At 70.8% G+C, this 57,671-nt stretch carries 47 protein-coding genes (1 of these 47 running past the window's edge); 17 read left to right on the top strand and 30 right to left on the bottom strand.

Annotated elements, in window-relative coordinates; genetic code table 11:
* The 6 genes from ITI46_RS03725 to ITI46_RS03700 all read right to left on the bottom strand — a co-directional run.
* Nucleotides 1–628: the 5' end (the start) of a cysteine desulfurase gene (locus tag ITI46_RS03725; protein ID WP_209237908.1), read on the bottom strand. It extends 629 nt beyond the left edge of the window; the window shows 628 of its 1,257 coding nt (coding positions 1–628); its start codon is at nt 626–628; its stop codon lies beyond the left edge, outside the window.
* On the bottom strand, nt 625–1,389 hold the full coding sequence (sufC, locus tag ITI46_RS03720; RefSeq protein ID WP_209237907.1) for a Fe-S cluster assembly ATPase SufC: 765 nt from the start codon (nt 1,387–1,389) through the stop codon (nt 625–627). The genes ITI46_RS03725 and sufC overlap by 4 nt, the downstream gene beginning before the upstream one ends.
* Nucleotides 1,390–1,396: 7 nt before the next feature.
* Nucleotides 1,397–1,723 carry a non-heme iron oxygenase ferredoxin subunit gene (locus ITI46_RS03715; protein ID WP_209237906.1) on the bottom strand — a complete coding sequence of 109 codons (327 nt, stop codon included), beginning with the start codon at nt 1,721–1,723 and terminating at the stop codon, nt 1,397–1,399.
* Nucleotides 1,720–2,901 carry a Fe-S cluster assembly protein SufD gene (sufD, locus tag ITI46_RS03710; RefSeq protein ID WP_209237905.1) on the bottom strand — a complete coding sequence of 394 codons (1,182 nt, stop codon included), beginning with the start codon at nt 2,899–2,901 and terminating at the stop codon, nt 1,720–1,722. Before sufD ends, ITI46_RS03715 begins: the two co-directional genes overlap by 4 nt.
* 65 nt (nt 2,902–2,966) lie before the next feature.
* Nucleotides 2,967–4,388, bottom strand: a complete 1,422-nt coding sequence (gene sufB / locus ITI46_RS03705) for a Fe-S cluster assembly protein SufB (protein WP_209237904.1) — start codon at nt 4,386–4,388, stop codon at nt 2,967–2,969.
* Entirely contained in the window at nt 4,385–5,209 is an 825-nt protein-coding gene (locus ITI46_RS03700; protein WP_209237903.1) for a helix-turn-helix transcriptional regulator, read from the bottom strand. Before ITI46_RS03700 ends, sufB begins: the two co-directional genes overlap by 4 nt.
* A 195-nt stretch (nt 5,210–5,404) precedes the next feature.
* On the opposite strand from ITI46_RS03700, the gene ITI46_RS03695 reads away from it, so the two are divergent.
* From ITI46_RS03695 to ITI46_RS03680, 4 genes are all read left to right on the top strand, one after another.
* Entirely contained in the window at nt 5,405–6,331 is a 927-nt protein-coding gene (locus ITI46_RS03695) for an ABC transporter ATP-binding protein (RefSeq protein WP_209237902.1), read from the top strand.
* 85 nt (nt 6,332–6,416) lie between these two features.
* A complete protein-coding gene (locus tag ITI46_RS03690) occupies nt 6,417–7,196 on the top strand; it encodes an ABC transporter permease (protein ID WP_209237901.1) in 780 nt (259 codons plus the stop codon).
* Between the two features lie 62 nt (nt 7,197–7,258).
* Nucleotides 7,259–8,269: a COX15/CtaA family protein gene (locus ITI46_RS03685; protein ID WP_209237900.1), complete on the top strand. Its 1,011-nt coding sequence runs from the start codon at nt 7,259–7,261 to the stop codon at nt 8,267–8,269.
* Between the two features lie 10 nt (nt 8,270–8,279).
* Nucleotides 8,280–8,597, top strand: a complete 318-nt coding sequence (locus ITI46_RS03680) for a hypothetical protein (protein WP_209237899.1) — start codon at nt 8,280–8,282, stop codon at nt 8,595–8,597.
* 309 nt (nt 8,598–8,906) lie between these two features.
* Here ITI46_RS03680 and ITI46_RS03675 read toward each other — a convergent pair whose 3' ends face one another.
* A complete protein-coding gene (locus tag ITI46_RS03675; RefSeq protein ID WP_209237898.1) occupies nt 8,907–9,851 on the bottom strand; it encodes a heme o synthase in 945 nt (314 codons plus the stop codon).
* A gap of 504 nt (nt 9,852–10,355) precedes the next feature.
* Between ITI46_RS03675 and tkt the strand changes: the two genes are divergently transcribed.
* The 5 genes from tkt to pgl are packed head-to-tail and all read left to right on the top strand — an operon-like array spanning nt 10,356 to nt 17,005.
* Nucleotides 10,356–12,431 (top strand): transketolase, encoded by a 2,076-nt coding sequence (gene tkt, locus ITI46_RS03670; protein ID WP_209237897.1) that lies wholly within the window; start codon nt 10,356–10,358, stop codon nt 12,429–12,431.
* A gap of 50 nt (nt 12,432–12,481) precedes the next feature.
* Nucleotides 12,482–13,600, top strand: a complete 1,119-nt coding sequence (tal, locus tag ITI46_RS03665; protein WP_209237896.1) for a transaldolase — start codon at nt 12,482–12,484, stop codon at nt 13,598–13,600.
* A 5-nt stretch (nt 13,601–13,605) separates the two neighbouring features.
* Nucleotides 13,606–15,141, top strand: coding sequence for a glucose-6-phosphate dehydrogenase (zwf, locus tag ITI46_RS03660; protein WP_209237895.1), 1,536 nt, complete (start codon nt 13,606–13,608; stop codon nt 15,139–15,141).
* On the top strand, nt 15,138–16,241 hold the full coding sequence (gene opcA / locus ITI46_RS03655) for a glucose-6-phosphate dehydrogenase assembly protein OpcA (RefSeq protein ID WP_209237894.1): 1,104 nt from the start codon (nt 15,138–15,140) through the stop codon (nt 16,239–16,241). Before zwf ends, opcA begins: the two co-directional genes overlap by 4 nt.
* Nucleotides 16,238–17,005, top strand: coding sequence for a 6-phosphogluconolactonase (gene pgl / locus ITI46_RS03650; RefSeq protein ID WP_209237893.1), 768 nt, complete (start codon nt 16,238–16,240; stop codon nt 17,003–17,005). The genes opcA and pgl overlap by 4 nt, the downstream gene beginning before the upstream one ends.
* Before the next feature lie 159 nt (nt 17,006–17,164).
* Here pgl and pgi read toward each other — a convergent pair whose 3' ends face one another.
* From pgi to ITI46_RS03590, 12 genes are all read right to left on the bottom strand, one after another.
* Nucleotides 17,165–18,820 carry a glucose-6-phosphate isomerase gene (gene pgi, locus ITI46_RS03645; RefSeq protein ID WP_209237892.1) on the bottom strand — a complete coding sequence of 552 codons (1,656 nt, stop codon included), beginning with the start codon at nt 18,818–18,820 and terminating at the stop codon, nt 17,165–17,167.
* Nucleotides 18,821–18,964: 144 nt separating this feature from the next.
* On the bottom strand, nt 18,965–19,300 hold the full coding sequence (locus tag ITI46_RS03640) for an RNA polymerase-binding protein RbpA (protein WP_076971064.1): 336 nt from the start codon (nt 19,298–19,300) through the stop codon (nt 18,965–18,967).
* A gap of 213 nt (nt 19,301–19,513) precedes the next feature.
* Nucleotides 19,514–19,747: a preprotein translocase subunit SecG gene (gene secG, locus ITI46_RS03635; RefSeq protein ID WP_209237891.1), complete on the bottom strand. Its 234-nt coding sequence runs from the start codon at nt 19,745–19,747 to the stop codon at nt 19,514–19,516.
* Between the two features lie 152 nt (nt 19,748–19,899).
* Nucleotides 19,900–20,676 (bottom strand): triose-phosphate isomerase, encoded by a 777-nt coding sequence (gene tpiA, locus ITI46_RS03630; protein WP_209237890.1) that lies wholly within the window; start codon nt 20,674–20,676, stop codon nt 19,900–19,902.
* A 7-nt stretch (nt 20,677–20,683) separates the two neighbouring features.
* Nucleotides 20,684–21,895 (bottom strand): phosphoglycerate kinase, encoded by a 1,212-nt coding sequence (locus ITI46_RS03625; RefSeq protein ID WP_209237889.1) that lies wholly within the window; start codon nt 21,893–21,895, stop codon nt 20,684–20,686.
* 126 nt (nt 21,896–22,021) lie between these two features.
* Nucleotides 22,022–23,026, bottom strand: a complete 1,005-nt coding sequence (gene gap, locus ITI46_RS03620) for a type I glyceraldehyde-3-phosphate dehydrogenase (protein WP_209237888.1) — start codon at nt 23,024–23,026, stop codon at nt 22,022–22,024.
* A 199-nt stretch (nt 23,027–23,225) separates the two neighbouring features.
* Nucleotides 23,226–24,203 (bottom strand): DNA-binding protein WhiA, encoded by a 978-nt coding sequence (gene whiA / locus ITI46_RS03615; RefSeq protein WP_016468208.1) that lies wholly within the window; start codon nt 24,201–24,203, stop codon nt 23,226–23,228.
* A complete protein-coding gene (locus tag ITI46_RS03610) occupies nt 24,194–25,246 on the bottom strand; it encodes a gluconeogenesis factor YvcK family protein (RefSeq protein WP_247745415.1) in 1,053 nt (350 codons plus the stop codon). The genes whiA and ITI46_RS03610 overlap by 10 nt, the downstream gene beginning before the upstream one ends.
* Nucleotides 25,247–25,251: 5 nt before the next feature.
* Nucleotides 25,252–26,196 carry an RNase adapter RapZ gene (gene rapZ / locus ITI46_RS03605; RefSeq protein WP_209237887.1) on the bottom strand — a complete coding sequence of 315 codons (945 nt, stop codon included), beginning with the start codon at nt 26,194–26,196 and terminating at the stop codon, nt 25,252–25,254.
* 59 nt (nt 26,197–26,255) lie between these two features.
* Nucleotides 26,256–28,319 carry an excinuclease ABC subunit UvrC gene (gene uvrC / locus ITI46_RS03600; protein WP_209237886.1) on the bottom strand — a complete coding sequence of 688 codons (2,064 nt, stop codon included), beginning with the start codon at nt 28,317–28,319 and terminating at the stop codon, nt 26,256–26,258.
* A 101-nt stretch (nt 28,320–28,420) separates the two neighbouring features.
* Nucleotides 28,421–29,077, bottom strand: coding sequence for an MBL fold metallo-hydrolase (locus ITI46_RS03595; RefSeq protein WP_209237885.1), 657 nt, complete (start codon nt 29,075–29,077; stop codon nt 28,421–28,423).
* A gap of 191 nt (nt 29,078–29,268) precedes the next feature.
* Complete coding sequence (locus tag ITI46_RS03590) at nt 29,269–29,982, bottom strand: maleylpyruvate isomerase family mycothiol-dependent enzyme (protein ID WP_209237884.1); 714 nt, start codon at nt 29,980–29,982, stop codon at nt 29,269–29,271.
* 196 nt (nt 29,983–30,178) lie between these two features.
* On the opposite strand from ITI46_RS03590, the gene uvrA reads away from it, so the two are divergent.
* The 3 genes from uvrA (at nt 30,179) to ITI46_RS03575 (ending at nt 37,320) form a co-directional block, all read left to right on the top strand.
* Nucleotides 30,179–33,154 (top strand): excinuclease ABC subunit UvrA, encoded by a 2,976-nt coding sequence (uvrA, locus tag ITI46_RS03585; protein ID WP_209237883.1) that lies wholly within the window; start codon nt 30,179–30,181, stop codon nt 33,152–33,154.
* A 45-nt stretch (nt 33,155–33,199) separates the two neighbouring features.
* A complete protein-coding gene (locus tag ITI46_RS03580; protein ID WP_209237882.1) occupies nt 33,200–33,640 on the top strand; it encodes a Rieske (2Fe-2S) protein in 441 nt (146 codons plus the stop codon).
* A gap of 413 nt (nt 33,641–34,053) precedes the next feature.
* Entirely contained in the window at nt 34,054–37,320 is a 3,267-nt protein-coding gene (locus ITI46_RS03575; RefSeq protein ID WP_247745423.1) for a phosphodiester glycosidase family protein, read from the top strand.
* Nucleotides 37,321–37,444: 124 nt separating this feature from the next.
* Here ITI46_RS03575 and ITI46_RS03570 read toward each other — a convergent pair whose 3' ends face one another.
* The 4 genes from ITI46_RS03570 to uvrB form a co-directional block, all read right to left on the bottom strand.
* Nucleotides 37,445–38,440 (bottom strand): TerC family protein, encoded by a 996-nt coding sequence (locus ITI46_RS03570; RefSeq protein ID WP_209237881.1) that lies wholly within the window; start codon nt 38,438–38,440, stop codon nt 37,445–37,447.
* 305 nt (nt 38,441–38,745) lie between these two features.
* On the bottom strand, nt 38,746–40,767 hold the full coding sequence (locus ITI46_RS03565; RefSeq protein WP_209237880.1) for a TerD family protein: 2,022 nt from the start codon (nt 40,765–40,767) through the stop codon (nt 38,746–38,748).
* A 48-nt stretch (nt 40,768–40,815) separates the two neighbouring features.
* A complete protein-coding gene (locus tag ITI46_RS03560) occupies nt 40,816–41,394 on the bottom strand; it encodes a TerD family protein (RefSeq protein ID WP_209237879.1) in 579 nt (192 codons plus the stop codon).
* 168 nt (nt 41,395–41,562) lie between these two features.
* On the bottom strand, nt 41,563–43,695 hold the full coding sequence (gene uvrB / locus ITI46_RS03555) for an excinuclease ABC subunit UvrB (RefSeq protein ID WP_247745414.1): 2,133 nt from the start codon (nt 43,693–43,695) through the stop codon (nt 41,563–41,565).
* Between the two features lie 204 nt (nt 43,696–43,899).
* Here uvrB and ITI46_RS03550 point away from each other — a divergent pair, with 204 nt between their 5' ends.
* The 3 genes from ITI46_RS03550 to ITI46_RS03540 all read left to right on the top strand — a co-directional run bounded on the left by ITI46_RS03550 (nt 43,900) and on the right by ITI46_RS03540 (nt 47,124).
* Entirely contained in the window at nt 43,900–44,901 is a 1,002-nt protein-coding gene (locus ITI46_RS03550) for a glycerophosphodiester phosphodiesterase (RefSeq protein ID WP_209237878.1), read from the top strand.
* 75 nt (nt 44,902–44,976) lie between these two features.
* A complete protein-coding gene (locus ITI46_RS03545) occupies nt 44,977–45,603 on the top strand; it encodes a methylated-DNA--[protein]-cysteine S-methyltransferase (RefSeq protein ID WP_209237877.1) in 627 nt (208 codons plus the stop codon).
* A 153-nt stretch (nt 45,604–45,756) separates the two neighbouring features.
* Complete coding sequence (locus tag ITI46_RS03540; RefSeq protein WP_372451838.1) at nt 45,757–47,124, top strand: MFS transporter; 1,368 nt, start codon at nt 45,757–45,759, stop codon at nt 47,122–47,124.
* A gap of 35 nt (nt 47,125–47,159) precedes the next feature.
* Here ITI46_RS03540 and ITI46_RS03535 read toward each other — a convergent pair whose 3' ends face one another.
* From ITI46_RS03535 to ITI46_RS03520, 4 genes are all read right to left on the bottom strand, one after another.
* Nucleotides 47,160–47,942, bottom strand: a complete 783-nt coding sequence (locus tag ITI46_RS03535; protein ID WP_209237876.1) for a PIG-L deacetylase family protein — start codon at nt 47,940–47,942, stop codon at nt 47,160–47,162.
* A gap of 173 nt (nt 47,943–48,115) precedes the next feature.
* Entirely contained in the window at nt 48,116–48,589 is a 474-nt protein-coding gene (locus ITI46_RS03530; RefSeq protein WP_209237875.1) for a type II toxin-antitoxin system PemK/MazF family toxin, read from the bottom strand.
* Between the two features lie 209 nt (nt 48,590–48,798).
* On the bottom strand, nt 48,799–49,545 hold the full coding sequence (locus ITI46_RS03525; protein ID WP_209237874.1) for a hypothetical protein: 747 nt from the start codon (nt 49,543–49,545) through the stop codon (nt 48,799–48,801).
* 351 nt (nt 49,546–49,896) lie between these two features.
* Nucleotides 49,897–50,790 carry a LysR family transcriptional regulator gene (locus ITI46_RS03520; protein ID WP_209237873.1) on the bottom strand — a complete coding sequence of 298 codons (894 nt, stop codon included), beginning with the start codon at nt 50,788–50,790 and terminating at the stop codon, nt 49,897–49,899.
* Between the two features lie 99 nt (nt 50,791–50,889).
* Between ITI46_RS03520 and ITI46_RS03515 the strand changes: the two genes are divergently transcribed.
* Nucleotides 50,890–51,717: an oxidoreductase gene (locus tag ITI46_RS03515; RefSeq protein WP_209237872.1), complete on the top strand. Its 828-nt coding sequence runs from the start codon at nt 50,890–50,892 to the stop codon at nt 51,715–51,717.
* Nucleotides 51,718–51,745: 28 nt separating this feature from the next.
* On the opposite strand, the gene ITI46_RS03510 is transcribed toward ITI46_RS03515, so the two are convergent.
* The 3 genes from ITI46_RS03510 to ITI46_RS03500 all read right to left on the bottom strand — a co-directional run bounded on the left by ITI46_RS03510 (nt 51,746) and on the right by ITI46_RS03500 (nt 56,984).
* Nucleotides 51,746–53,278 carry an SWIM zinc finger family protein gene (locus tag ITI46_RS03510; RefSeq protein ID WP_209237871.1) on the bottom strand — a complete coding sequence of 511 codons (1,533 nt, stop codon included), beginning with the start codon at nt 53,276–53,278 and terminating at the stop codon, nt 51,746–51,748.
* A 38-nt stretch (nt 53,279–53,316) separates the two neighbouring features.
* Complete coding sequence (locus tag ITI46_RS03505; RefSeq protein ID WP_209237870.1) at nt 53,317–56,358, bottom strand: DEAD/DEAH box helicase; 3,042 nt, start codon at nt 56,356–56,358, stop codon at nt 53,317–53,319.
* A gap of 230 nt (nt 56,359–56,588) precedes the next feature.
* Entirely contained in the window at nt 56,589–56,984 is a 396-nt protein-coding gene (locus tag ITI46_RS03500; RefSeq protein ID WP_209237869.1) for a hypothetical protein, read from the bottom strand.
* Between the two features lie 80 nt (nt 56,985–57,064).
* On the opposite strand from ITI46_RS03500, the gene ITI46_RS03495 reads away from it, so the two are divergent.
* Nucleotides 57,065–57,671: amidase family protein (locus tag ITI46_RS03495; RefSeq protein WP_372451837.1), on the top strand; the 607-nt coding region annotated here is incomplete at its 3' end.

Genomic DNA, 57,671 nt, shown 5'->3' with positions numbered 1-57,671 from the left:
CCACCACGACCAGCGCGCCCACCTCCTGAGCCCGCCGCACGATGTCCTCGACGGGGTTGAAGGTGCCCATGATGTTGGAGACGAGCGTGAGCGCGACCACCTTGGTGCGCTCGGTGATCAGCTCCTCGATACCGGCCAGGTCCAGGCGGCCCTCGTCGGTGAGGCCGAACCACTTCAGCTTCGCGCCGGTGCGCTGCGAGAGCAGCTGCCACGGAACGATGTTGGAGTGGTGCTCCATCTCCGTGATGACGATCTCGGTGTCCCGCTCGACGCGGTAGGGCTCATCCGCCCAGCCGAGCATGTTCGCCACCAGGTTGAGCGACTCGGAGGCGTTCTTGGTGAAGATCACCTCGTCGCGGCTGGGCGCGTTGATGAACGCGGCGACCTTGTCGCGCGCGCCCTCGTACAGCGCCGTTGCCTCCTCGGCCAGCACATGCACGCCCCGGTGGACGTTGGCGTTGTGCTTCTCGTAATAGTCGGCCAGGGCGTCGAGCACCTGGGTCGGCTTCTGCGAGGTGGCGGCGTTGTCCAGGTAGATGAGCTTCTGCCCGTCGTGCACCAGGCGGTCCAGGATCGGAAAGTCCTTACGGATCGCCTCGGTGTCCAGCAGGCCCGGGAGCTGTGTCACGCAGTGGCACCACCCTTCACGTACTCCTCGTAGCCCTCTTCCTCCAGCTTGTCGGCCAGCTCGGGGCCGCCGGACTCGGCGATCCGCCCCTTGGCGAAGACGTGCACGTGGTCCGGCTTGATGTAGCGGAGGATGCGGGTGTAGTGCGTGATCAGCAGGGTGCCGACCTCGCCGGTCTCGCGGACGCGGTTGACGCCCTCGGAGACGACACGCAGCGCGTCCACGTCGAGCCCGGAGTCGGTCTCGTCCAGGATCGCGATCTTCGGCCGCAGCAGTTCGAGCTGCAGGATCTCGTGGCGCTTCTTCTCACCGCCGGAGAAGCCCTCGTTGACGTTCCGCTCGGCGAACGCCGGGTCGATCGAGAGGCGCTCCATGGCCTCCTTGACCTCCTTGACCCAGGTACGCAGCTTGGGGGCCTCGCCGCGGATGGCGGTCGCCGAGGTGCGCAGGAAGTTGGAGACGGAGACACCGGGGACCTCGACCGGGTACTGCATGGCGAGGAAGACGCCGGCGCGGGCGCGCTCGTCGACGGACATCTCCAGGACGTCCTCGCCGTCGAGCTTCACGGAGCCGCTGGTGACGGTGTACTTCGGGTGCCCCGCCAGCGAGTAGGCCAGCGTGGACTTGCCGGAGCCGTTCGGGCCCATGATCGCGTGCGTCTCACCCTGCTTCACGGTCAGGTCGACGCCGCGCAGGATCTCGTTCGGTCCGCCTTCGGTTTCGACGGAGACGTGCAGGTCGTTGATCTCAAGCGTTGCCATGGGGACTTCAGGACTCCTGTGTGACGGAGACGAGCACATCGTCCCCTTCGATCTTTACGGGGTACACGGGGACGGGGCGGGTGGCGGGCAGTCCGGACGGCTTGCCGGTCCGCAGGTCGAAGCGGGAGCCGTGCAGCCAGCACTCGATGGTGCAGTCCTCCACGTCTCCCTCGGAGAGCGACACGTTGGCGTGCGAGCAGATGTCGTTGATGGCGAACACCTCGCCCTCGGTCTTGACGAGGGAGACCGGGACGCCGCCCAGCTCCACCCGCAGCGGGGTGTTCTCCTCCAGCTCGCTCAGCGAAGCCGCTTTGACGAAGCCTTCCTCGCTCATGAGACGGACGCCTCCAGCTCCGCCTCGATCCGGGCGATCAGGCGCTCCTCCACGTCCGGCAGGCCGACCTGCTGGACGAGCTCGGCGAAGAAGCCGCGCACCACGAGGCGGCGCGCCTCGCGCTCCGGGATGCCGCGCGCCATCAGGTAGAACAGCTGCTCGTCCTCGAAGCGGCCGGTCGCCGAGGCGTGACCGGCGCCGACGATCTCACCGGTCTCGATCTCCAGGTTGGGCACCGAGTCGACGCGGGCACCGTCGGTGAGCACCAGGTTCCGGTTGAGCTCGTAGGTGTCGGTGCCGGTGGCAGCGGCCTGGATGAGCACGTCACCGATCCACACCGCATGGGCGTCGTCGCCCTGGAGCGCGCCCTTGTAGGCGACGTTGCTGCGGCAGTTCGGGGTGTCGTGGTCGACCAGCAGCCGGTGCTCCTGGTGCTGCCCCGCGTCGGTGAAGTACAGCCCGTACAGCTCGGCCTCGGCGCCGGGGCCCGCGTAGCTGACCCGGGGGTTGAGCCGGACCACGTCGCCGCCGAAGGTGACCACGACCGACTTGAACGTCGCGTCCCGGCCCACCAGCGCGTTGTGCTGCGAGCAGTGCACGGCGGTGTCGTCCCAGTCCTGGACGGAGACGACGGTGACCTTGGCGCCGTCACCGAGGACGAACTCGACGTTGGCCGAGCGCACCGCGTCCCCGGTGTGGTCGATGACGATGACGGCCTCGGCGAAGGCACCGATGTCGAAGACGGTGTGCCCGTAGGTGACACCGCCCTCGCCGTGCAAGCTGACCCGCACCGGCTCGGTCAGCACCGCGTCCTTGGGCACCGTGATGACACTGGCCTTCTCGAACGAGGAGAACGCCTGGGCCGCCACCCGGTCCACCGGCTTGCCGGCCCGGCCGATACGCGCGTCGTCCCGGGACACCTTCTCCACAGTGACCCCGTCGGGCGCCGACACCTCGGTCTTGACCGTGCCGGTCGCCTGCGCCGTGCCGTCGTGCAGGCCCTTGAGCCGGTCCAGAGGAGTGAACCGCCACTCCTCCTCGCGGCCGTGCGGCACCGGGAAGTCCGCCACGTCGAAGGACGGCGGCGCGCTCATCCTCGTGGCGGTGGTGGACTCTGCGGCCACCGCGATGGCTCCCGTGGTGTTGGACCCAACGGGAATGTTCTGGGCCTCAGCCATGGCTGTCGTGTTGCTCGCTTTCTGGAATCAAGAACGGTGCTGTCTGGAGCGCATGCGGGCCGGCGTCAGCCCACGGCCCCTTCCATCTGCAGCTCGATCAGCCGGTTGAGCTCCAGCGCGTACTCCATGGGCAGCTCCTTGGCGATCGGCTCGACGAAGCCGCGCACGATCATCGCCATGGCCTCGTCCTCGGACAGCCCGCGGCTCATCAGATAGAAGAGCTGGTCGTCGCTGACCTTGGAGACCGTCGCCTCGTGGCCCATCGTCACGTCGTCCTCGCGGACGTCGACGTAAGGGTAGGTGTCGGAGCGCGAGATGGTGTCGACCAGCAGCGCGTCGCACAGCACGTTGGACTTGGAGCCCTCGGCGCCCTCGCCGATCTCGATGAGACCGCGGTAGGAGGTGCGGCCACCGCTGCGGGCCACCGACTTGGAGACGATGTTCGAGGAGGTGCGGGGGGCCATGTGGACCATCTTGGCGCCCGCGTCCTGGTGCTGGCCCTCGCCCGCGAAGGCGACGGACAGCGTCTCGCCCTTGGCGTGCTCACCCATGAGGTAGACCGCCGGGTACTTCATCGTCACCTTGGAGCCGAGGTTGCCGTCGACCCACTCCATGGTCGCGCCCTCGTAGGCCACGGCGCGCTTGGTGACCAGGTTGTAGACGTTGTTCGACCAGTTCTGGATCGTCGTGTAGCGGCAGCGGCCGCCCTTCTTGACGATGATCTCGACGACGGCCGAGTGCAGCGAGTCCGAGTTGTAGATCGGCGCCGTGCAGCCCTCGACGTAGTGCACATAGGCGTCCTCGTCGACGATGATCAGCGTCCGCTCGAACTGGCCCATGTTCTCGGTGTTGATCCGGAAGTAGGCCTGGAGCGGAATGTCGACATGCACGCCCGGCGGTACGTAGATGAAGGAACCGCCCGACCACACCGCTGTGTTCAGCGCGGCGAACTTGTTGTCACCGGCAGGGATGACCGTGCCGAAGTGCTCCTGGAACAGCTCGGGGTGCTCGCGCAGCGCGGTGTCCGTGTCCAGGAAGAGGACGCCCTGCTTCTCCAGGTCCTCCCGGATCTGGTGGTAGACGACCTCCGACTCGTACTGCGCGGCGACACCTGCGACCAGGCGCTGCTTCTCCGCCTCCGGGATGCCGAGCTTGTCGTAGGTGTTCTTGATGTCCTCGGGCAGGTCCTCCCAGGTCTGGGCCTGCTTCTCGGTGGACCGGACGAAGTACTTGATGTTGTCGAAGTCGATACCCGACAGGTCCGAGCCCCAGTTCGGCATCGGCTTCTTCTCGAAGAGCTTGTGGCCCTTGAGCCGCAGCTTGAGCATCCAGTCGGGCTCGTTCTTCTTCCCCGAGATGTCACGGACGACATCCTCGGAGAGGCCGCGCTTGGCGGCCGCGCCCGCGGCATCGGGGTCGGCCCAGCCGTACTCGTACTTGCCCAGCCCCTCGAGCTCGGGGTGAGCAGTCTCCGTAGGAGCGGTCATGCGGGGTTCCTCCCGGCCTCGTTCGCTTTGGTGGCGTTGCTGGCGTTGCTGGTCTTGGGTGGTTGTGCGGGGGTCCGTGCTGCCGGGGGCCTGGCCGCGGCGGTCTTCGGATGCTGGTGCGTCCTGGGGATGAACGTCGTGCACACTCCGTCGCCGTGCGCGATCGTCGCCAGCCGCTGGACATGTGTACCGAGCAACCGGGAGAAGACCTCCGTCTCCGCCTCGCACAGCTGGGGGAACTGCTCGGCGGTGTGGGCCACCGGGCAGTGGTGCTGGCAGAGCTGCTCGCCCGCTTGCGCGGGCGCGGCACGCGCCGTGGCAGCGTACCCGTCCTCGGACAGCGCACGCGCCAGCGCACGCGCCCTGTCCTCCGGTGGGACGCTCTCCAGCGCCTCGTGGTACTTCTCCGCCTGCGCCTCGACGCGGGCACGAGCGAAGGCCGCGACCGCCGCCTCCCCGACCTCACCGCCGCCTGCGGTCCGGGCGATCCACCGCAGGGCATCGGCAGCCAGCTGGTCGTACGCCTGGTCGAAGGCGTCCCGGCCGCAGTCCGTCAGAGCGAAGACCTTGGCGGGGCGTCCCCTGCCGCGCGAGCCGTAGACCCGCTTGGCGCGGGCCTCCACGACGCCCTCGGTGACGAGCGCGTCGAGATGACGGCGGACGGCGGCCTGGGTCAGCTCCAGGCGCAGCGCCAGCTCGGCCGCGGTGGACGGACCGTGGTCGAGGATGGAGCGCGCGACCTTGTTCCGCGTGCCGTGCTGTTCATCCTGTGTTGTGGAGGGGCCGGACGCGGCGGCGGCCCCGGTGGCCTGTGCGGCCATCGGTCGGTCCTCCCGAGCCTGCTCCCTCTTTTTCACAACGTCATTGTTGCTTAATTCGTCGGACCCCGGCAAGCGACGGCGATGACCAGCCCAGATGGGGTGCGTCACGTAAGGCGGACCTAACCAGGAGGGGCCGCCCCAGGCCCGTACAGCCCGCCAGAAGAGTGGCGCGGCGCGCTCCTTAGACTGCACTGCATGCGAAGTTCAGCGGCTGTGGAAGTCGCCGGGCTGGTGAAGCGGTACGGCAGCAGGACCGCCGTCGACGGGCTCGATCTGACCGTCGCGCGGGGCACCGTCACCGCGTTCCTCGGCCCCAATGGAGCGGGTAAGACCACCACCATCGAGACCTGCGAGGGCTACCGCCGGCCGGACTCCGGCACCGTACGGGTGCTCGGGCTCGACCCGGTGACCCAGGGCGCCGAGCTGCGGCCCCGGATCGGGGTGATGCTCCAGAGCGGCGGGATCTACCCCACGGCACGGGTGGAGGAGACGTTGCGCCATATGGCGACGCTGCACGCGCACCCGCTCGATGTGACCGCGCTCATCGACCGTCTCGGCCTGGGCGGCTGCGGCCGCACCCCGTACCGCAGGCTCTCCGGCGGTCAGCAGCAGCGCCTCGCGCTCGCGCTGGCCCTGGTGGGACGCCCCGAGCTGGTCTTCCTCGACGAGCCGACCGCAGGACTCGACCCGCAGGCCCGCCACGCCACCTGGGAGCTGGTCCGCGACCTGCGCGCCGACGGCGTGACGGTGCTGCTGACCACCCACTACATGGACGAGGCCGAGGAGCTGTCCGACGACGTCGCCATCGTCGACGGCGGCAAGGTCATCGCCCAGGGCACCCCCGAGGTGCTGTGCAAGGGTGGCGCGGAGAACACGCTGCGCTTCTCCGGCCGCCCCGGACTCGACCTCACGTCGCTGCTCAAGGCCCTCCCGGCGGAGACCGCCGCAGTCGAGCTCAGCCCAGGGAGCTACCGCCTCACCGGCACCGTCGACCCGCAGCTGCTCGCCACCGTGACCTCCTGGTGCGCCCAGAACGGCGTACTGCCGGACCGCATCTCGGTGGAGCGCCGCACGCTGGAGGACGTCTTCTTGGAGCTGACGGGGAGGGGTCTGCGGGCATGAGGGCGCTCACTCGGATCGGCCGGGGGTCCGGGGGTTGCCCCCCGGAAAACAGCAGCCTGGAGCTGACCGGGAGGGGGCTGCGGGCATGACGGACACCAAGACCGCCGGGACCTACGCACCCAAGCCCGGAGCCGCGCCGCTGTCGCGCATGGTGCGGGCACAGGCGTGGCTGGAGACCCGGACGCAGCTGCGCAACGGCGAGCAGCTGTTGCTCACCGTCATCATCCCGACGCTGCTGCTGGTGCTCTTCAGCGCCGTGGACATCGTCGACACCGGCAAGGGCTCGCGGGTCGACTTCCTGGCGCCCGGCATCCTGGCGCTTGCGATGCTCTCGACCGCGTTCACCGGGCAGGCCATCGCCACCGGCTTCGAGCGCCGCTACGGCGTCCTCAAGCGGCTCGGCGCCTCGCCGCTGCCGCGGTGGGGGCTGATGACGGCGAAGACGTGCTCCGTCCTGGCCATCGAAGCCCTCCAGGTGCTGCTGCTGACCGTGGTGGCGCTCGCACTCGGCTGGTCGCCGCACGGCAACCCGGCGACCGTGCTGCTCCTGCTGCTGCTCGGCACGGCGGCTTTCTCCGGGCTCGGCCTGCTGATGGCCGGGACGCTCAAGGCGGAGGCGACGCTGGCGGGGGCCAATCTGGTCTTCATCCTGCTGCTGGTCGGCGGCGGTGTCATCGTGCCGCTGGACAAGTTCCCCGACGCCGCGCAGAGCGCACTGCAGCTGCTGCCGATCTCCGCGCTCTCGGACGGCCTGCGCGACGTCCTCCGGCACGGGACCGGGGTGCCGTGGGCCGACCTGGGCGTGCTGGCCGTGTGGGCGGTGCTGGGGCTCGGCGCGGCGGCGCGCTTCTTCAAGTGGGAGTGAAGCCCGCGGAGAAAGGGCGACCCTCGTGAATCCGCGCACAAGCGGCCACCTACCATGGCTCCGTGCCGAATCTGCTCGAACTCGTACGTAACCCCATCGCGTACATCGCCGCGCGCTGGACGCCCTCGCCCCGCACCGTTGAGCGGGCGGCCTTCCTCTCGCTGCTGATGAGCATCGTCATCGTGGTCACCGGCGGGGCCGTGCGGCTCACCGGCTCGGGGCTGGGCTGCGACACCTGGCCCAAGTGCAGTGCCGACAGCCTCACCGCGACCTCTGCGATGGGTTTCCACGGTGCCGTCGAGTTCGGCAACCGCATGATGACCTGGGTGGTCTCGGCCGCGGTCGGCTGGACCATCATCGTCGTACGCGCGGCGAAGCCCGCCCGTAAAGGGCTGAGCAGGCTCGCCTGGTCCCAGTTCTGGGTCGTGATGAGCAACGGCGTGGTCGGCGGCATCACGGTGTGGGTGAAGCTGAACCCGTTCGTCGTCGCCGGTCACTTCCTGGCCGCGACCGCGCTGCTGACCGTCACCACCCTCACCTGGCTGCGCGCGCGGGAGGGCGATGCGCCGCCCAGGCCACTGGTGGGCAAGCCCGTCAAGAAGCTCACCTATGTACTGACGTTCTTCGCGGCCTGCCTCATCGTCGCCGGCACCGTCGTCACCGGCGCGGGACCGCACGCGGGTGACAGCAGCAAGGTCGACCGGATGCCGGTCGGCGTGGAGCTGGCGACACACACGCACGCCGTCTTCGCCTGGATCGTGGTGGCACTGACCGTGGTGCTCTACGCGGGCCTGCGCGTCATGGACGCCCCCATGGGGCCACGGCGCACCGCGCGCAATCTGCTCCTCGTCCTGCTGGGGCAGGGCGTCATCGGGTACGTGCAGTACTTCACCGATCTGCCCGAGCTGCTGGTCGGCCTGCATCTGCTGGGCTCGACCCTGGTGTGGATCGGGGTGCTGCGGGTGGTGCTCTCCACGCGGGAGCGCGGACTTCCGGTGGCGGCCGAGGACGCCGCACCGGCCGCGGAGTCCGCTGCGGCTCCCCCTCTCGCCGGATTGGCTACCCGCCGGTAGCATCTGCCCCATGGCAGCAGACAGCAGCAAGCGGGCGGCCCGGCTCGCCAAGCAGATCGGCGCCTTCGCGCGACGGCACGGGGGCAGCGCGCAGGCGCAGATCGCGTACGTGGGTCAGGTCGGTTTCCGTATCTCCCTGGTCGGCGCGGACGGCACCTGGGGCGATCTGATGGCGCCCACCAGGGACATCGCCGAGCAGGCCGTGGAGACCGCCGGCGTCACCCGCAACGACGGCTTCGACGGCGAGATGGCCGAGCACATGCGGACCGGTCCATACGAGTGGTCCCGTATGGCCGGCATTCAGCTGGGCGGCCCCGCGAACCAGTAAGCCCTCACTTTCCCCCTGCCCCACCTGGGGCAGCCCTCGCTCCGCCGCGACGGCGATCAGCCGCATCGCACCTGGCCAGCGGCGCCGGACCGGTGTACTTGACCGGCGGTGCCGGACCGGCCCACCGGTCGTATGGCACCGCCGGACACGTCGGTGGGAGTACGCCGCCGCTGCGGCGGGATGTGATGACTCCCGCCCGAAAGGCAAGCCCTTCCCGCCGGGAGGCAACCTCTCCCGCTGAGAGGAAGCGCAAACCCCTCCGTCACCGGGAGGGGTTCAGGTGTGTCCGTACCAGGCGCAGCGCAGCGCTCAGCGCAGGAACGGGTCGATGGCCACCGCGGCGAAGACCAGTGAGACGTAAGTGATCGACCAGTGGAAGAGCCGCATTTCCTTGAGCTTGGCCCCCTTGAGCCCGGCGCGGGCGCGGGCCCGCAGCGCGTGCGCTTCCCAGAGCCACAGTCCGCCCGCCAGCACGGCGACCAGCGGGTAGAACCAGCCGACGTAGCCCAGCGGCCACAGCAGCAGGGAGACCAGGACCATCACCCAGCTGTAGACGACGATCTGGTTGGCGACGACCACATTGCCCGCGACAGCGGGAAGCATGGGGACACCGACCCGCTTGTAGTCCTCCGTGACCTTCATGGACAGCGGCCAGTAGTGCGGCGGCGTCCAGAAGAACATCACCAGGAAGAGGATGACGGCGGCCCAGCTCACCTCGTTCTTGACCGCCGACCAGCCGATGAAGACGGGCAGACAGCCGGCGATGCCGCCCCACACGATATTCTGCGAGGTGCGCCGCTTGAGGATCAGCGTGTAGCCGACGACATAGAAGAGGAGCGCGCCCAACGACAGCGCGGCGGACAGCCAGTTGACCAGCAGCCCGAACATCAGGGTGGAGATCACCGCCAGGCTGATGCCGAACACCAGGCACTCGCGCGGCTTGACCACCCCGGTGACCAGCGGGCGCCGCTCGGTGCGGTGCATCAGCGCGTCGATGTCGCGGTCGATGTACATGTTCAGCGCGTTGGCGCCGCCCGCCGACAGATAGCCGCCGAGACAGGTGATCACCACGAGCCAGAGGTCGGGTACTCCCTGGGCGGCGAGGAACATGACCGGGATGGTGGTCATGAGGAGCAGCTCGATGATCCGCGGCTTGGTCAGCTCGATGAACGCCTTTACGCGGGCACCGAGCGGCTGGTGGCCGCTGGGCTCCAGCGTCCCCGCAGGACGGGATTCGACGGCCGTCACGGACACCCCTGATCGCCTCATAAGAAACCAGCGAACCCGCACGGGCGCACGGAGGGAAAAGGTGCAGGCCCGGGTCAAGCTCGCGCGTACCACGCCACTTTAGACGTTGGCGATATCTCCCCAGTCATGGGGGGTCACCGTGTTGACCCTGGGGCCAGGCGCCGCGTCGGCAGGTCCGGTTCGGGGTAACCGGACCGTGTCCGACGGGCGGATCCGGGGAACTGACGTCAGCCTGGGAGTGGAGTTTCCGGCGCCGGTCGCCGCCGGTCGCCGCCGCCCATTGCCGGCCGCCGCCAATGGATGGGAATAGCAACTATCTCTTTCGGTGTTCACGGAACGTTCCCGGAGCTTTCCCATGATTGCCGGCCGCGGCACGGGGGCGACGACCCGGCGAGGACCACAGAGTGAACGGTCGAAAAGTCGCACGTCCCGGCAGAGGTACGCTCGACACCGCCCGGTGAGCGCACACACACCGGCCATCGAACATGTGGAGAGGAGCCCTGACGCAGGGTGAGCACCAAGCCGACCACCACAGACCTTGAGTGGACCGAACTGGACCAGCAGGCCGTGGACACAGTTCGAGTCCTGGCCATGGATTCCGTGCAGAAGGTCGGTAACGGCCATCCCGGCACGGCCATGAGCCTGGCGCCCGTCGCGTACCTGCTCTACCAGAAGCTGATGCGCCACGATCCGACCGACCCGGACTGGACCGGACGCGACCGCTTCGTCCTCTCCGCAGGCCACTCCAGCCTGACCCAGTACATCCAGCTCTTCCTGGCCGGATACGGCCTGGAGCTGGACGACCTCAAGGCGTTCCGCACCTGGGGCAGCCGCACCCCCGGGCACCCCGAGCACGGACACACGGCGGGCGTCGAGACGACGACCGGGCCGCTGGGCCAGGGCGTCGCCAACGCGGTCGGCATGGCGATGGCGGCGCGCTACGAGCGCGGGCTGTTCGACCCGGACGCGGCCGAGGGCGAGTCCCCGTTCGACCACACCGTCTGGGTCATCGCCAGCGACGGCGACCTGGAGGAGGGCATCTCCGCAGAGGCGTCCTCCCTGGCCGGCCACCAGAGGCTCGGCAACCTGATCGTGCTGTGGGACGACAACCACATCTCGATCGAGGGCGACACCGCGACCGCGTTCTCCGAGGACACCCTCAAGCGGTACGAGGCGTACGGCTGGCACGTGCAGCGCGTCGCCCAGCAGGAGAACGGCGACCTCGACCCGAAGGCGCTGTTCCAGGCGCTCAAGGCGGCGCAGGCCGAGACCGAGCGCCCCTCCTTCATCGCGATGAGCTCCATCATCGCCTGGCCGGCCCCGAACGCGCAGAACACCGAGGCGTCCCACGGCTCGGCGCTGGGCGAGGAGGAGGTCGCGGCCACCAAGCGCGTGCTGGGCTTCGACCCCGACCAGCACTTCCACATCTCCGACGAGGTCCTCGCGCACGTCCGCAAGGCGAGCGACCGCGGCCGCGCGATGCAGGCCGAGTGGGAGAAGCGGATGGCCGTCTGGCGCGCCGCCAACCCGGAGCGGGCCGCCGAGTTCGACCGCATCCGCGAGGGCCGGCTGCCCGAGGGCTGGGAGAAGGCGCTGCCCGTCTTCCCTGCGGGCGAGTCGGTGGCCACCCGTAAGGCGTCCGGCAGCGTGCTCAAGGCGCTGGGCCCGGTCGTCCCCGAGCTGTGGGGCGGCTCGGCCGACCTCGCGGGCTCGAACAACACCACGTTCGCCAACACCTCGTTCCTGCCGGAGGGCAACCCGCTGCCGGGCGCCGACCGGTACGGGCGTACGGTGCACTGGGGCATCCGCGAGCACGCGATGGGTTCGACGATGAACGGCATCGCACTGCACGGCAACACGCGGGTTTATGGCGGAACGTTCCTCGTCTTCTCCGACTACATGCGTCCTGCCGTCCGGCTCGCCGCGCTGATGAAGGCGCCCGTCACCTACGTGTGGACGCACGACTCCATCGGTCTCGGCGAGGACGGCCCGACGCACCAGCCGGTCGAGCACCTGTCCGCGCTGCGCGCCATCCCGGGTCTCAACATCGTCCGCCCCGCGGACGCCAACGAGACCTCCACGGTGTGGGCCGAGATCATGCGCCGGCACAGCAGCAAGCCGGGGCCGCACGGCATGGCGCTGACCCGGCAGGGCGTGCCGACCTACGAGGCCAACCCGGCTGCGGCCAAGGGCGGTTACGTGCTGTTCGAGGCCGAGGGCGGCCACCCGCAGGTGGTCCTGATCGGCACCGGCTCCGAGGTACAGCTCGCCGTCGAGGCGCGCGAGCGGCTCCAGGAGCAGGGCGTGCCCACCCGGGTCGTCTCGATGCCGTGCCTGGAGTGGTTCGAGGAGCAGGAGCAGTCCTACCGCGACAGCGTGCTGCCGCCGGACATCAAGGCGCGCGTCGCCGTCGAGGCGGGCGTGGGTCTGACCTGGCACCGTTACGTGGGCGAGGCCGGCCGCATCGTGTCGCTGGAGCACTTCGGTGCCTCGGCCGACGGCAAGGTTCTCTTCCGGGAGTTCGGTCTCACCGCCGAGGCCGTCCACCTGGCGGCGAAGGAGTCGCTGCAGGCAGCCGCTCGCTGACCGCCGCCCGGCACAACTAGAAGCCAACGAGCACAGGAGATGCGAATCCCATGACAGACGCACTCAAGCGCCTCTCCGACGAAGGCGTCGCGATCTGGCTGGACGACCTGTCGCGCAAGCGCATCACGTCGGGCAACCTCGGCGAGCTGATGGACGAGCAGCACGTGGTCGGCGTGACGACGAACCCGACCATCTTCCAGAAGGCGATCTCGGCGGGCGACGGCTACCAGCAGCAGGTCTCCGACCTGGCAGCCCGCCGGGTCTCGGTGGAAGAGGCCGTCCGCATGATCACCACAGCGGATGTGCGGGACGCCGCCGACATCCTCCGCCCGGTGCACGACGCGACCGGCGGCAAGGACGGCCGGGTCTCCATCGAGGTCGACCCGCGCCTGGCGCACAACACCAAGGCCACCATCGCCGAGGCCCGCCAGCTGGCCTGGCTGGTGGACCGCCCGAACACCTTCATCAAGATCCCGGCCACCGAGGCCGGGCTCCCCGCGATCACCGAGACGATCGGCAAGGGCATCAGCGTCAACGTCACGCTGATCTTCTCGCTGGAGCGCTACCGCGCGGTCATGGACGCCTACATGGCGGGCCTGGAGAAGGCCAAGGGCCTGGGCATGGATCTGTCGCAGATCCACTCCGTGGCCTCGTTCTTCGTCTCCCGCGTGGACACCGAGTTCGACAAGCGGCTCAAGGCCCTGGGCACCGACGAGGCCAAGGCGCTCAAGAGCAAGGCTGCCGTCGCCAACGCGCGGCTGGCCTACCAGGCGTACGAGGAGGTCATCGCCTCCGACCGCTGGCAGGCCCTGGAGAAGGCCGGCGCCAACCAGCAGCGTCCGCTGTGGGCCTCCACCGGTGTGAAGGACCCGGAGCTGCCCGACACGCTGTACGTCACCGAGCTGGTCGCACCCAACACCGTCAACACCATGCCGGAGGCCACCCTGCATGCCGTGGGTGACCACGGCGAGATCGCGGGTGACGCGGTGCGCGGCAGCTACGAGGAGGCCCAGGCCGTCCTCGACAGCATCGCCAAGCTCGGCATCTCCTACGACGACGTCGTCAAGGTGCTGGAGGACGAGGGCGTCCAGAAGTTCGAGGACTCCTGGAACGACCTGCTCAAGTCCACCGAGGCCGAGCTTCAGCGCCTTGCCCCGAAGGAGGCGTAACCGAATTGAGCAGCGCGAGCGGCACAGCCAACCCGCTGCGTGACGCTCAGGACCGACGGCTCCCGCGCATCGCGGGGCCGTCGGGCCTGGTGATCTTCGGCGTCACGGGCGATTTGTCACGGAAAAAGCTGATGCCTGCGGTGTACGACCTCGCCAACCGCGGGCTCCTCCCCCCGGGCTTCTCCCTGGTCGGTTTCGCCCGCCGCGACTGGGAGGACGAGGACTTCGCCCAGGTCGTGCACGACGCGGTCAAGGAGCACTCCCGCACGCCCTTCCGCGAGGAGGTCTGGCAGCAGCTCGCCCAGGGCATGCGCTTCGTCTCCGGCGAGTTCCACGACGACCAGGCGTTCGAGACGCTGCGGACCACCATCGACGAGCTGGACAAGTCCCGCGGCACCGGAGGCAACTTCGCCTTCTACCTCTCGGTGCCGCCCAAGTTCTTCCCCACCGTGGTCTCCCAGCTCAAGAAGCACGGCCTCTCCGACGCCGGGCCCGACTCCTGGCGCCGCGCCGTCATCGAGAAGCCCTTCGGCCACGACCTGAAGTCGGCGCAGGAGCTGAACGCCGTCATCCACGAGGTCTTCCGGGCCAGCGAGGTCTTCCGGATCGACCACTACCTCGGCAAGGAGACGGTCCAGAACATCCTGGCCCTCCGCTTCGCCAACACGCTGTTCGAACCGCTGTGGAACCGCAGCTATGTCGACCACGTGCAGATCACCATGGCCGAGGACATCGGCATCGGCGGCCGCGCCGGCTACTACGACGGCATCGGCTCGGCCCGCGACGTCATTCAGAACCACCTGCTCCAGCTGCTCGCCCTGACCGCCATGGAGGAGCCCACCTCCTTTGACGCCAAGGCGCTGCTGACCGAGAAGCTCAAGGTCCTCAACTCCGTACGGCTGCCGAAGGACCTGGGCAAGTACACCGTGCGCGGGCAGTACGCGGAAGGCTGGCAGGGCGGCGAGAAGGTGCCCGGCTATCTGGACGAGGAGGGCATCGACCCCCACTCCAGGACCGACACCTACGCCGCGATCAAGCTGGAGATCGACAACCGGCGCTGGGCCGGCGTCCCCTTCTATCTGCGCACCGGCAAGCGGCTGGGCCGCCGCGTCACCGAGATCGCGGTGATGTTCCAGCGCGCCCCGCACTCCCCCTTCGACGCCACCGACACCCAGGAGCTGGGCCAGAACGCGCTGGTCATCCGCGTCCAGCCGGACGAGGGCGTGACCATCCGCTTCGGCTCCAAGGTGCCGGGCACCCAGATGGAGATCCGGGACGTGACGATGGACTTCGCCTACGGCGAGTCCTTCACCGAGTCCAGCCCCGAGGCGTACGAACGCCTCATCCTCGACGTCCTGCTGGGCGACGCGAACCTCTTCCCCCGGCACCAGGAGGTCGAACGCTCCTGGGAGATCCTCGACCCGGTCGAGGAGTACTGGGACAAGCACGGCAAGCCCGAGCAGTACCCCGCCGGCACCTGGGGACCCCAGGCAGCCGACGAGATGCTCGCACGCGACGGACGGATTTGGCGGCGGCCATGAACATCGATCTGACGGACACCACGTCCAGCCGCATCAACGCCGAGCTGGTCAAGGCGCGCCGCTCCCTCGGCTCGCCCGCCATGGGCATGGTGCTCACCCTCGTCATCGTCACCGACGAGGGCAACCACTACGACGCGCTCAAGGCCGCCAGCGGCGCCTCCAAGGAGCACCCCTCGCGGATCCTCGTCGTCGTACGCCGCCCCGGCCGCTCCCCCCGCGACCGGGCACAGCACCGGCTCGACGCCGAGGTGCGGGTCGGCTCCGACGTGGGCGAGGCGGGCTCCGGGGAGACGGTCATCCTGCGGCTGCACGGCGAACTCGCCTCGCACGCCCACAGCGTCGTCCTGCCGCTGCTGCTGCCGGACGCGCCGGTGGTCGTGTGGTGGCCCGAGGACGCGCCGGAGAACCCCGCCGAGGACCCGCTGGGCAGGCTGGCCCAACGGCGCATCACCGACGCCGCCGCCACGGAGGACCCGGTCGGCGCGCTCAGCCTGCGTGCCACCACCTACGCGCCGGGCGACACCGACCTGGCCTGGACCCGCGTCACCCCCTGGCGGAGCATGCTCGCCGCCTCGCTGGACCAGAAGCACTCCACCGTCAACTCGGCGGTCGTGGAGGGCGAGGAGTACAACCCCTCCAGCGAACTGCTCGCCCTCTGGCTCGCCGAACGGCTGCGGGTCCCCGTCGAGCGCCGGATCTCCGAGGGCCCCGGCATCACCGGCGTACGCCTGGAGACCGCCGAGGGGCAGATCTGCCTGGACCGCGCCAACGGCGCCCTGGCCGAACTCGCCGTCCCCGGCCAGCCCGACCGGCACGTCGCCCTCCAGCGGCGCAGCACGGCCGAGCTGCTCGCCGAGGAGCTGCGGCGGCTCGACCCGGACGAGGCGTACGCCGAAGCCGTCCGCTTCGGCATCAACAAGATCTCCGCGCCCGATCCGGCCCACCCGACCCCGGCGGCCCCGGCACCGGCTCCGGCGGGGGCCGCGCCGGATTCAGCGGAAACCCGGAAGCCGGCGGCCAAGTCGCGTACGGCGTCGAAGAGTTCGAGCTCGAAGAACTCGGGCGCGAACAGTCCGGGCGCGAAGAAGGCGGCGAAGTGAGCACCGGCGCCCGCGAGGTGCTGGTGCACCCTGACAAGGACGCGCTCGCCCAGGCGGTGGCCGACCGGCTTTCCACACGGCTCGCCGACGCGCAGGCAGCCCGCGGCACGGCCTCGGTCGTCCTCACCGGCGGCCGCAACGGCAACGCCCTGCTGGCCGCGCTCGCCGCATCGCCCGAGGCCCGGGAGCGCATCGACTGGTCGCGGCTGGACGTGTGGTGGGGCGACGAGCGGTTCCTCCCCGAGGGGGACCCGGAACGCAACCACGCCCAGGCACACGAGGCTCTGCTGGACGCTGTGCCCCTGGACCCCGCGCGGGTGCACGCCATGCCGCCCTCCGACGGCCACTACGCGGGGGACGCCGAGGCGGCGGCCGAGGCGTACGCCACGGAGCTGGCCGCGGCGGACGGGGACCCGGCGGTGCGGGTCCCCGCCTTCGATGTGCTGCTCCTGGGTGTCGGCCCCGACACCCATGTGGCCTCCCTCTTTCCGGAACATCCCGCGCTGCGGGAGACGGAGCGGACGGTTGTCGGCGTCCACGGGGCGCCGAAGCCGCCGCCCACCCGGTTGACGCTCACGCTGCCCGCGATCCGCTCCGCGGAGGAGGTGTGGCTGCTCGCGGCGGGGGAGGACAAGGCCGACGCGGTCGCCCTCGCCCTCTCGGGCCCGGGCGAATTGCAAGCTCCGGCCGCCGCCGCGTATGGGCGCTCCCGCACCCTGTGGTTCCTGGATGAGGCGGCGGCGTCCCGTTTGCCGGCACGCTGATAGGGCTCCGCATGGGGGCTGCTGAGAGGCTGCCCCTGTCCGCCGTCCGCAGGGTGCGGCTTGCGTTGTGGTTGCGCGCGCAGTTCCCCGCGCCCCTGAATGGCTACCCGCAAGCTTGGGCAGCCCCTCCCCGTACCAAGGGAGGGGCTGCCTCAATAGTCAGGCCGTGCGCCCCCGCAGGGAGCGGTAACGGTCGACCAGGGCCTGGGTCGAGGCGTCGAGGTCCGGAACCTGCGCTCCCTCAGTGAGCGCAGGTTCCAGGCGCTTGGCCAGCACCTTGCCGAGTTCGACGCCCCACTGGTCGAAGGAGTCGATGTTCCAGATGGCGCCCTGGACGAACACCTTGTGCTCGTAGAGGGCGACGAGCTGGCCGAGCACGGACGGGGTCAGTGCGGAGGCCAGGATGGTGGTGGTGGGCCGGTTGCCGGGGAAGGTGCGGTGGGGCACCTGTGCCTCGGGAACGCCCTCGGCCCGCACTTCCTCGGCCGTCTTGCCGAACGCGAGGGCCTGGCCCTGCGCGAACAGGTTCGCCATCAGCAGGTCGTGCTGGTCGCGCAGGTTGCCCAGTTCGGCGATGGGGTCGGCGAAGCCGAGCAGGTCGGCGGGGATCATCTTCGTGCCCTGGTGCAGCAGCTGGTAGTAGGCGTGCTGGCCGTTGGTGCCAGGGGTGCCCCAGACGACCGGCCCGGTCTGCCAGTTGACGGGGCCTCCCTCGCGGGTGGTCGACTTGCCGTTGGACTCCATGTCCAACTGCTGGAGGTAGGCCGTGAACTGGGACAGATAGTGGCTGTAGGGCAGCACGGCGTGCGACTGGGCGCCGTGGAAGTTGCCGTACCAGATGCCCAGCAGGCCCAGCAGCAGTGGCGCGTTGGACTCGAACGGCGCGGCACGGAAGTGCTCGTCCATGAGGTGGAAGCCGGCCAGCATGTCGCCGAAGCACTCGGGCCCGATGGCCACCATCAGGGAGAGTCCGATGGCCGAGTCGTACGAGTAGCGACCGCCGACCCAGTCCCAGAACTCGAACATGTTGTCGGTGTTGATACCGAACTCGGCGACCTTCTCGGCGTTGGTGGAGACGGCCACGAAGTGCTTGGCCACGGCTGCCGGGTCACCGTCGAGCCCGGCCAGCAGCCAGTCGCGGGCGGCCTTGGCGTTGGTGATGGTCTCGATCGTGGTGAAGGTCTTGGAGGCGACGATGAACAGCGTCTCGGCCGGATCCAGGTCCCGGACCGCCTCGTGCAGATCCGCGCCGTCCACGTTGGAGACGAAGCGGAAGGTCATCTCCCGCCGGGTGTAGGGCCGCAGTGCCTCGTACGCCATCTTCGGTCCGAGGTCGGAGCCGCCGATACCGATGTTGACCACGTTCTTGATGCGCTCGCCGGTGTGGCCGCGCCAGTGCGCCTCGCGGACCTTGGTGGCGAAGGTGCCCATCCGGATGAGCACTTGGTGCACCTTGCGCATCACGTTCTCGCCGTCCACCCGGACGGTGGCCGACTCGGGGGTGCGCAGCGCGGTGTGGAGAACGGCGCGGTCCTCGGTGACGTTGATCTTCTCGCCGTCGAACATCGCGTCCCGCAGCCGCGCCACGCCCGTCGCCTCGGCGAGTTGCCGCAGCAGCCGCAGGGTCTCGTCGGTGACGAGGTGCTTGGAGTAGTCGATGTGGAGGTCGCCGACCCGTACGGTGTAGCGCTCGGCGCGCTCCGGGTCGTCCTCGAACAGCCGCCGCAGGTGCGTGAGGCCGAACTCGTCGCGGTGCTTGGACAGCGCCTGCCACTCGGGCAGCTGGTCGAGTCGGGTGCGGCCTTCAGCGTTCATCAGCGAAACCAGCCTATTTCTCTCGTAACGAACCCCGCCGATCTCCAACCTAGACGATGAACGGCTCGGCCGCGCACCGCCCCTCGGTGCGTGGCCGAGCCGTCCATCGTTCGGTGTCATGGCGGTTTCGGCGCTGGTTCGTCCTCAGATCTCGCCCCTGAGCTTGGCGAGCGCTTCGGCGAGGATGGCCTCGCCGTCGGCGTCGCTGCGCCGCTCGCGCACATAGGCGAGGTGGGTCTTGTACGGCTCGGTGCGCGGGGGGTCCGGGGGGTTGTCCCGGTCCTTCCCGGCGGGGAAGCCACAGCGCGGACAGTCCCAGGTGTCCGGGATCTGCGCGTCGCTGGCGAAGCTCGGCTGGGTCTCGTGCCCGTTGGAGCACCAGAAGGAGATGCGGAGGCGGGGCGCGGACTCGCCTCGCTCGGCCTCCCCCATCGGCCCCGCTCCGACCCGGCTGCCCCGGATCGCGTTGCCACTTGCCACGGTCGTAACTCCCTGCCTCACGGTGCCACGGAGCGTCGGCACTGCGCGCTCCGCTGCGGGCGCCCTAGTGTACGTAGGGCCCAACGCACGCCCGGTGACCGGAGTTACTGCGTCGGTACCGGACGCGAGCCCTCATGATAGGCAGGGGGTGCAACGCCCTGTCAGCTGTTGTGCAGGCGGGAACCGCTCAAGTGCGTCACTTGTCCAGGTGCGTCACTTGAACTTCATCACCAGGCCGAGTACGACGATGAGGGCGAACCACACCAGTCCGACAACGACCGTGATCCGGTCGAGGTTGCGCTCGGCGACCGACGAGCCGCCGACGGAGGACTGCATACCGCCGCCGAACATGTCGGAGAGGCCACCCCCCTTGCCCTTGTGCATCAGCACCAGCAGCAACAGCAGGGCACTGAAGACGATGAGGGCGATTGAGAACCCCATGACCACGGCTGGACCAACTCTCTCGGATCGTGGCTGGACACTTAACGTTACGAACGCTTACGGGGGCCGAAGACGAGTCCGGCCCCCGCAAGACTACGACGGGCTGCGGCCCGGCGTCACACGCCGGCGATCATCGCCGCCGAGCACCCGCTGCGGGCTCACTGATCCCGGAAGCGGACGATCTTGACGAACTCCTCCGCGTCCAGCGAGGCACCGCCGACCAGCGCGCCGTCGATGTCCGGCTGCGCCATGATCTTGGCGACGTTGCCCGCCTTGACGGAGCCGCCGTACTGGATACGGACCTGCTGCGCGGTCTCCTCGTCGTAGAGCTCGGCCAGCCGGCCGCGGATCGCACCGCAGACCTCCTGGGCCTCCTCCTCGCCGCAGACCTTGCCGGTGCCGATGGCCCAGACCGGCTCGTAGGCGATGACCAGCTCGGCCACGCCCTCGGCCGGCACGCCCTCGAGACCGCCGTCGACCTGCGCGAGAGTGTGGCCGACGTGGTTGCCCGCCTCGCGGACCGCCAGCTCCTCGCCGACGCACACGATCGGGGTCAGACCGTGCTTGACCGCCGCCTTGACCTTGGCGTTGACGACCGGCTCGTCCTCGCCGTGGTACTGACGGCGCTCGGAGTGGCCGATGGTGACGAAGGTGCAGTTGAGCTTCGCCAGCATCGCACCGGAGATCTCGCCGGTGTACGCACCGGAGTCGTGCGCCGAGAGGTCCTGCGCTCCGTACTTGATCCGCAGCTTGTCGCCGTCGACCAGCGTCTGGACCGAGCGCAGATCGGTGAAGGGCGGCAGGACCGCGACCTCCACGGCCTCGTAGTCCTTGTCCGTCAGCGCGAAGGCGAGCTTCTGTACGTGGGCGATGGCCTCGAGGTGATTGAGGTTCATCTTCCAGTTGCCCGCCATCAGCGGGGTGCGGGTAGCCATGTAGGGCTCAGTCCTCCAGTGCGGCCAGGCCGGGAAGCGTCTTGCCCTCGAGGTATTCGAGGCTGGCGCCACCGCCGGTCGAGATGTGTCCGAACGCGTTCTCGTCGAAGCCCAGCTGACGGACCGCGGCAGCGCTGTCGCCGCCGCCGACGACCGTGAAGGCGGGAGAGTCGAGCAGCCCCTGCGCGACGGCCTTGGTGCCCTCGGCGAAGTCCGGGTGCTCGAAGACGCCCATCGGGCCGTTCCAGAAGACGGTGGCCGCGTCGGCGAGCTTCGCGGCGTAGAGCTTACGGCTCTCCGGGCCGATGTCCAGGCCCTCCAGCTCGGCCGGGATGGCATCGGCGGCCACGACCGCCGGGTTGGCGGGCGCCTTGGTCTTCAGATCGGGGAACTCAGCGGCCGCCAGCACGTCCACCGGCAGCACGAACTCCACGCCCAGCTCCTCGGCGCGCTTGAGATAGCCCTCGACCGCGGGCAGCTGGTCCTCCTGGAGCAGCGACTTGCCGACCTCGTACCCCTTGGCCTTGAGGAAGGTGTAGGCCATGCCGCCGCCGATCAGCAGCCGGTCGGCCTTGCCCAGCAGGTGGTCGATGACGCCGAGCTTGTCGGAGACCTTGGCGCCGCCCAGGACCACGGCGTACGGCCGCTTGACGTCCTCGGTGAGCTTCTTCAGCACGCCCACCTCGGTGGCGATCAGATACCCGGCGGCGTGCGGCAGCCGCGCCGGGAGGTCGTAGACCGAGGCGTGCTTGCGGTGTACGGCGCCGAAACCGTCGCCCACATAGGCGTCGGCGAGCGCGGCCAGCTCGTCGGCGAAGGCGCCCCGCTCGGCGTCGTCCTTGCTGGTCTCGCCGGCGTTGAAGCGGAGGTTCTCCAGCAGCGTGACCCCGCCGTCGGCAGCCTCGCCGACGGTGGCCTTCGCGCTGTCCCCCACCGTGTCGGTCGCGAACGCGACCTGGGTGCCGAGGAGTTCACCGAGCCGCCGCGCCACGGGCGCGAGCGAGAACTGCGGGTCCGGGGCGCCCTTGGGGCGGCCCAGGTGGGAGGCGACGACCACCCGCGCACCGCTCCCGGCGAGCTTCTTGATGATGGGCACGGCGGCCCTGATCCGGCCGTCATCGGTGATGGTGTCGCCGTCGAGCGGGACGTTGAGGTCGGCACGGACGAAGACCCGCTTGCCGGATACTCCCTCGCCGACGAGTTCGTCGATCGTCTTCATGGATGGCTCCTGGTTCGGGCCCGGGGTGCTGCCCCGGGGGTTACGCAGCAAACGCAGCGGACGCAGCATGGGACAGGGCTCGTGCGCGGCGCACGAGCCCTGTCGTTCACCTCGGTCAGCGCGGGTTCAGAGCTGGGAGCCGACGTAGCCGGTGAGGTCGACCAGCCGGTTGGAGTAGCCCCACTCGTTGTCGTACCAGCCGATGATCTTGGCCTGGTTGCCGTCGACCATGGTGAGGGAGGCGTCGAAGGTGCAGGACGGCGGCTGGTTGACGATGTCCGAGGAGACGATCTGGTCCTCGGTGTAGTCGATGATGCCCTGCAGCTGGCCCTCGGCGGCCTTCTTGAAGGCCGCGTTGACCTCGTCCTTGGTGGTCTCGCGCTTGAGCTCCAGCACCAGGTCGGTGACCGAGCCGGTGGGGACCGGGACGCGCATGGCGATGCCGTCCAGCCGGCCCTTGAGCTGCGGGAGGACCAGCGCGGTGGCCTTGGCGGCACCGGTGGTGGTCGGGATGATGTTCTCGGCGGCGGCCCGGGCGCGGCGCAGGTCCTTGTGCGGGAAGTCCAGGATGCGCTGGTCGTTGGTGTAGGCGTGCACCGTGGTCATCAGGCCGCGCTCGATGCCGAAGTTCTCGTCCATGACCTTGGCCATCGGCGCCACACAGTTGGTGGTGCAGGAGGCGTTGGAGATCACGTGGTGCTCGGCGGCGTCGTACTTGTCCTGGTTGACGCCCATCACCACCGTGATGTCCTCCTCCTTGGCCGGAGCCGAGATGAGGACCTTCTTGGCGCCCGCGGCCAGGTGCTTGGCCGCGTCCTCGCGCTTGGTGAAGATACCGGTGGACTCGACCACGACGTCGGCGCCCAGCTCGCCCCAGGGGAGCTGGGCCGGGTCCTTCTCCGCCATCGTCTTGAAGGTCTGCTTGCCGACCGTGATGGTGTCCTCGGTGTGGCTGACCTCGTACGGGAGGCGCCCGAGGACGCTGTCGTACTTGAGCAGGTGCACCAGAGTCGCGTTGTCGGTCAGGTCGTTGACACCGACGATCTCGATGTCCGCACCCTGGTTCAGCAGCGCGCGGAAGTAGTTACGACCGATACGGCCGAAGCCGTTGATGCCTACGCGGATCGTCACGAACCGATCTCCTCGCTAGGTACGCCGGTACGGACACCGGCGAGGGCTGTTTGGGATGTCCCCGACCGACCCCGACCCTACCTCTCCGATGGGGCGGGGCTCACATCGGCCGGGCGGGCAAATCCGGACGGCTCAGGCGAGCGCGGGGCGGCTCAACTGGCCGTTCCACCCGGTCCCGAGTCAACCGCGGACCGCCGGTTCAACCGACCATTTCTTCGGTCAGATTGGACTCCGTGCCGGGGATACCGAGGTCCTGTGCGCGCTTGTCCGCCATGGCCAGCAGCCGGCGGATCCGGCCGGCTACCGCGTCCTTGGTCAGCGGCGGGTCGGCGAGCGCACCCAGCTCCTCCAGCGAGGCCTGCTTGTGTTCCATCCGCAGCCGTCCGGCGGCGGCCAGGTGCTCGGGCACCTCGTCGCCGAGGATCTCCAGCGCGCGCTGCACCCGGGCGCCGGCGGCCACGGCCGCGCGGGCCGAGCGGCGCAGATTGGCGTCGTCGAAGTTGGCGAGCCGGTTGGCGGTGGCCCGCACCTCGCGGCGCATCCGCCGCTCCTCCCACGCCAGCACCGACTCATGGGCGCCGAGCCGGGTCAACAGCGCGCCGATCGCATCACCGTCCCGGACGACGACCCGGTCCACCCCGCGTACCTCGCGGGCCTTGGCGGCGATCTGCAGCCTGCGGGCCGCGCCGACCAGGGCCAGCGCCGCCTCGGGGCCCGGGCAGGTGACCTCCAGCGACGAGCTGCGCCCCGGCTCGGTCAGCGAGCCGTGCGCCAGGAACGCGCCGCGCCAGGCCGCCTCCGCGTCACAGGTGGCGCCCGAGACCACCTGCGGGGGCAGGCCTCTGATGGGCCGGCCACGGCCGTCGACCAGGCCGGTCTGCCGGGCGAGCTGATCGCCGCCCGCAACCACCCGTACGACGTACCGGCTGTTGCGGCGCAGTCCGCTGGGGGCCATCACCACCAGGTCGGAGGAGTGCCCGAAGATCTCCAGGATGTCCTTGCGCAGCCGACGGGCCGCGATGCCCGTGTCCAGCTCCGCCTCGATCACGATCCGCCCGCTCACCAGGTGCAGCCCACCCGCGAAGCGCAGGATCGACGAGACCTCTGACTTCCGGCAGCAGGTCCGGGTGACGGGGAGCCGGGAGATCTCGTCCTTCACCGCAGGCGTCATCGCCATGGGCCGATCCTTCCATGCATCCGAAAAATACGGTCGTACGCGGCGGCCAGCAGCTCCGGATCGTGCCGGGCGACTCCTCCCTGGGACTCGGCCCGGGAGGCGCCCCCGGCTGCCGCTACGGGCGCCAGCTCGACCTTCCCGCCGAGCTGGTCGGCGGCCTCGCTCAGGGAGTCCTGGTCGGGCACGGCATCCTGGTCGGCCAGCACCACGTCGAGGGTGAGTTTAGGGGCGTGTCGGGCCAAAACCTCCAAATGACGCTGCGGGGAAAAACCGTCCGTTTCCCCCGGCTGGGGAGCGAGGTTGAGTGAGAGGACCTTGCGGGCCTTGGTCTCGGTCAGCGCCTCCAGCAGCTCCGGCACCAGCAGATGCGGGATGACGGAGGAGAACCAGGAGCCGGGGCCCAGCACCACCCAGTCGGCGTCCAGCACGGCGTGTACCGCCTCGGGCACGGCCGGTGGATCGCTGGGGACCAGATGCACTTCCTGCACCTCGCCGCGGGTGAGCGCGACGGTGGCCTGGCCCCGGACGGTGGACAGCTCGTCGGGGCGCTCGGGGTCGTGACCGCGCACGCTGGCGCGCAGCTCCAGCGGTACGGCGGACATCGGCAGCACCCGGCCGTGCGCCCCCAGCAGCTTGCCGACCAGATCCAGTGCCTGGACATGGTCGCCCAGCTGTTCCCACAGGGCGACGATCAGCAGGTTGCCGACCGCGTGTTCGTGCAGTTCGCCCCGGCTCTCGAAGCGGTGCTGGATGACCTGGGCCCAGGTGCGGCCCCACTCGTCGTCCCCGCACAGCGCCGCCAGCGCCTTGCGCAGATCGCCGGGGGGCAGGACACCCAGCTCGTCGCGGAGCCGGCCGCTGGAGCCGCCGTCGTCGGCGACGGTGACGACTGCTGTGAGATCTCCGGTGATGCGGCGCAGCGCCGTCAGCGAAGCGGACAGTCCCATGCCGCCGCCGAGCGCCACCACCTTGGGCTGCTTGGAGGTCAGACCGCGCAGCGTGGCGCGCCGGCCGACCAGATGCCGCAGGCTGCTAGGGGCCATGCGCTTCACTCACGTCCCATGTCACGGTGGACGATCACCGTCTCCACGCCGCCGTCGGAGAGCCTGCGGGCCAGCTTCTCCGACATGGCGACGCTGCGGTGCTTCCCGCCGGTGCAGCCGACGGCGACGGTGACATAACGCTTGCCCTCCCTGCGGTAGCCGGCGGCGATCAGCTGCAGCAACTCGGTGTAGCGGTCCAGGAACTCCTTGGCACCGGGCTGGTTGAAGACGTAGTTGGAGACCTCCTCGCTGGTGCCCGTGTAGGGGCGCAGCTCGGGGACCCAGTGCGGGTTGGGCAGGAAGCGGCAGTCGACCACCAGGTCGGCGTCGACGGGCAGCCCGTACTTGTAGCCGAACGACATGACGGTGGCACGCAGTTCGGGCTCTTCCTCGCCGGCGAACTGGGCGTCCAGCTTGGCGCGCAGCTCGTGCACGTTGAGGCTGGAGGTGTCGATCACCAGGTCGGCGTCCCCGCGCAGCTCGCGCAGCAGATCGCGTTCGGCCGCGATGCCGTCCACGATGCGGCCGTCGCCCTGGAGCGGGTGGGGGCGGCGCACGGACTCGAAGCGGCGCACCAGTGCCTCGTCGGACGCCTCCAGGAAGACGATGCGCCGGGCGACGTTGAAGGCCGCGAGATCGGCGAGGGAGCCCTTGAGGTTGTCGAAGAAGTTACGGCCGCGTACGTCGACCACGACGGCGATCCGCGCCACGTTCCCCTGCGACCTGGCGCCGAGCTCGACCATCGTGGGGATCAGCTCGGGCGGGAGGTTGTCGACGACGAACCAGCCGAGGTCCTCCAGACATTTGGCGGCGGTGCTGCGGCCGGCGCCCGACATCCCGGAGATGATCACCAGCTCCGGAATGGTCGCGCCCGCCGCCTCCTCCGGCTGCGCCGGTTGCGGCGTACTCACCTTGGCTCCGTCTCCGCGCTGCTCGCGTTCCGCGCTCATGCTGTCATCCCCCGACATGTCGATCTTCGTGCCACCGGTTCACTCTTCTTCGTTCTTCTTCACTCTTCTTCAACGATCTCACCGGTTGCCGTGTTCACCGCTGGGCCCGCCGGTGCCGCCTGGGAGAGCGCCGCGGCGACCGTCTCAGCTGTCTTCCGGCCCACGCCCGGGACCTGGGAGATCTCCTCCACGGAGGCCGCGCGCAGCTTCTTGACCGAGCCGAAGTGCTTGAGCAGTGCTTTCTTACGAGTCTCCCCCAGTCCCGGCACGGCATCCAGCGGGCTGCCACGGAGCCGCTTGCCGCGCTTGCCGCGCTGATAGCGGATCGCGAAGCGGTGGGCCTCGTCGCGGACGCGCTGCAGCAGGTAGAGGCCCTCGCTGCTGCGCGGCAGCACCACCGGATCGCTCTCGCCGGGCAGCCAGACCTCCTCCAGGCGCTTGGCCAGCCCGCAGACGGCCACGTCGTCGATCCCGAGCTCGTCCAGCGCGGCCTGTGCCGCCGCCACCTGCGGCCGGCCGCCGTCCACGACCACCAGTTGCGGGGGGTAGGCGAACTTCTTGGGGCGGCCCTCCTCGTCCCGGGTGGCGCCCTGGGCCGGCTGCTCCTCTCCATGGGCCGGCCGTGGTGCCGAGGGCTCGCCGGCCGGTCCTGACTCCAGCTCGCCGCCCAGCTCCTCCTCCGGCCACTCACCGGTCTTCTGCTTCTCCACCAGATAGCGGCGGAAGCGGCGGCTGATCACCTCGTGCATGGACCGGACGTCGTCCTGCCCGTCGAACGACTTGATCTGGAAGCGGCGGTACTCGCTCTTGCGGGCCAGGCCGTCCTCGAAGACGACCATGGAGGCCACCACGTCGTCGCCCTGGAGGTGCGAGATGTCGAAGCACTCGATCCGCAGCGGCGCCGAGTCCAGATCCAGCGCCTCGGCGATCTCCTCCAGGGCGCGGGAGCGGGTGGTCAGATCGGAGGCCCGCTTGGTCTTGTGCAGCACCAGTGCGTGCTCGGCGTTGCGGTTGACCGTCTCCATCAGGGCGCGCTTGTCGCCGCGCTGCGGGACGCGCAGGCTCACGTGGGCGCCCCGGCGCTCGGTCAGCCACTGGCTTATCGGCTCCACCGGCTCGGGCAGCGCCGGGACCAGCACCTCCTTGGGTACGCCGCCGCTGCCGCCGCCCGCGCCGGCGTCGCCCTGCTCGGCGCCGTAGAGCTGCTGGAGGGCGTGCTCGACCAGCTCGGCTGTGCCGATCTCCTCGACCTTGTCGGTGACCCAGCCGCGCTGGCCGCGCACCCGGCCGCCGCGTACGTGGAAGATCTGGACGGCCGCCTCCAGCTCGTCCTCGGCCACCGCGATCAGATCGGCGTCGGTGGCGTCGGTGAGCACCACCGCGTTCTTCTCCATCGCCCGCTTCAGTGCGTCGATGTCGTCCCGCAGCCGCGCCGCGCGTTCGTACTCCAGCTCCTCGGCCGCCTGCTGCATCTCGCGCTCCAGGCGGCGCAGATACGAGCCGGTGTGGCCGGCCATGAAGTCGCAGAACTCCTCGGCCAGTTCGCGGTGCTCCTCGGGGGTGACCCGGCCGACACAGGGGGCCGAGCACTTGCCGATGTAGCCGAGCAGACAGGGGCGGCCGATCTGCGCCGAGCGCTTGAAGACCCCCGCTGAGCAGGTGCGCACGGGGAAGACCCGCAGCAGCAGATCGACCGTCTCGCGGATGGCCCACGCCTGTCCGTACGGACCGAAGTAGCGCACACCCTTCTTCTTCGGGCCGCGCATCACCTGGACGCGGGGGAACTCCTCGTTCATCGTCACCGCGAGGGACGGATAGCTCTTGTCGTCGCGGTATTTGACGTTGAACCGCGGGTCGAACTCCTGGATCCAGGTGTACTCCAGCTGGAGCGCCTCCACCTCGGTGGAGACGACGGTCCACTCCACGGAAGCGGCCGTCGTCACCATCGTGCGGGTGCGCGGATGCAGCCCGGCGAGGTCCTGGAAGTAGTTGTTGAGCCGCTGGCGGAGGCTCTTGGCCTTGCCGACGTAGATCACCCTGCGGTGCTCGTCACGGAAGCGGTAGACCCCGGGCGAGTCGGGGATCTCTCCCGGTTTGGGACGGTAGGTGGAGGGGTCTGCCATGTGACCCACCCTACTGTCGCGCACCGACAACGATCAGCGTGCGGCCGCTGCGGGAGGGCGCACGGCCCCCGGGCCCGCGCCCCGCCCGTACCGCTCCTTCGCTACCAGCCGCGCTCGCGCCACTCCGCCAGGTGCGGGCGCTCCGCGCCGAGGGTGGTGTCCGCGCCGTGGCCCGGGTAGACCCAGGTCTCGTCGGGGAGTTGACCGAAGAGCTTGCTCTCGACGTCGTCGATGAGGCGGGCGAAGTTCTCCGCGCTGCCGAAGGTGTTGCCCACCCCGCCGGGGAAGAGGCAGTCGCCGGTGAACAGGTGCGGGTGGCCGCTCGGGTCGTCGTAGACCAGGGCGATCGAGCCGGGGGTGTGGCCGGTCAGATGGCGGGCCGTCAGCTCCACCTCGCCGACGCGCAGCGTGTCGCCGTCGTCCAGCAGGACGTCGGTGGGGACGGGGATGCCCTCGGCGTCGTACCGCCCGGCGCAGGTGCGCGCTCCGGTGGCGCGCACCACCTCCTCCAGCGCCTGCCAGTGGTCGCCGTGCCGGTGGGTGGTGACGACGGAGGCGATCCCGTCGCCGCCGATGAGTTCCAGGAGGGTGCCCGCGTCGTTCGCGGCGTCGATCAGCAGCTGCTCGCCGGTGGCCCGGCAGCGCAGCAGATACGCGTTGTTGTCCATGGGGCCGACGGCCACCTTGGAGATCATCAGATCCCGCAGCTCGTGCACGTCCGCGGGGCCGCCGACCTGAACCGTTCCGCTGTATGGCATGCGGCCAGCCTATTGGTTGCCCGTCCCATTTCGGGTGCCCGGCACGAGGGGGCTGCCCCCGGGTGCCCCTTGCATTTCGGGTGCCCGGCACGGGGTGCTGCGCCCGGGGTGCCCCTGGCCGTTCGTCGCAGACTGCGGGTGCGCCGTGGCCGGTCGCGCAGTTCCCCGCGCCCCTGCGGGGCGCCCTCGCTCTAAAGCGCGGGCAGTACAGGGAGGGAGCCCCGCGCCGACAGACCGCTGCCGTTCCTGCGGCCGGTCAGCCAGCCCAGGAGGGCGACGGGGCTGCCCGCGACGACGAAGGGCCCGCCCTCTCCGGCGTCCGCGGCGCCGGTGCGCCAGCTGCGGCCGTCCTCGGCGCGCAGCTCGATGGCGGCGGGGACGTCGGGGTGCTCCGAGAAACGGCGGGCCATATTGGTCAGCTCGCGGTCCACGAAGGTGCCCGGCAGGTCTTCCAGGGTGTAGCCGATGCCGAGGTCCACGTGGTGCAGCTCGACCTCGATCCAGCGGCGGAACGGGACGGAGGCGGCGAGATCGGTCACACCGTTGCGGAGGGTGACGGTGCGGTTCCAGTCCTCGTCCCCGAGCGCGGCGAAGGCGCTCTCCAGCCGGGAGGCGCTGGCCCGTACGTCGTCGACGAGCTCGTCGAGAGGCCGGCCGGCGCCCCGCTCGATGTCGGCGTCGCGGGCCTCGGCACTGGCGTACATCGGCTCGCCCGCCAGCACATTGACGAGTGCGTCGGCGTTGCGGGCGATGTGGGTGAGCACATGGGCGCGGGTCCACCCCGGCAGCTGGGAGGGCTTGGCCACCTCGGGGGCCTCCAGCTTGACGGTGTCGCTCAGCAGGTGACCGGTCGCGGTCCGTACGAGTTCGGCGTCGTGCGCAGGCGTGGTCGCAGGCGTGGTCATGATCCAAAGCTACTGGGGTCCCTCGTTCGTGGGGAAGATGGCAAGGGGCGCCGTAATTCGAATGAACGTGCTATAGAGTCGGGGCCGGCTCCCGAACCGGAAGCGAACGACACTCCGGGCGGCGCCGTCCTACTCTTGGTCGGGGCTCCCGCGCAGTCGCGGGCCCCCGATTCCCACACGAAAGGTGCCAACAGGCGTGGCCGATCGTCTTCTCGTCCGCGGCGCTCGCGAGCACAACCTGCAGAACGTCTCGATAGACCTCCCCCGCGACTCGCTCATCGTCTTCACGGGTCTGTCGGGCTCGGGGAAGTCCTCGCTCGCCTTCGACACGATCTTCGCGGAGGGCCAGCGCCGCTACGTGGAGTCGCTGTCCGCCTACGCCCGGCAGTTCCTCGGGCAGATGGACAAGCCCGACGTCGACTTCATCGAGGGGCTCTCCCCCGCGGTCTCCATCGACCAGAAGTCGACCTCGCGCAACCCGCGCTCGACGGTCGGCACCATCACCGAGGTCTACGACTATCTGCGGCTGCTCTACGCCCGCATCGGCAAGCCGCACTGCCCGGTCTGCGGCCGTCCGATCGCCCGCCAGTCCCCGCAGGCCATCGTGGACAAGGTGCTCGACCTGGAGGAGGGCAGCCGCTTCCAGGTGCTCTCCCCGCTGGTGCGGCAGCGCAAGGGCGAGTTCGTGGATCTGTTCAACGAGCTCCAGACCAAGGGCTACAGCCGCGCCCGGGTCGACGGCCGCACCATCCAGCTGTCCGAGCCGCCGCAGCTGAAGAAGCAGGAGAAGCACACGATCGAGGTGGTCGTCGACCGCCTGACCGTCAAGGGCAGCGCCAAGCGCCGGCTCACCGACTCGGTGGAGACCGCGCTGGGCCTGTCCGGCGGCATGGTGATCCTCGACTTCGTGGACCTGGAGCCGGACGACCCGCAGCGCGAGCGGATGTACTCCGAGCACCTCTACTGCCCCTACGACGATCTCTCGTTCGAGGAGCTGGAGCCGCGTTCTTTCTCCTTCAACTCGCCCTTCGGCGCCTGCCAGGTGTGCACCGGCATCGGCACCAGGATGGAGGTCGACCCGGAGCTGATCGTCCCCGACGAGGACCGATCGCTGGACGAGGGAGCGCTGCACCCCTGGTCGCACGGGCACACCAAGGAGTACTTCGGCCGTCTCATCGGCGCGCTGGCCGACGCGCTCGGCTTCCGTACGGACATCCCGTGGGCGGGGCTGCCGGCCCGCGCCAAGAAGGCACTGCTGTACGGCCACAAGACACAGGTCGAGGTCCGCTACCGCAACCGGTACGGCCGTGAGCGCGCGTACACCACCGCGTTCGAGGGCGTCGTCCCGTTCGTCAAGCGGCGGCACTCGGAGGCGGAGACCGACAGCAGCCGGGAGCGCTTCGAGGGCTATATGCGCGAGGTGAACTGCCCGGCCTGTGAGGGCACCCGGCTCAAGCCGCTGGTGCTGGCCGTGACGGTGCAGGACAAGTCCATCGCGGAGGTCTCCGCGATGTCGATCAACGAGTGCGCCGAGTTCCTGCGCGAGCTGAAGCTGACCGGGCGCGACAAGCAGATCGCCGAGCGGGTGCTGAAGGAGGTCAACGAGCGGCTGCGCTTCCTGGTCGACGTCGGCCTGGACTATCTGACGCTCAACCGCGCCGCCGGCACCCTCTCGGGCGGCGAGGCCCAGCGCATCCGGCTTGCCACCCAGATCGGCTCCGGGCTGGTCGGGGTGCTGTACGTACTGGACGAGCCGTCCATCGGCCTGCACCAGCGCGACAACCACCGGCTGATCGAGACCCTGGTGCGGCTGCGCGATCTGGGCAACACCCTCATCGTCGTCGAGCACGACGAGGACACCATCAAGGCGTCCGACTGGGTGGTGGACATCGGCCCCGGCGCGGGCGAGCACGGCGGCAAGGTCGTGCACAGCGGCCCGTTGAAGGAGCTGCTGGCCAACGAGGAGTCCGTCACCGGCGACTATCTGTCCGGCAAGCGCGCGATCCCCACCCCGCAGCTGCGCCGTCCCGTCGACCCGGAACGGCAGTTGACGGTACGGGGGGCGCGCGAGAACAACCTGCGCAACATCGATGTCTCCTTCCCGCTGGGTGTGCTGACGGCCATCACGGGTGTCTCGGGTTCGGGGAAGTCGACGCTGGTCAACGACATCCTCTACACACATCTGGCGCGTGAGCTGCAGGGCGCCAAGACGGTGCCCGGCAGGCACACCCGCGTCGAGGGTGACGACCTGGTCGACAAGGTGGTGCACGTCGACCAGTCGCCGATCGGCCGTACGCCGCGCTCGAACCCGGCCACGTACACCGGCGTCTTCGACCATGTGCGCAAGCTGTTCGCCGAGACGACGGAGGCGAAGGTCCGCGGCTATCAGCAGGGCCGCTTCTCCTTCAACGTCAAGGGCGGCCGGTGCGAGAACTGCGCGGGCGACGGCACCATCAAGATCGAGATGAACTTCCTGCCGGACGTCTACGTCCCCTGCGAGGTCTGCCACGGTGCGCGCTACAACCGGGAGACCCTGGAGGTGCACTACAAGGGCAAGAACATCGCCGAGGTCCTGGACATGCCGATCGAGCAGGCCCTGGACTTCTTCGAGGCGGTGCCGGCGATCGCCCGGCACCTGCGGACGCTCAACGATGTGGGGCTGGGGTACGTACGGCTCGGACAGTCCGCGCCCACTCTTTCGGGTGGTGAGGCGCAGCGGGTGAAGCTCGCCAGTGAGCTGCAGAAGCGCTCGACGGGACGCACCGTCTACGTATTGGACGAGCCCACGACCGGTCTGCACTTCGAGGACATCAGGAAGCTGATCGACGTCCTGGACGGCCTGGTCGACAAGGGCAACTCGGTGATGGTCATCGAGCACAACCTGGACGTCATCAAGACCGCCGACTGGGTCGTCGACCTCGGTCCCGAGGGCGGCAGCGGCGGCGGCCTGGTGATCGCCGAGGGCACTCCTGAGCAGGTGGCGGCCGAGCCCGCCAGCCACACCGGGAAGTTCCTGCGCGATGTGCTGGGTGACCGGGTCAGCGATGCGGCCCTGTTGAACCCCGCCGCGAAGAAGGCCCCGGCGAAGAGAGCGGCTGCCAAGAAGGCTCCGGCGAAGAAGGCCGCTGCCTCGAAGGGTGCCGCGAGGAAATCTGCAGGCCGTAAGAGCTGATCGGGGCTGCCCGAGTGGTGCGCCGAATGGTGCAGCGGACGTAGAGTGCGGCGCGTGACGACGAACGAGGAATCGACGGCCACGCGCCGCACCGTGCTGTGCGGTGCCGCGCTGGCCGCGCTGGGACTGACCGCCGCTGCGTGCGGTGGCGGAGACGGTGGCTCCAAGGAGGGGTCCTCGAAGCCGAGCTCCGACAAGCCTGTCGAGCTGGGCGACGCGGATGCCGTGCCGGTGGGCGGCGCCAAGCTGTTCGCCGACCAGAAGATGCTGGTGGCGCAGCCCGAGAAGGGTGACTTCAAGGCGTTCAGCGCGGTGTGTACCCACCAGGGAGCTGTGCTCGGCAAGATCGAGGGCGAGGTCGCGGTGTGCCCGCGGCACGGGAGCCGGTTCCAGGTGGATAGCGGCAAGGTGGCGAAGGGGCCGGCCACCACGGCACTGCCCTCGGTGCCGGTGAAGGTGGAGAAGGGGAAGCTTCTCGCGGGGTAGGTTCCCTTCCTGTCCTGGCGGGGTCCTTCGTCGTTCTGGGCGTCCTTCGCCGTTTGGGCAGGAGGGGCGCGTCCTACGGCCAACCGGTGGAAGAAACGCAGCGTTTCCCCCGACTTCGCTCCAACCCTCTGGTGTAGACCGGTCCCCCTTGGGACGCTGTGCGGCACTGTGCGCAGAAAGTGCCGAGAACACTGGTCTTTGTGGGGGACGTTGTGAGACAGGTCCACGCTCGCGCAAGACTCGCCAGGTCGCTGCTCCCGGCGACAGCCGTCTCCGCCCTGCTGACCGGCCTGCTGCCGGCCGGCACGGTCCTGGCGGCAGCCGGCCAACCCACCGCCCGTCCGACGGCAGCCGCAGCCGTTGCCGAGCCACAGCCCAAGCCGCAGCCCAGGGCCATCGCCGACGGCGACGGCATGGAGCTCTCCCGCACCACCCGCCCCCTCGCACCCGGCGCGAAACTCACCTCCTTCAACCGGCTCGAGTCCGACAAGTGGCTGCGGGCCGACGCTCTCTCCCTCAAACTCGGCAAGGGCCGCACCGGGGCCACGGCCGACTACCTCTCCTCCGGCAAGGTCACCGAGCGCCGCACGGTCAGCGAGCTGGCCAAGGCACACGACCCGGGCAAGGGCCGCCGCACCATCGCCGCGCTCAACGCCGACTTCTTCGACATCAACGAGACGGGCGCCCCGCTCGGCCCCGGCGTACGCGACGGCAAACCCACCCACTCCCCCGCTCCCGGCGTCTCCACAGCGGTCGGCGTCGGCCCGGAGGCGGCGGGCCGCATTCTGGACCTGTACTTCGAGGGGACCGTGACCCTCCCCGGCGGAACCGCGGCGCTCGGCGGCCGGGACGCGGCGAACGTCCCCGAGGACGGCATCGGGCTGTACGACGCGAACTGGGGCGCTGCGGACCGGGCGCTGACCGTCGATCAGGAACCGGATGTGACGGAGGTGACCGTGGAGCACGGCAAGGTCGCCTCGGTGGCGGAGAAGCCCGGAAAGGGTGACATTCCCGAAGGCGTCGGAGTCCTCATCGGCCGCGGGGAGGGCGCCGAGCGGCTGGCCGGGCTGCGCACCGGCGACCCGGTCAGCTGGACGTACCGGGTGCGTACCGACGACGGCTCGCCCGTACCCCGCACCGCGGTCGGCGGGCGCGGGGTGCTGGTCGAGGACGGGAAACCGCAGGACTGGGAGGGCAGGCCGAACAACACAACGGCCCCGCGTACCGCGGTCGGGTTCTCCAAGGACGGCGGCACCATGCATGTGCTGACGGTGGACGGCAGGCAGGCCGCCTCCGGCGGGGTGACGCTGACCGAACTCGGGCTGATGATGAAGGACTTGGGCGCCTACAACGCGCTCAACTTGGACGGCGGCGGCTCCTCCACCCTGCTGGCCCGCGAGCCGGGCGGCGCCACTCTCCAGTTGGAGAACTCCCCCTCCGACGGCGAGGAGCGTGAGGTCCCCGACGGGCTGGCGCTGACCGCGCCGGAGGGTTCGGGCCGGCTGTCCGGCTTCTGGGTGGAGACGGCCGTCGAACCGGCCAAGGCGGCCACCGCCGACAGCATGCCCGGCGGCCACCCCGACCGCGTCTTCCCCGGCCTGACCCGCAAGCTGACCGCCGCCGCGTACGACGAGACGTACGGACCCGCCGAGGGCGCGCCGCGACCCGGGTGGCACACGGCGCGGCCGGACGTGGGCCGGGTCGACGGGCAGGGCGTCTTCCGGGCGCGCCGGTCCGGCAGTACCGATGTCACCGCACGTCTCGGCACGGCGAAGGGATCCACGAAGCTGAAGGTCCTGGGCGAGCTGGACCGTATCCGCCCGACGACGGACCGGGTGGGGCTGGCGGACGGCGCCGCGAGCGGGTCGTTCAAGCTGCTCGGCTACGACGCGGACGGAAACAGCGCGCCCATCGAGCCGAGCGACGCCCAACTGTCGTACGACCGTTCCCTCTTCTCCATCGTGCCGGCCGAGGACACCGCCACCGGTGGGTTCACGGTCAGGACCAGGAACGGACAGGAGTCCGCCGCCGGCACGGTGACCGTGACGGTGCGAGGCCACACCACGCGGCTGGCCGTCACGGTCGGGCTGCGGGAACAGCGAGTGGCCGATTTCGACGACGCGGCCACGTGGACGTTCAGCGCAGCGCGCGCCTCCGGCGAGGTGGCAGCGGAGCCGGACGGCAAGGAGGGCGGCGGGCTCAAGCTCAGCTACGACTTCACCCAGTCGACGGCCACCCGCGCCGCTTACGCCAACCCGCCCGCCGAACGGGCCATTTCCGGCCAGCCGCGCAGCTTCACCATGTGGATAAAAGGCGACGGCTCGGGGGCCTGGCCCTCCCTCCATCTCAAGGACGCGGCAGGCACCGACCAGGTGCTGCGCGGGCCGCTGATGGAGTGGAAGGGCTGGCAGCAGATCACCTTCGAGGTCCCGGAGGGCGTGGCCTACCCGCTGAAGCTGCGCCGCTTCTACCTCGCCGAGACCCGGCCGACCGCGCAGTACAAGGGCGAGGTGGTGCTGGACGAACTCGTGGCCCGTACTCCACCGGACGTCGACCTGCCGCCCGCCGGGCGCCCGCACGATCCGCTGATCTCCACCGCCGCCGACACGGCCGGCCGCGACTGGCGGTTCGCGGTGATGTCGGACGCCCAGTTCGTGGCGCGCGACCCGGACAGCGAGGCCGTACGTGAAGCGCGCAGGACCCTGCGGGAGATCCGCGCGGCCCGGCCCGACTTCGTGCTGGTCAACGGGGATCTGGTGGACGAGGGCTCACCGGCGGATCTGGCGTTCGCCCGGAAGATACTCCAGGAGGAACTCGGTGACGCGGTCGACTGGTACTACGTGCCGGGCAACCATGAGGTGATGGGCGGCTCGATCGCCAACTTCGTCAAGGAGTTCGGCCCGGCGCAGCGCACCTTCGACCATCGCGGGACGCGATTCATCACGCTGGACACCTCGTCGCTGACGGTACGGGGCGGTGGATACGCACAGTTCCAGGAGCTGCGGCGGCAGTTGGACGACGCGGCGCGGGACCGGGACGTCGATTCGGTCGCCGTCATCGAGCACGTACCGCCGCGCGATCCGACTGCGCAGCGGGCCAGCCGGCTCACCGACCGGATGGAGGCCGATCTGCTGGAGAAGTGGCTGGCCGATTTCCGCGCCCGCTCGGGCAAGGGTGCGGCGATGGTTGCGGGCCATGTCGGCGTCTTCGACGCCTCCCGGGTGGACGGTGTCCCATATCTGGTGAACGGCAACTCGGCCAAGGCCCCCGCTGCGCCGCCGGACGAGGGCGGCTTCACCGGCTGGTCGCTGCTCGGCGTCGACCAGGGGCGGCCGCCGCGGGACGGTGACTGGATCTCGGCGCAGACCCGTCCCCATGTGGATGCGCTATTGCTGGAGGCGCCCGACCGGCTCACGGTGGGCGGCCGGGCCTCGGTGTCGGCGGCAGTGGAGCAGGGCGGCGGGCCGACGGCACGCCGGGTACCGGTCGGCTGGCCGGTGAGCGCGGACTGGCCGGGCTCCCCGGGGCTGTGCGTGCGGGGCGCCGTGCCGCGCGGTCGCTGTGTGGCCTCGTACGACCCGGCCAGCGGGACCCTCACCGGGCGCAGTCCTGGCACGGTCACTCTTTCGGTGATCGTCAACGGCGAGCGAGCGGAACAGCGGGTACGCGTCGGCGGGTAGTACGCGTCGCCGGGTGGCCCGTGCCCCGCGCGGGTCGTGGCCGCTGGTCGTGGCTGCGGGTTGTGGCTGCGGGTTGTGGCTGAGCGCGGAGTTCCCCGCGCCCCTGACGGGGCGCGGGGGAGGCTCAGGAGTCGGCGTGGGCCCGCTCCTCGTGTTCGGCGTCCTCGGCGGTCTGCGCCTGCTTCCGGGAGGCCAGCAGCGAGGTGATCGTCGTGACGATCAGCACGGCGCAGATGACGCCCAGGGATACCGGAATGCTGATCTCCGGCACATGCACCCCCGTCTCGTGGAGCGCGTGCAGCACCAGCTTGACGCCGATGAAGCCCAGGATGACCGAGAGCCCGTAGGACAGGTGGACCAGCTTCTTCAGCAGCCCGCCGATCAGGAAGTACAGCTGCCGCAGCCCCATCAGGGCGAAGGCGTTGGCGGTGAAGACGATGTACGGGTCCTGGGTGAGGCCGAAGATCGCGGGGATGGAGTCCAGCGCGAACAGCACATCGGTGGTGCCGATCGCGAGCATCACGATCAGCATCGGCGTCATCAGTCGCTTGCCGTTCTCGACGATGAACAGCTTGGTGCCGTGGTACTTGTCCGTCGAGGGGAAGCGTCGCTCGACCGCCTTGAGCAGCCTGTTCTCCTCGAACTCCTCCTCTTCCTCGCCGGAGCGGGCCTCCTGGATGAGCTTCCAGGCCGTCCAGATGAGGAAGGCGCCGAAGATGAAGAAGACCCAGGAGAAGGTGGAGATGATCGCGGCGCCCGCCGCGATGAAGACAGCTCGCAGCACCAGCGCGATCAGCACGCCCACCATCAGCACCCGCTGCTGGTAGATCGACGGCACCGCGAACTTCGCCATGATCAGGACGAAGACGAAGAGGTTGTCCACGCTGAGGGACTTCTCGGTGATGAAGCCGGCGAAGAACTCGCCCGCGGGCTGACCGCCCCCGAAGAGGAAGAGTCCGAGCCCGAAGAGCGCGGCGAGGACGATCCAGACGGTCGTCCAGATACCTGCTTCCTTGAGGGAGACATCGTGCGGCTTGCGGCCGCCGATGAAGAAGTCCATCCCGATGAGGGCGCACAGACCGACGATGGTCAGCACCCAGGTGGTCATGGATATGTCCATGAAGTCCTCCGGCTTGCATACGAGCATGGGCCGGAGGTCTCTTCCACCCGGGCACGCCGCCCACAGCGGACCGGGCCGGTGCCCCGGGACCGTCCTGTCCGGTCCGTACTGACGGGGTCACCGCGTGGCTGGGAATACTCCCCTCCGATACAAGAGAGCGTAAAGTAAAGTCATGGAAAGGTAAAGGGCGGGGTCAAGGAAAGGCCCGGCCGAGGGGTCGTGGCCTCGGCCGGGCCGCAGTGCCTGATGGTTCAGTGCTTGTGGCTCAGTGCTTGACGGCTTAAGTCCGGCCGGCGCTCGACGGCTCAGGAAGAGTGCCGCGCGGCGACGACGCGCCGCAGCACCTGCGGCACGACCTGGCTGTTGCTGGGTGCCAGTGGCGGCTCGTACGTCCAGGCGTGGCCCACCCACGGGTCCGCGAGGTGGTCGTCGGGGACCGGCGTCAGCCGCAGCAGCGAACGCCACAGCGGGTCGAGAACCGGCCCGTAGCCGCGCGCCTCCTCCCGGTCGGCGACCACCAGCAGGCTGACCCCGACAGAGGGGCCCTCGTCCGCGAGGTAGCGCAGCTGGTTGACGGCGCGGTCGTCGAAGCCGTGCGGGAAGTCGTGCACGACCAGCAGCTGGTCGGCCAGGTCCAGATCGGGCGGGAGGGCGTCGGTGGCCCGGCTGCGTACCGCCATCTGCACAAGGTCCACGCGCTGCGTCAGCCGCTCCAGGGTGCGGGCCACCCCGGAGGCGCCGGCGGCCGGCGGATCCCGCAGCACGCCGGACTCCACCAGCGGCAGCAGCGAGGTCGCGGCCGAGCCTGCCGGGTCGATGACGTGCACGGTCATCTCGTTGGCGGGGTGTACGGCGACGATACGGGCTGCCAGCGCGGTGGCGGTCAGCTGCGCGAGACGGCGCAGCTCGTCCGCGTCCGCCAGACCCGCCTCGGCGCCCCGCAACCGGCCGCTGTCGATCCACAGCCCCCGCTCCAGCGGCAGCCGCACCAGCATGGGGATACGCAGCTCGGGGCGCTCCGAGAGGCTCAGATCGCCCACCCGCAGGGCCATGGGGCGCTCGGTCGGCGGCTCGTACGCCTGCCAGACGGGGTTGTCCCAGCGGGCCAGCGCGGGCGGCAGCGCCGGCTCGACCACCTCGGACTCGGCCTCCAGCTGGGCCATGTCCCGCTCCAGCACTCCGCGGGCCTGCTCGACCAGCGCGCTGTGCTTGGCCCGGGCCTCGGCGCGGGCCGCGTCCGCCGCGGGGCCGATGCGGGCCCGCGGATCGTCGAGCACGCCCTCGAGCTCCCGCTCCATGCGGGAGTCGGCGAAGTCGACGGCCGAGCGGTAGGCGGCGACGCTGCGGGCCAGGTCCTCGAACATGCCCCACACCTGGTTGTAGAGCCGCTCCTCCATCGACCAGCCGGGGGCGTCCCCGGCGACGGGCTGCGAGGTGTCCTGCCCGTGCCCCTGCCCGTGCCCCTGCGGCCCGCCGGACTGCGGCCCGCCGGACTGCGGCCCGGCCGCGGACTGCGGAGGCACGGAAGCGGCGGGGGTCGGCCCGGCTGCCGGCTGCGGAGTGGGCGTGGCGCGCCGTGGGTGGCGGTAGTCGATCGGGCCGCCTCCCGCGCCTGTCCCGGTCCCGGCGGCGGACGGCTGAGCCCCGGCCGAGGGCGCGGAGGACGCTGAGGGCGCGGTGGGCCGGGACGGGGCGCCGGCGGGCTGCCCCGTCCCCGTGCGGCCGCCCGCGGCGTGCCGGGTGGGGCGGTCGGGAGCCGGTGCCACCGAGCGGGCCATTCCGGCGGCCACCGCCTCGTTGATGGTGCCGGCCAGGGCGCGGGCCTCGGCCAGGCCCTGGTCGGCGAGCATCGCGGCGAGCCCGTCGGCGTATCCCTGGCCGACGGCCCGCACCTTCCAGATGTCCCCGCGCAGATACAGCTCCAGGGCGACCACGGCGGACTCGGCGCTCAGTCCCGTCACCGTGTAGCTGGCGATCTGCTCACCGTCCTGGCCGGTGACGGCGAGGAACGGCGCGGCCAGACCGGCGAAGTCGGCCGGGGCACCCGGCACCGCCGGCAGGGCCAGCAGGATGTTCACCCGGTGGACGCCCTGCGGCAGCGCGCCCGGATCGACGGCGAGGTGGTGCACGGCCGCCGCCTGCCGGGAGACCTCCACCCCGGGCAGCTGCGGCGCTGCGGGGTGGGCGATCCACCCCGCGTCCCGCATCCGGCCCTGCTCGTCGTTGAGCGTCGCCCCGGCGACGAGGGGCGTGCCCGCCGTCACCCGGATCTCCACCCGGGTCCCGGGCAGCGGATGGTTCTGCCCCCGGACCAGCTCGGCCGTCATCGTCGTGCCCCTCCCCTGGCTCTTCCCACTTTCGGTAGCTCCGGCCTGCTACAGCTTCGGCAGGATCGCCGGCATCAGGTCCTGGAAGGTACGGCCGTTGGCGGGCTCGCCGATGGCGGTCATCTGCCAGCCGTTGCCCTGCCGGTGGACCTTCGCCATGATCTGCGCGGTGTAGGTGCCGCCGCCGGTGAGGGTGTAACGGGCCATCTCCTGGCCGTTGGTCTCGTCGACAAGGCGGCAGAAGGCGTTCTCGACCTCGGCGAAGGTCTGCCCGGTGAACGAGTTGACCGTGAAGACGATCTGGTCGATGTGGACCGGAACGCGCTGCAGATCCACCATGATCGCCTCGTCGTCGCCGCCCTGGCCGGCGCCGCCCACCAGGTTGTCACCGGTGTGCTTGACGGAGCCGTCGTCGCTCACCAGGTGGCGGAAGAAGACCACGTCGACCGGCTGCTTGTCGGCGAAGAGCACCGCCGAAGCGTCGAGGTCGATCTCCCTGGTGCGCTTGCCGAAGAGCCCGCGACGCGGCGCGGCCTGCCAGCCCAGGCCCATGCGCACCGCCGTGAGCGTGGCGCCGTCGCTCTTCTGAAGGCTGATCCCCTGGCCCTTGGACAAGTTGACCGACACGTACGTCCCCTCTCTCGACCGGGGCCGCCACCGGCCGACGGCCACCAGGCAAGAACCCTACGCAAGGGCACTGACAGCCCGCGCTGTCGCCCGGGACTTGTGTCGGTCTTGCAACACTCCGCACGGGTCCGCTGCCGGGCTCCGTGCGAAGTGTCCCGGTGCGTGGTGTTACTTGAGGCCCGCCTCCTGCATCTGGCGCAGCTCCTTCTTCAGTTCGCCGACCTCGTCGCGCAGCCGGGCGGCGACCTCGAACTGCAGCTCCGCGGCGGCGGCGCGCATCCGCTCGGTGAGCTCCTCGATGGTCTCGGCCAGTTCGGCGGCGGGCCGGTCGGTCAGCTCGCCGGCTGCGGCGCCCTTGCCCGCCCGGCTCTTGGCGGGGGTGGGCGCCTTGCCCTTGGCCGGCTTGCCGCCCTTTCCCGTCTCGTCCCGCTTGCGGTAGCCCGTCTCCAGCAGCGACTCGGTGTCGATCTCCTCGCGGACGATGTCCGCGACGATGTCGCCGATCTTCTTGCGTAGCGGCTCCGGGTCGATGCCGTGTTCCTCGTTGTAGGCGATCTGCTTCTCGCGGCGGCGGTTGGTCTCCTCGATGGCCCGCTGCATACCGGGGGTGACCTGGTCCGCGTACATGTGCACCTGGCCGGAGACGTTGCGTGCCGCGCGGCCGATGGTCTGGATCAGGGAGGTACCGGAGCGCAGGAAGCCCTCCTTGTCGGCGTCCAGGATGGCCACCAGGGAGACCTCGGGCAGGTCGAGGCCCTCACGCAGCAGGTTGATGCCCACCAGCACGTCGTACTCGCCGGAGCGCAGCTCGCGCAGCAGTTCGATACGGCGCAGGGTGTCCACGTCGCTGTGCAGATAGCGGACCCGGATGCCCAGTTCGAGGAAGTAGTCCGTCAGGTCCTCGGCCATCTTCTTGGTGAGGGTGGTGACGAGTACCCGCTCGTCGCGCTCCTCGCGCAGTCTGATCTCGTGCACCAGGTCGTCGATCTGGCCCTCGGTCGGCTTGACGACCACCTCCGGGTCGACCAGCCCGGTGGGGCGGATGACCTGCTCGACGAACCCGTCGGAGCGGGCCAGCTCGTAGGGGCCCGGTGTGGCGGACAGATAGACCGTCTGGCCGATGCGCTCCAGGAACTCCTCCCACTTCAGCGGGCGGTTGTCCAGCGCCGAGGGCAGCCGGAAGCCGTGGTCGATCAGCGTGCGCTTGCGGGCCGCGTCGCCCTCGTACATGGCGCCGATCTGCGGGACCGTCTGGTGCGACTCGTCGATGACCAGCAGGAAGTCTTCCGGGAAGTAGTCCAGCAGGGTGTGCGGCGCCGAGCCGGGGTCGCGGCCGTCGATGTGCCGGGAGTAGTTCTCGATGCCGGAGCAGGTGCCGATCTGGCGCATCATCTCGATGTCGTACGTCGTGCGCATCCGCAGCCGCTGGGCCTCCAGGAGTTTGCCCTGCTTCTCCAGCGTGGCCAGCGTCTCGCCCAGCTCGGCCTCGATGGCGCTGATGGCGCGCTCCATGCGCTCCGGTCCGGCCACATAGTGGGAGGCGGGGAAGACGTACAGCTCTCGGTCGTCCGAGATCACCTCGCCGGTTAGCGGGTGGAGGGTGGAGAGGGCCTCGATCTCGTCACCGAACATCTCGATGCGGACGGCCAGCTCCTCGTAGACCGGGAAGATCTCGATGGTGTCGCCCCTGACCCGGAAGGTGCCCCGGGTGAACGACATGTCGTTGCGGGTGTACTGCACGTCCACGAAGCGGCGCAGCAGCTCGTCCCTGTCGACCTCCTGTCCGACCTTCAGCGGCACCATGCGGTCCACGTACTCCTGCGGGGTGCCGAGGCCGTAGATGCAGGAGACGGAGGCGACGACGACCACGTCACGCCGGGTGAGCAGCGAGTTCGTGGCACTGTGGCGCAGACGTTCGACCTCTTCGTTGATCGAGGAGTCCTTCTCGATGTAGGTGTCCGTCTGCGGGACGTACGCCTCCGGCTGGTAGTAGTCGTAGTAGGAGACGAAATACTCGACCGCGTTGTTCGGCAGCAGCTCGCGGAACTCGTTGGCGAGCTGCGCCGCCAGGGTCTTGTTCGGCGCCATCACCAGCGTCGGACGCTGGAGCTTCTCGATCATCCACGCCGTGGTGGCCGACTTGCCGGTGCCCGTGGCACCCAGCAGCACGACATCCTTCTCGCCGCCGGTCACCCGCTGTGCGAGCTCCGCGATGGCGGTCGGCTGGTCGCCGCTGGGCTGGTAAGGGCTGACGACCTCGAAGGGCGCCACCTTGCGTTGGATCTCGGTGTTGGGCCGCATGTTCACCACGGTACGACTCACCACTGACAGCGGGCGCCGGCCCGCAAACTACCCCCCACTGGCAGATAGCTGCCAATTTGTTCCGCTGCAGGTCAGCGGCTCAGCTACCCCTCGTTCAGCTCTACGCCACTTTGTCCCCGCTTGTTTGTATTGCGCATCGGGAACTGTTTCGGCAGTCCGTGCAGCACAAGCGAGGAGTCCCGCATGTCGATACGCCCGCTGACCGCAACCGCCGCAGGTGCGCTGCTGGGTATGAGCGCGCTCTTCCTCACCGCCACGCCGACCGCAGCGGCCTCGGAACGCCCGGCGAGACAGAACCCGGAGCCGGGCGTAGACTTCCCCGTCCTCTCGGACGGGGACCCGGACCCCGACCCCGACGCACAGCCGCAAACCCACTCCGACGTCAGGAAACCACGCCGAGCGCCCCTCACGGTGGCGCACAGGGGAGCATCGGGTTACGCGCCGGAGAACACTCTGGCCGCCGTCGACAAGGCGCACGAGCTCGGCATCGACTGGGTCGAGAACGATGTGCAGCGCACCAAGGACGGCGAGCTGGTCGTCATCCACGACACCACGCTCTCCCGCACCACGGACGTGGAGGACCGCTTCCCGGACCGCAGCCCGTGGAAGGTGTCCGACTTCACCCTCAAGGAGATCAAGACGCTGGACGCCGGCAGCTGGTTCGGCAGCCAGTTCAAGGGCGAGAAGATCCCCACCCTGCGCGAATACCTGGACCGGCTGACCCGGAACGGGCAGGACCTCCTGCTGGAGCTGAAATCGCCCGAGCTCTATCCCGGCATCGAACGCGAGACCCTCGGCCAGCTGCGGCGCGAGGGCTGGCTCGACCGGCTGCACACCGGGAGCAGGCTCATCGTCCAGAGCTTCAACAAGGCGGCGGTCCAGAAGGTGCACCAGCAGCAGCCCGAGGTGAAGACGGGCTTCCTGGGCACCCCGAAGACCGGCGACCTGAAGGAGTACGCCAAGTTCACCGACCAGATCAACCCCACCTACACGGACGCCACCAAGGACTATGTGAGCGCTGTTCACGCGCTCAAGGGTCCGCACAAGAAGCCGCTGGAGGTCTTCACCTGGACCGTGAACGACGCCGAGACGGCCCGTAAGGTCGCCGACGCCGGTGTGGACGGAATCATCTCCAACAAGCCGGATGTGGTCAGCGACGCCGTGCAGACGTCGCCCCTCGGCTGAGCACCGCCCCCGCGCGGGCCGCTCGGGGTGAGCTGCCGGACGGGGACTGTCAGTGGGGGCCTCTAGGGTGCCGGTATGACTGACACCCCGGTGCAGCCGGCGGCCTGGATGCTGCGGGAGACACCCATCGGGCCGCTGCTGCTCGCGGCCACCGAGAAGGGCCTGGTCAACGTCGTCTTCCATGCGAGAGGGCGCACGCTCGACCGGGCCCTGGCGCGGCTGTCGGGCCGGCTGGGCGGCGAGCCGGTGCGCGCGGAGCCGCTGCCCGCGCAGCCGCTGCCCGCAGAGCCGCCGGCCGCCGGGCACGCATCCGGCCCGGCTGCGCACGCGCCCGGGCCGGCCGGGCATCTCGCCGCCGCCGCGGCGGCGCTCGACCGCTACTTCGCGGGCTCCCCCGAGCCCTTCACCGTCCCGCTGGACTGGTCGCTGACGGGCGGCTTCAACGAACGGGTGCTGCGTGAGCTGGCGGCCCGTGTGCCGTACGGGACGACCGTCGGCTATCAGCATCTGGCGCTCCGCGTGGGCGACCCCGGCGCGGCCCGCGCGGTCGGAGTCGCCATGGGCGCAAACCCGCTGCCGGTCGTGGTGCCCTGTCACCGCGTGCTGGAGAGCTCCGGTGCGATAGGCGGCTTCGGCGGCGGTCTGGAGACCAAGCGGACTCTTCTCGCGCTGGAGGGGGTGCTGCCGGAGCCGCTGTTCTGACTTCCGGTTCCGACTATTTTCCGAGGCCGTCCATCCCCCGTAAGTCCGTGGTGGCGAGCGGCGCGAGGTGCCAGACTGCGCGGCGTGACTGACATTCGTGACACGGCCGACGGTGATGACATACCGGGGGACGCGCCCGGAGCCCCGGCGGGGGTGACGGCAGGCGGCACGGCGGAAACCCCGGCACGGTCGGCTGCCGGTGAGTCCGCAGTGCTCGGCGGTACCTACCTGGATGCCGTACGGCGACGGGTGCGGCTGGCGCTGGTCATCAGTCAGATCCTCGGCGGGCTGGGAGTCTCCACGGCGGTGGCGCTGGCCGCCGTGCTGGCCGAGGAGATCGGGGGCTCGGAGGCCGTTGCGGGGCTGGCGTCCACCTCGTCCGTGATCGGGACGGCGCTGCTGTCGCTGCCGTTCGCGGCGCTGATGGCGCGGCGCGGGCGGCGGGTCGGCCTGACGTCCGCCTACGTGGTGGCCGCTGTGGGCGGGCTCGTCGTGGTGACCGGAGCGGCGGTGCGGAGCTTCCCGCTGCTGCTCGTGGGCATGGCCGCCTTCGGTGCCAGCAACACCGCCAATCTGCAGGCCCGCTTCGCCGCCGCCGACCTGGCCGAGCCGCTGCACCGCGCGCGGGCCATCTCGACGGTCGTCTGGGCGACCACCATCGGCGCCGTGCTGGGACCGAACATCGCGGCGCCCGCGGGGAAGACCGTGACCTGGCTCGGCGTGCCGGAGGCGGCGGGTCCTTTCCTGTGGGGCACGGCCGTCTTCCTGGTGGCAGGCGCTGTGCTGCATCTGCTGCTGCGGCCGGACCCGCTGCTGACGGCCCGCGCACTGGCACGCGCGGAGCGGGGCGAAGCCGTACGCGGCGCGGGAGCGGACGGCGGCAAGGGCGGGGACGGGGACGGCGGCAAGGACGGTGACGCTGACGGGGACGGCCGCGGGCGGTCGCTGCGGGCCGGGCTGGCCACGGTGTCGGCCTCGCCGCACGCCCGCGTGGCGCTGGCCGCGATAGCCGGCTCCCACACGGTCATGGTCTCGGTGATGGTGATGACCCCCGTCGACCTGGGCGGACACGGTGCCGGGGTGGAGCTGATCGGGCTGGTCATCAGCGGGCACATCACCGGGATGTACGCGTTCTCTCCCGTGATGGGCTGGCTCGCGGACCGGATTGGGCGGTTCAGTGTGATCCTGCTCGGGGTCGCCCTGCTGGGGTGTGCCACGGCGCTGGCCGGGACGGCGGACGGAAACCACGCACAGTCCGCCGCCGGGCTGTTCCTGCTCGGGCTGGGCTGGTCCGCTGGGCTGGTCTCCGGCTCAGCGCTGCTGACGGACTCCGTACCGCAGCAGGCACGCGCAGCCGTACAGGGTTTCTCGGACCTGATCATGAACGCGGCCGCGGGCGTCGGCGGCGCCCTCTCCGGCCTCGTCGTCGCCCAGGCGGGTTACGGCTGGCTCAACCTGCTGGCCGCGGCGCTGCTGGTGCCGGTCGCACTGCTGACAGTGGCCGTCGCGGTACGGCGCTGACCCCGCACGCGTCATCCGGCGCTGCGTGCGGCGGCTCAGCGAGCGTGGAGTTCGAAGCCGACCGAGCGGCGGCCGCCGTTCCGGTGGCCGTAGCGGTCCAGGCCGCCGTAGACGATCGAACGCGCATACGCCTCAGGGTCCTCGTCAGTGAGCGCCGCGATATAGGCGCGGTGCTCCAGCAGCGAGGCGAGCCCCTTGCGGGCGGCCTCCTCGCCCACCTGGACGGCGTGCGTCACGGCGGGGGAGGCAGCGACGGCCACCCACCGCACTCCGGCCCACGGCAGTACGCCGTCCGTCTCGAGCTGGTCGCTGAAGATCCACCGGTTGCCCGCGTCCCCGACGGCGTCGAGAACGGAGCGGCCCAACGCCCGGTGGTCGGGGGTGTTCCAGGGGCTGCCGGGCGCGTCACCCCAGGTGTCGTGGTGGTTGATGGTGAGGACGAGCTCGGGACGGTGTCTGCGGATCGCGGCCGCGATGTCCCTGCGCAGCGCCGGTCCTTCCTCCAGGACACCGTCGCGGTGGTCGAGGAATTCCACCTCGGCCACGCCCACGACCTGTGCGCTGGCGCGCTGTTCGGCCTCGCGCACCCGCGCGGCCTCGGCGGGCTCCATGGTGTCGATGCCCGCCTCGCCGCGGGTGGCCAGGAGGTAGGTGACCTCCTTGCCCCGTGCGGTCCATTCGGCGACGGCCGCGGCAGCGCCGTACTCCAGGTCGTCCGGATGGGCGACGATCGCCAGCGCCCGGCTCCAGTCCTCGGGCATCGCCGCCAGCTGCTCAGCCGCGCCGTGCTCCTCCGCGCTCTGTGCCGTGGCCGTCATCCCGTCCCACCTTTCGTCTGCCGCGCCCCCGTTGGCGCTGATCAACGGATGCAACGGCGCACCCCGGCGAACTGTTCCCCGGCGGCACCCTCAGCTTGTCAGCCCCGGGCCCCGGCAGCATGTCGGGCGTTCCGGCCGTCCCGGCGCCGCGGCGCCCTGGCGTCCCGGCCGGTTCAGCGCCAGCCGTGTACCTGCTGCAGGCGGTGCACCACCGCGTTGAAGCGCGCGCGGTCCAGGGCGCACGCCTCGCGCCGCATGCCGCCCGGGTGCACCCGCAGCACCCGATCGAGTCCGACCCACGACTCGCGCCCCTCGCGGTCCCAGGGCCCGGAACCCAGCGGCAGCCACTCCTGGTCACCGTTCCTGGCACGGGAGGTGAGCTGGACGGCCAGTACGGGGGACGGGTCATCGTGGCCCTCCCGCGCGACGATCAGCACCGGGCGGTCCTTGCCGCGGCCGTCGGCCTCCTCGTACGGCACCCACGTCCAGACGATCTCGCCGGGGTCCGGGTCGCCGTCCGGGTCGGGCGCGTACGTCATACGTATGGCGCCGACCGCGCTCGGATCCACCTCGACCGTCGCGGCGGCTCCGCTCCTGCCGGGAAACTGCTCGTCTTCCTCGCCCCACTGGCGGGCCACTTGACTCATGATCTCAAGCTATCGGCCGGCCTCCAGCCGCCCGGAACCGGCCTCGGACTGCTCGGTCCGTTCCAGAGCCGCCGCCCGGCACCCAGGCACAACCCGCGGGCCGCCGACCGGCGTTGCGCCGCCGGAACGCCGACGGCGCCGCGTCCGGGGGGACGCGGCGCCGTGCAGAGAGGTGGTCGGCCGACCGGTGAACGGGCGGCCGCGCGGCCTCACCCGTACGGGTTGCCGCGAGGGTCGGCGGGGGCGCCGCCCTGCTGCTGGCCCGGGTTGCCGTAGTACTGGCCGGGCTGCTGCGGGTACTGCTGGGGCGGGGCCGCCGGGGCGCCGGGCGCCTGCGGGTTGCCGTAGTACTGGCCGGGCTGGGGCTGCTGCGCAGGCTGCTGGTAGCCGCCGGGGGCCTGCGGCTGGGCGTACGGCTGGCCCTGGGGCTGGCCCTGCGGGGGCTGCGGCGCGTAGCCCTGCTGGGGCTGGCCCTGCTGCGGCTGGGCCGGAGGGGCGTAACCCTGCTGGGGCGCGTAACCCTGCGGGGCGCCCTGCGGACCGGGCGCGCCCCCGACGATGGCGAGCAGCTCCTCCAGCTCGTTGCGCCACATGCGGTGGATGTTGATGCGCACCGGCTTGGCCTCGCCCGGCAGTGCCATGTAGTAGAAGCTCCACAGCGGGTTGAGCTGGATCTCGCCGAAGAGCGAACGCGCCTGGTCGCGCGGGATCGCGTGCACGATTTCCTGCGGACGCTGCGAGAAACGGGACATCCGCTGCACCAGCAGGGCCTGTTCGGTGACCGTGATGAAGTAGTACTTGATCAGAAGCTGGCCGATCAGCCCCAGAAAACCGACGCTGAGCCACGGGGTCGGCCCTGCCACGGCGGCGACCGAGACCAGCGGCCGGTCTCCCGGCGCCTGTTGTGCAATGGCCTCGGCCACCTGCTTCTTCATCGTCGCCTTACGAAAGGCCATCGGACCGCTCCTCGCTCCGTTCGCCGCGTGGTACGGCGCTGTCTTTGCGTTCGGCGCAGGGTACTCGGCCGAGGTGACAGTTCTCCCGTCCGGGTGCAACAGCCCGGCGGCCCAGGACGGCCACAGGCCAAGGAAAGCGCCAGGGCCGGTCAATGAGTGGTCATGAGCGGTCAAAGTTCTGCGACCTGCCGCACAGGTATCTTCCGGGCTTTGAGAGGGAGTTGGACCTGTCCGGCTGCCGGCTGTCCGCCCGCGCCGCAGTGCGGGCGGCAGAAGTGGCGACAGAGCCGTGATGACGGTCACAGCCTCGGTCGTCCGAACCCTGTACTGGACGGCTCCCTTCGGGCCCGCTCAGGCGCGCGCGGCTTCGGTCGCCGCCCGCAGGTAGGCGCGGACGAGAGGGCGGTCGTCGTCCGCGCGGCAGGCGACCGCCAGACGGCTCGGCGTCAGGCCCAGGACGCGGCGGGTGAGCACGCCGCCCCGCATCAGCAGGGGCGCGTTGCCGTGCGCCAGCAGACAGACGCCCTGGCCGGCGACAAGTGCCTCATAGGTCTCCTCCGAACTGCTGACCTCGGCGCCGATGACCGGCTCCCGCCCGCCGCGCGCCTCCGTCGCCAGCCAGTGGTCGCGCAGCGGTCCGGCACTCTTCGGCAGCGCCAGGAACGGCTCCTCCAGCAGGTCGGCGAAGTCGACAGCCGGGCGCCCGGCCAGCGAGTGGCCCTCGGGGAGCGCCACCAGCCGCGGCTCCTGCGCCACCACGGTCCAGCGGTAGCGCGGGGGTTCGGGCAGCGGCAGCCAGACGAAGGCCACGTCGCTGGTGCCCTCCGCCAGCCCCGCGGTCGGATCCTCCCAGCTGAACTGCCGTACCGTCAGCACGGCTTCGGGGTGCGCCGCGGTGACCCGCGACCGGATGGCGGGCAGCAGACCGCCCCGCCCGGGGCTGGTGCTCATGCCGACCACCAGACCGGCCCGCTGCGCCGCCCGCACCGCCTCGACCGCCTCCCAGCCGGCCTGCCACTCCTCCAGCACCCGCCGCGCGTACGGCAGCAGCGCCGTACCCGCCCGCGTCAGCTTCACGCCTCGCCGGTCCCGCTCGAACAGGGGCACGCCCAGCGCCCGCTCCAGCACACGGATCTGTTTGCTCAGCGCGGGCTGCGAGACGAACAGGCGCTCGGCGGCCCGGGTGAAGTGCAACTCCTCCGCCACCGCGACGAAGTACCGCAGATCCCGACCGTGCACGTCCATAACCGATAGCTATCACGGAAGGTCTTGGACACGCGACGGAGTTGTCGACGAGCCTCGCAGGTACAGGAACGACGACCAACGGAACGGGACGGAGAACCGATGAGCAGAGTGTGGCTGGTGACAGGCGCCAACAGCGGGTTCGGCCGGGCGATCACCGAGGCGGCCGTGGCCGCGGGCGACACCGTGGTGGCGGCCGTCCGCCGCACCTCGGCCCTGGACGACCTCGTCGCCGCACACCCCGACCAGGTGGACCCCGTCCAGCTGGACGTCACCGACACCGGGCAGGCAGCGGCGGTCGCCGCCGACGTGATCGCCCGGCACGGCAGGATCGACGTACTGGTCAACAACGCCGGACGCACCCACGTCGGTGCCCTGGAGGAGACCACCGAGGCCGAACTGCGCGCCCTGTTCGACGTGCACGTCTTCGGCCCCGCCGCCCTCGTCCGCGCCGTCCTGCCGCACATGCGGGAACGCCGAACGGGCGCCGTCGTGCAGCTCAGCAGCATGGGCGGCCAGCTGTCCTTCGCCGGGTTCGGGGCGTACAGCGCCACGAAGTTCGCGCTGGAGGGGATGTCCGAGGCGCTGGCGGACGAGGTGGCGCCGTACGGCATCAAGGTGCTGATCGTCGAGCCCGGCTCGTTCCGCACCGGCCTGTTCGCCGCGGGCACCGCCAGCTCGGAGACGGGTCCGTACGCTGACACCGTCGGTCCCACCCGCCGCATGATCGAGGCCGGTGACGGCAAGCAGCCCGGCGACCCGGCCAAGGCCGCCGCCGCAGTGCTCACCGCCCTCGCCGCCGAGCAGACGCCGCTGCGTCTCCCGCTGGGCGACGACGCCGTTGACGCCGTGCTCGGTCACCTCGACCGCGTCCGTACGGAGATCGAGAGCTGGGAGACCGTCGCGCGCGACACGGCGTTCGAGGGGTAGTCCCTCTCCGCCGGCAGCCGCTCGGGGATCAGGGTTCCCGGAGTCCGGTGAGGGCCTGGACGGGGTCCGGCGCCGAGGCGCCTTCCGGCCACCAGTCGCGCCGGTCCTCCCGGTTGTCCCGGCCCTTCCGGGTGCTTCTGTTGCGCCGCGGGGGCTCGTCGTGGGCCGCCCGGTAGGGGTACCAGCGGCCGTCACGTCCGTAACGGAGCTGGATGGGGCGGGTGGTGTGGGTGAGGTGGTTGCGGTGAATCGTCATCGTGATGCCCAGTCCCGCCAGGGCGCTGCGCCCGCGGTCGAAGGCGCCCGCGGGCGGATCCCAGGCGGTTTCCAGGACGTCGAGCCCCGCGGGACCGCCCTGCCGCCAGGCCGCGGCGGCACGGGCCAGCTCCAGCGCGTCCCGGCCCGCCGACCGCGCCAGCGCTGCGAAGAGCGGGGAGAGGCTGCGCCGTCCGGTCAGCTGGGGGTGAGTGGCGGCGAGCCGGACGGTGTCGTGCCAGAGCGAGAGTTCGGGCAGCGGGTCGTCATCCTTCCCGTTGCCCTCTCCCGGCGCACTGTCACCCTCCGCCGCTACCGCCGCCAGCGCGAGCCGGGCCCGGGTGGCCGCGTCGGTCGCCAGGAACGTGAGGGCATCGGCGCTGGGGGCGCCGGGCAGTCCGGGGAACGGGCCGGGCTCGCCGGACTCCTGTGGCAGCGGCAACGGCTCGGGCAGCGGCGGCCGTACGGACGTCGCGAACACCTCACTCGCGGGCAGCGTGCTGCTCACCTGCTGCCCGGGGGAAGGGCTGTCGGCAAGGCCGGCTGCTTCGCGGGCGCCGGTAGCGCTTGACCGGTCACGGGCGCCGGGAACGCGTGATCGGCCACGGGCACCAGACGTACCTGGTCGGCGGGGGACACCAGACGTGCCTGGTCGGCCGGGGGCACCTGGTCGGGCAACCGCCCGGGTACGACCGGCAGCATCGCGGCGCGCCTCATCCCGCTCCCCCTCCCGGACCGCGCTTCTGCGCGCCACCTCCTCCCGTACGGCCTCCGCTGCCCTGCCCCGCAGCAGGAGCAGCGCCCAGGGGTCGGCGTCCAGCAGACGTCCCGTCTCATAGCCGAGCGCGGCCGCGTGCTTGCAGGGGTGGCCCTGGTCCGGACAGCTGCACGCGGGCAGGAGTTCCCCCGCGGCCGGGAGGAGCTGTACGCCTGCCGACCGGGCGGTGGCCGCAACGCCCGGCCCTACCTCCCCGTCCAGCAGCGCCGCCGCGTCCACCGGCCGGTCCGCGACCGCAGCCAGGAAGGCGCCCCACTCCTCCTCCGACAGCACTGGCAGCCGCCACTCGGCGCGGTAGGGGCGGGAACGGCTGCCGTGCACAAATGCCGTGACCCGGCCGGGCCCCACCCGCACCGCTGACACTCCCCCGGCACCGTCCAGGGCCTGCCCCTGACCCGCGCGACGGCTCGCAGGCCGGTCCGCGAGCCGGTCCCCGACCGCGTACGCCCGCCCTCGCTCCAGCCGGGCCGCGTCCCGCGCGGCTCCCTCCATCGCGCGCAGCCAGGCCGCTCCCCAGCTCTCCGTCACCGTCCCCCGGGCTCCGGCGGGAGACTGCCCGGCGCCGGTCACGGCTGCCTCCGGAGCGACACCAGGTCGGCCAGCTGCGCGTCGGTCAGCTCCGTCAGCGCTGCCTCGCCGCCGCTGAGCACCGCGTCGGCCAACTGCTTCTTCGCCACGAGCATTTCGGCGATGCCTTCCTCGACCGTGCCCTGCGTCAGCAGCCGGTGCACCTGCACGGGCCGGGTCTGGCCGATGCGATAGGCACGGTCGGTGGCCTGCTCCTCGACGGCCGGGTTCCACCAGCGGTCGTAGTGGATGACGTGCCCGGCCCTGGTCAGATTGAGGCCGGTGCCCGCCGCCTGGAGCGACAGCAGGAAGACGGGGACCTCTCCGGACTGGAAGGCGTCCACCATCTCCTCCCGCCGGTGCACCGGCGTTCCCCCGTGCAGCAGCTGCGTCCCGATACGGCGCCCGGTCAGATGCACCTGAAGCATCCGCGCCATCTCCACATACTGGGTGAACACCAGCACCGAGCCGCCTTCGGCCAGGATGGTGCCCAGCAGTTCCTCCAGCAGCCCGAGCTTGCCGGAGCGGCCGGGGAGCCGTCCGCCCGTGCCTTCCCGCAGATACTGCGCCGGATGGTTGCAGATCTGCTTGAGCGAGTTCAGCATCCTCAGCACCAGACCACGCCGCCCGATCCCCACCGCTGCCTCGATCCGGGCCATGGACTCGCGCACCACCGCCTCGTACAGTGCCACCTGCTCCCTGCTGAAATCGACCATGTGGTCGGTCTCCGTCTTGGGCGGCAGCTCGGGGACGATACCCGGGTCGGACTTCTTACGGCGCAGCAGGAATGGGCGCACGAGCCGGGCCAGCCGCTCCGTCGCCTCCGGGTCATCGCCGCCCTCGACGGCGCGGGCGTGCCGGGCGCGGAAGGTCTTGAGCGGGCCGAGCAGCCCCGGCGTCGTCCAGTCCAGGAGCGCCCACAGCTCCGAGAGGTTGTTCTCCACCGGCGTGCCGGTGAGCGCGACCCGGGCGGCGGACGGGAGCGTACGCAGAGCGCGGGCCGTGGCGGAGTTGGCGTTCTTCACATGCTGGGCCTCGTCCGCGACGACAAGTCCCCACTCCTGCGCGGCCAGCTGCTCGGCGCTGCTGCGGAGCGTGCCGTACGTCGTCAGCACGAACCCGGCGTCGGAGCAGGCACCGGCCCCGGCTTCGGCGCCTGCTCCCGCCTCGGACCCGGCCCCGGTCTCGGACCCGTCACCGCCCAGCCCTTCCAGAGTGCGCCCGGGGCCATGGAAGCGGCGTACGGGCACATCGGGCGCGAACCGAGCCAGCTCCCGCTGCCAGTTGCCCAGCAGGGACGCCGGGCAGACGACCAGCGTCGGTGCCGTCTCGCCCCGCTCGGCACGGTGCAGGTGGAGCGCGATGAGGGTGACGGTCTTGCCCAGACCCATGTCGTCGGCGAGGCAGCCGCCCAGTCCGAGCGAGGTCATCATCTCCAGCCAGGCGAGCCCGCGCCGTTGGTAGCCGCGCAGCTGGGCCCGCAGCCCGGCGGGCGGAGCGATGCTCCCGGCGTCCTCAGCGCCTTCGTCGCCCTCGGCGTTCGCGGCGGCCTGGTCGGTCGCGCCGCGCAGTCTGTCCCGGAGCGCAGCCAGCGCGCCCTCCGGCACCGCCTCGACCCGCTCGCCGTCCACCTCGACCTCGCCCGAGAGCGCCGCGGACAGCGCGTCGCCGGGCGAGAGCAGGCCCAGATGCCGCTTGCGTGCCTTGCGGACCAGCTCCGGGTCGACCAGCACCCACTGATCGCGCAGCCGGACCAGTGGGCGGTGCGCCTCGGCCAGTTGGTCCATCTCGGCGGCGGTGAGCGGGTCTCCGTTGAGCGCCAGCTGCCACTGGAATTCGAGGAGTTGGTGCTGATCGAAGTAGGCGAGCTCGGCCGCCGAGCCCGGCGCGTGCGAGCCCGGCCGCACCACCACGGTGGCGCTGAGCAGGTCGCGGACGAGGGCACGCGGCCAGTGCACGGCCACATCTGCGGCGGCCAGCTCACGGGCCGTACGCCCCAGCAGAGCGTTCAGCTCCTCCTCCGTCAGCGGGAGCACATCGGGTCTCGGCCGCTCCAGCAGCCGCCCCAGCGGGGGCCAGACACGCGCCGCGCGGCGCACCGCCAGCACGGTGTCCACCCGGGCCCGCGAACCCAGATACTCCGCCTCTCCCTCCCACAGCGCCGCCACGTCCGCCATCAGCCTCGGGTTCCCAACGCTGGTCGCCTGAACGACCGCCGCCGCGACGTACGGCTCCGGGGCCGCCACAGAGTCCGGACCCGGGCCCAGGTCCCCGCCGGGGTCAGGGCCCACGTCCACGTCCGGGTCCGGGCCGCCGTCGAAGATCCGGTCGGCGGACAGGTCGAGCCGGAGCGAGATCCGGATTCCGCCCTCCATACCCGCCGCCACCTCGGCCGCCCACTCCCCCAGTCGCGGATACTGCCCGGCGAGCCGCTGCGGTCCGCGCGCCGCGAATGCCGGTCCCGTGGCAGCGGGACCGGCGGGGGTGCGGGGCAATACGTCGGCTACCGCGTCCAGAAAGGCCCGTACGAGCCCTTCCGGCTCCGGCACCCGGATCGGCTCGTCCGCGCCAGGCGAGGGCCCCGGCCCGGCGGGCACCGCGTGGGCCTCCGGCGGCATCGCGGCGGCCACCGCGCTCAGGTGCGCCACATCCTCCGCGTCCAGCGGGCCGGCGCGCCACACATCCGTCTCCCCCTCGCCCAGACCCGGCATCAGACGCCCCTGGGCGACCAGCCGCAGCCCGTGCAGCGCGGCTGCGCCCCAGCACGCCGCGGCCGGGTGCGCGCGCCCGTCCGTCCGTGCCCTCATCAGCACAGGCAGCGCCTCCCGCACCGGCAGCCAGCGTGCCGCCACCGCTCGCCGCCGTACGCCCTGCGCGCCCTCTCCGTACGGCCGCACCACGGTCAGCTCGCCCGGCTCGCCCGCCTGGGGCAGCTCCCCCTCGTCCTCCCGCCAGAACGCCACCCGCCCCTCCCGGGGCACCTCCCCCGGCAGAAAGACCACAGCACACCGCAGGAGGTCCGCTCCGCTCCCCGACCCCATACGCGCCACCGCTTCCACACACCTGACTCCGAGCTCGCAGGCGAGTCTAGGAGCGACCACTGACAATCCCCCCGACGATCAAGGGACTCGCAGGTGAACCCTTGATCGTCGAAGGGGAGGCAACCGAGGGACGGCGAGGCAGGGCCAGGCCGACCCTGTCGGCGTCGAAGCATCGCGGCGGCGCGGCGGCGAGCTGTCGCGACGTCACGGCACCGTCCGACCGCCCCGCATCACCCCAGGTTGATGCCGCCCTGAATGTCGCGGGCCTGAATGACGGGGCCACTCACCTGGGCGGAGCCCGACACCGTGTTGTGGACCTCGGAGTGCTCGGCACGCAGCACGGGCGCATGCCGTTCGGCCCAGCCGCGCAGCAGGGCGGCGAATTCCTCGTCGGCGCGGGCCTGCTCGCCGAGCCAGCCGGTCAGTACGCGTACCTGCTCGCTGTCGGCCGGGTCGACGGCGGACAGCCGACCCTCTTCCGATTCACCGTCCCTGCGACGGCCACCAACCCGCCGTACCAGCGACAGCAGAGACTCCCATGCGGACTGCCCCGCCGCTGTTGCGGCACCGCCGGCAGCGGCTGAAGCGGCGGTGGTGGCGAGGGCGAGGGCGGCTTCAACGTCCATACGGCATACGGTAGATCGCCCGCGGGCACCCCCGCCAGGCCGCACCCGGCTGTACCGTTTCCCAGGAACGGGGGGTGCCGATGGACGGGGACAGCATCGCCGCGCGGCCGGCGCCGTGGCCCGGGCCGCGCGGGGCAGCCGCGTGCTGCGGGATGCCGGCGCGCGAGATCGCCCGCGAAGTGGCGGCGGGCAGACTGTCGGCCCGCGAGGTGGTGCGGGCGGCGCTGGCTCGGATCGCCGAAGTCGACACATCGATAAGGGCGTTCACGGAGGTGTGGCCCGCGCGGGCCGCGGCGCTCGCGGCGGACGTCGACCGGGCCGTCCGGGCAGGTGACCGGCTGCCGCTGGCCGGAGTACCGCTGGGGGTCAAGGCAACCCAGCGCCTCTCGTCCCGCCAGGTGGCCGGACTGGTGGCCGCCGGCTGCGTGCCGGTCGGGGCCACCGCAACGCCCGGCGCCGGCACAGGATGGCAGACGTGGGGCGCCACCGACCGGGGTCCCACCCGTAACCCCCTCGACCCGGAACGGAGTCCGGGCGGCTCCTCGGCCGGGTCCGCCGCCGCCGTGGCAGCGGGGATGGTGCCGCTCGCCACCGGGAGCGACGGCGCCGGGTCGGTACGCATCCCTGCCGCATGGTGCGGCGTCCTCGGGATGAAGCCCACCGGCGGCCTGCTGCCCCTGCCGACTC

This window comes from Streptomyces oryzae, assembly GCF_017676365.1.
Lineage (GTDB): Bacteria > Actinomycetota > Actinomycetes > Streptomycetales > Streptomycetaceae > Streptomyces > Streptomyces oryzae.
Note: the sequence above shows the minus strand (reverse complement) of the source record. Positions and strands in the feature narration are given on the sequence as shown.

Coding starts and splice junctions, on each gene's coding strand:
- ITI46_RS03535 (WP_209237876.1), bottom strand. CDS start 47,942: ATGACGGCCACGGCACAGAGCGCGGAGGAGCACGGCGCGGCTGAGCAG.
- ITI46_RS03715 (WP_209237906.1), bottom strand. CDS start 1,723: ATGAGCGAGGAAGGCTTCGTCAAAGCGGCTTCGCTGAGCGAGCTGGAG.
- uvrC (WP_209237886.1), bottom strand. CDS start 28,319: ATGGCAGACCCCTCCACCTACCGTCCCAAACCGGGAGAGATCCCCGAC.
- ITI46_RS03595 (WP_209237885.1), bottom strand. CDS start 29,077: ATGCCATACAGCGGAACGGTTCAGGTCGGCGGCCCCGCGGACGTGCAC.
- tpiA (WP_209237890.1), bottom strand. CDS start 20,676: ATGGCTACCCGCACCCCGCTGATGGCGGGCAACTGGAAGATGAACCTC.
- ITI46_RS03530 (WP_209237875.1), bottom strand. CDS start 48,589: ATGAGTCAAGTGGCCCGCCAGTGGGGCGAGGAAGACGAGCAGTTTCCC.
- ITI46_RS03590 (WP_209237884.1), bottom strand. CDS start 29,982: ATGACCACGCCTGCGACCACGCCTGCGCACGACGCCGAACTCGTACGG.
- ITI46_RS03565 (WP_209237880.1), bottom strand. CDS start 40,767: ATGACGGCCGAGCTGGTCCGGGGGCAGAACCATCCGCTGCCCGGGACC.
- ITI46_RS03500 (WP_209237869.1), bottom strand. CDS start 56,984: ATGGACGTTGAAGCCGCCCTCGCCCTCGCCACCACCGCCGCTTCAGCC.
- ITI46_RS03515 (WP_209237872.1), top strand. CDS start 50,890: ATGAGCAGAGTGTGGCTGGTGACAGGCGCCAACAGCGGGTTCGGCCGG.
- ITI46_RS03625 (WP_209237889.1), bottom strand. CDS start 21,895: ATGAAGACGATCGACGAACTCGTCGGCGAGGGAGTATCCGGCAAGCGG.
- ITI46_RS03545 (WP_209237877.1), top strand. CDS start 44,977: ATGACTGACACCCCGGTGCAGCCGGCGGCCTGGATGCTGCGGGAGACA.
- ITI46_RS03695 (WP_209237902.1), top strand. CDS start 5,405: ATGCGAAGTTCAGCGGCTGTGGAAGTCGCCGGGCTGGTGAAGCGGTAC.
- ITI46_RS03610 (WP_247745415.1), bottom strand. CDS start 25,246: ATGGCCCCTAGCAGCCTGCGGCATCTGGTCGGCCGGCGCGCCACGCTG.
- ITI46_RS03505 (WP_209237870.1), bottom strand. CDS start 56,358: ATGGGGTCGGGGAGCGGAGCGGACCTCCTGCGGTGTGCTGTGGTCTTT.
- sufD (WP_209237905.1), bottom strand. CDS start 2,901: ATGGCTGAGGCCCAGAACATTCCCGTTGGGTCCAACACCACGGGAGCC.
- ITI46_RS03680 (WP_209237899.1), top strand. CDS start 8,280: ATGGCAGCAGACAGCAGCAAGCGGGCGGCCCGGCTCGCCAAGCAGATC.
- ITI46_RS03525 (WP_209237874.1), bottom strand. CDS start 49,545: ATGGCCTTTCGTAAGGCGACGATGAAGAAGCAGGTGGCCGAGGCCATT.
- ITI46_RS03690 (WP_209237901.1), top strand. CDS start 6,417: ATGACGGACACCAAGACCGCCGGGACCTACGCACCCAAGCCCGGAGCC.
- ITI46_RS03520 (WP_209237873.1), bottom strand. CDS start 50,790: ATGGACGTGCACGGTCGGGATCTGCGGTACTTCGTCGCGGTGGCGGAG.
- tal (WP_209237896.1), top strand. CDS start 12,482: ATGACAGACGCACTCAAGCGCCTCTCCGACGAAGGCGTCGCGATCTGG.
- ITI46_RS03570 (WP_209237881.1), bottom strand. CDS start 38,440: ATGGACATATCCATGACCACCTGGGTGCTGACCATCGTCGGTCTGTGC.
- uvrB (WP_247745414.1), bottom strand. CDS start 43,695: ATGCGGCCCAACACCGAGATCCAACGCAAGGTGGCGCCCTTCGAGGTC.
- ITI46_RS03550 (WP_209237878.1), top strand. CDS start 43,900: ATGTCGATACGCCCGCTGACCGCAACCGCCGCAGGTGCGCTGCTGGGT.
- ITI46_RS03575 (WP_247745423.1), top strand. CDS start 34,054: ATGGAGCTCTCCCGCACCACCCGCCCCCTCGCACCCGGCGCGAAACTC.
- sufC (WP_209237907.1), bottom strand. CDS start 1,389: ATGGCAACGCTTGAGATCAACGACCTGCACGTCTCCGTCGAAACCGAA.
- opcA (WP_209237894.1), top strand. CDS start 15,138: ATGAACATCGATCTGACGGACACCACGTCCAGCCGCATCAACGCCGAG.
- pgi (WP_209237892.1), bottom strand. CDS start 18,820: ATGAACGCTGAAGGCCGCACCCGACTCGACCAGCTGCCCGAGTGGCAG.
- ITI46_RS03700 (WP_209237903.1), bottom strand. CDS start 5,209: ATGGCCGCACAGGCCACCGGGGCCGCCGCCGCGTCCGGCCCCTCCACA.
- rapZ (WP_209237887.1), bottom strand. CDS start 26,196: ATGAGCGCGGAACGCGAGCAGCGCGGAGACGGAGCCAAGGTGAGTACG.
- sufB (WP_209237904.1), bottom strand. CDS start 4,388: ATGACCGCTCCTACGGAGACTGCTCACCCCGAGCTCGAGGGGCTGGGC.
- whiA (WP_016468208.1), bottom strand. CDS start 24,203: ATGGCGATGACGCCTGCGGTGAAGGACGAGATCTCCCGGCTCCCCGTC.